Source organism: Pseudomonas sp. 2725, from assembly GCF_050434585.1.
Taxonomy (GTDB): domain Bacteria; phylum Pseudomonadota; class Gammaproteobacteria; order Pseudomonadales; family Pseudomonadaceae; genus Aquipseudomonas; species Aquipseudomonas jessenii.
This window is the reverse complement of sequence record NZ_JBNDIV010000001.1, coordinates 57,174-112,693: the sequence shown is the minus strand read 5'-3', so window position 1 is coordinate 112,693 and position 55,520 is coordinate 57,174. Positions and strand designations below refer to the sequence as shown.

Sequence of the window (55,520 nt, the reverse complement as noted above, 5' to 3'; positions counted from 1 at the left end):
AACGCACCGACCGCCGCCAGGACATTGCTCAGGTTGAAGCGACCGAGCAAGGTGCTGCGCAAGTGGTGCTCGCCCTGTGGCGTGACCAGCGTGGCGCGCACGCCTTCGTCGTCGAATTGCGCCTGACGGCAATACAGGTAGGCGCTGGAGTCTTCCAGGCTGTAGGTGATCAACCGCGACTCGCGCTTGTCGGCGGCGAGTTGCCGGCCGAACTTGTCGTCGAGGTTGACCACGCGGCATTTCAAGTCATTCCAGTCAAACAGCCTGGCCTTGGCTTCGCCGTAGGCCTGCATGGTGCCGTGATAATCCAGGTGATCGCGGGACAGGTTGGTCATCACTGCCACATCGAACGCCAAGGCAGTCACGCGCCCCTGATCCAGGCCATGGGAAGAAACTTCCATCGCCACGGCCTTGGCCCCGGCCTTTTTCAGGTCCGCCAGGGTCGCTTGCACGGCAATCGGGTTCGGCGTGGTGTGCAGGCCGCTTTCCAGCGCCCCATAGAAACCCGAACCGAGCGTGCCGACCAGGCCGCAGTGCTGGCCGAGCAGGTCCAGCGCCTGGGCGATCAATTGAGTCACGCTGGTCTTGCCGTTGGTACCGGTCACGCCCACCAGGTTCAGGTGGTGGCTCGGCTCGCCATAAAAACGCCCGGCGATGTCCGACAGCTGAGCCGCCAGACCTTTGACCGGAATCAACGGCACTTCAGTGATCGGCAGGACCGTGGCGCCTTCTACTTCATAGGCCACCGCGGCAGCACCACGCTGCAAGGCGTCAACCATATGCGCGCGCCCATCGAACTTCCCGCCCGGCACAGCGAGGAACAGATCACCCGCACGCACATTGCGGCTGTCCAGGGCGAGTTCGCGAATCAGCAGATCGTGGCCGGCGTGAGGGAAAATCTTGTTCAGGCTCAGGGACATCAGCCGCGCCCTCCATTGGCTTTCAGCGGAACGACCGGTGTTGCGTTCGCTTGTTGAGTAGGTGGCAGGTTGTCCGGGGTAATGTTCATCAGGCGCAGGGTGCCCGACATCACACGGCTGAACACCGGCGCGGAAACCAGGCCGCCGAAGTAACCGGCCTTGGTCGGCTCGTCGATTACCACCACGATGGCGTAACGCGGATCGCTCATCGGGCCGAAACCGGCGAACAGCGAACGGTAGGAGTTCACGGCGTAACCCTTGGTGCCGACCGAGGTTTTACGCGCAGTACCCGACTTGCCGCCCACGTGATACGCCGGCACCTGCGCACGGAACACACCGCGCGGGGCTTCGATCACTTGTTGCAGCATGCCTTGCATGGTTTTTGCGACGGCCTCCGGCAGTACCTGGGTGGTTTGCGGCGCCTTGTCGGTCTTGATCAGGGTCAGCGGTGCGAGGCGACCGTTGTTGGCCAGGGCCGAGAAGGCGTGGACCAGCTGGATCGCGGTCACGGAAACACCGTAGCCGTAGGACAGCGTGGCGGTTTCTGCCTTGCGCCATTCGCGGTAGTTCGGCAGATTGCCGACGCGCTCGCCCGGGAAGCCCAGGCCAGTGTCCTGGCCGAGGCCGACTTTCTGCGCCAGACGGAAAATGGTTTCGCCGCCGATATCGAACGCGACCTTGCTCATGCCGACGTTACTGGAATTGATCAGGATGCCGGTCAGGTCGAGCACCGGGCCTTCGGTCTTGGATACGTCCTTGATGGTGTACTTGCCAATCTGCAGGGAGCCCGGATACACCTCGACGGTATCGCTCGGTTTCCAGCGGCCGGTTTCGATGGCGGCGCTCATCGAGATCGCTTTCATGGTCGAGCCTGGCTCGAACACGTCGATCATCGCGCGGTTACGCATCATCGCCGGCTGCAGGTTGCGGCGGTTGTTCGGGTTGTAGGTCGGCTGGTTGACCATCGCGAGAATCTCGCCGGTCTTCACGTCCATGATCACCAGGCTGCCGGCCTTGGCGCCGTTCTCGATGATCGCGTTACGCAGTTCGCGGTTGGCCAGGTATTGCAGGCGCAGGTCAATGGACAACGCCAAGGGCTTGCCGGCCTTGGCGTTTTTGGTAACCTGGACATCCTTGATCAACCGGCCGCGCCGGTCCTTGATGACTTGTCGTTTACCCGGCACCCCGGCCAGCCATTCGTCATAGGCCAGCTCGATACCTTCCTTGCCATGGTCATCGATGTCGGTAAAGCCGACCATATGCGCGGTCACTTCACCGGCCGGATAGAAACGGCGGAACTCTTCGATGCCATAGACGCCAGGCACTTTGAGATCGAGCACCGCCTGGCCCTGCTCAGGCGTCAGCCCGCGCACCAGATAAATGAATTCCTTGTTGGCCTGCGCTTCAAGGCGCTCGGCCAGGGCTTTCGGGTCCTGCCCCAGGGCAGCCGCCAGTGCCGGCCACTTTTCTTTGGCCGTTTGCATTTCCTTGGCATTGGCCCAGAGGGTGGTGACCGGAGTACTCACGGCCAAAGGCTCGCCGTTACGGTCGGTGATCAGTCCACGGTGAGCCGGAATCGGAATATGACGAACACTGCGGGCATCGCCCTGACCTTTAAGGAAGGCACGGTCGACCACTTGCAAATCGATGATGCGCCAGGCAATCGCGGCCACCATGATGCCGAGCAAACCCAGCACCACGCGGAACCGCCAAGGAAAGAGTGCACCTTCGAGTTTCATCATGGCGCCACCATCTTCACGTCAGCGGCACCGGGGATGTGCATTTTCAATTGTTCGGTGGCCAGCACTTCGATACGGCTGTGGGCGGTCCAGGTGCTCTGCTCCAGAATCAACCGGCCCCACTCCGCCTGCGCCTTGTCGCGCACGCTCAGTTCGTTGTACAGCGAATTCAATAGCTGACGGTTCCAGTGCGCGCTGTAAGACACGCCGATGGCCGACACGAGCACGCCGACAAACAGCAGCAGCATGAAGAAGCTTCCGCCGGGCAATGGCTTGGCGAAAAGCTTGCTCACCGCAGCTTCTCCGCCACACGCATGACGGCGCTACGGGAACGTGGGTTGGCTTTGAGTTCGGCGTCGGAGGCCGTCTGCGCTTTGCCATGGACTTTGATTTTCGGTTCGAAGGCGACATGCCGAACCGGCAGGTTGCGCGGCAGGTTGTCGGCTTCGCCTTTCACCAGTTTGCGCATGAACAGTTTGACGATACGGTCTTCCAGCGAATGGAAGCTGATCACCACCAGGCGACCGCCCACTTCCAGGCACTCCAGCGCGGCTTCGAGGCCGGTTTCCAGATCACCCAGTTCGTTGTTGACGTGGATACGCAACCCCTGGAACGCGCGGGTTGCGGGGTTCTTGCCCTTTTCCCAGGCTGGGTTGGCGACTTTCAGGACTTCTGCCAGGTCACCGGTGCGCTCGAATGGCTTGATGTCGCGACGTTCGGCCACAGCACGGGCCATGCGGCCGGAGAAACGCTCTTCGCCGTATTCCTTGAACACCCGGGCGATTTCTTCCACGGGCGCGGTGTTGACGAATTCGGCGGCGCTGATGCCACGGGACGGATCCATGCGCATGTCCAGCGGACCGTCGTTGAGGAAGCTGAAGCCGCGCTCAGGGTCGTCGAGCTGTGGCGAGGACACGCCAAGATCCAGCAACACGCCGCTGACCTTGCCGGCCAGACCGCGCTCGGCGACTTCCGAACCGAGCTCGGCAAAGCTGCGCTGCACAACGACAAAGCGGCCGTCTTCGGCCGCTAGCGTCTGCCCGGTGGCAATCGCTTGTGGATCTTTATCGAATCCGAGCAACCGACCATCGGGACCGAGCTGACTGAGGATCAACCGGCTGTGCCCGCCCCGCCCGAACGTGCCGTCCAGATAGCAGCCATCAGGACGTACGGCGAGAGCCTCGACGGCTTCGTCAAGCAGTACGGTGATGTGGTTAAAGCCGCTATCAATAGTCACAGGATCAAATCACGCAGTTCATCAGGCATCGCGCCCGGTTGTTGAATGGCAGCCAGGTCGGCGGCAGAAACCGCGTTCCAGGCATCCTCGTCCCACAATTGGAACTTGTTCAGTTGGCCTACCAACATCGCGCGCTTATCCAACTTGGCATATTCACGAAGACGCGGCGGAACCAGAAAACGACCACTGCCATCGAGCTCGAGGTCGACGGCATTACCAATCAGTAAACGTTGCAGGCGGCGGTTCTCTTCGCGAAGCGAAGGCAGTGCGCGCAGTTTGGTTTCAATAATTTCCCACTCATCGAGGGGGTAAACACACAAACAAGGATCAACGGCATCAATTGTCACGATCAATTGCCCGGAACTGCGCGAATCGAGCTCGTCACGGTACCGGCTCGGCATTGCGAGACGGCCCTTTGCATCGAGACTGATAGCGTTGGCTCCGCGAAACACGTCTGCGTTTCTCCAAATTCTAGCGTTTTGAGTTCAAAAAACCCACTTCATGCCACTTTCCGCCACTTGCGCACACTATAGGAATGCGCCCACCACACCGTCAAGGCGCGGAGTAAAGGAAAACCCTTACAGAACTGAGATTTAGGAGCATTAACGGAGGGACAACGAGAATCCGGCAGATGAAACTGATCGATAACTTGAATCAGCACAGAAGGCTGCGTTCGAAAGTTAAAGTAATTTATTAAGAGTAAGATTTTTTTGGTATTACAAAAGAGGTTCTGCGGATGAATCTGTAAGGAGGGAAATTGCTATCACCCAACCCCCTGCTCAATGATTCAAGCAGAGGAAAGAAAAAGGTGGAGAGTCGATCTGTAAGCCGGGTTCTGTCTTGAACAGTCATTCGTCTACGATGGCCATCACTGGACATCTTTAGCAACCTACCCGGTCCCAGCGCGGGCCACGCCTTGGGACCCTATTTGGTCTTGCTCCAAGTGGGGTTTACCTAGCCACGAACTGTTGCCAGACGTGCGGTGCGCTCTTACCGCACCTTTTCACCCTTACCGGCGCCGAAGCGCTTAGGCGGTTATTTTCTGTGGCACTTTCCGTAGGCTCACGCCTCCCAGGCATTACCTGGCACTTCGCCCTATGGAGCCCGGACTTTCCTCCCCCCCCTAATTTTCATAGGAGGCAGCGACTGTCCGATCGACTCTCCGCCGCGAAGGTTACCGGCAGAGCGCCCGAAGAACAAGCACCAAGCGCCATTGGGCACGCCTGCGCGTCGGGTTTTACTCGCCCTTCTGCTGATCCAGCGCGATTTGGTACAGCACATTCTTTCGCTCGCCGGTGATTTGCGCCGCCAATGCCGCCGCACGCTTGAGCGGCATTTCTTCAAGCAACAGGTTGAGGATACGCATCGCTTCGCTGCTGACGGCACCTTCCTCCTCGGGCGCGGACCAGCCCGCCACCAGCACCACGCACTCGCCGCGCTGCTGGTTGCTATCCGACTCGACGAACTCGCGCAGCTCAGCCAGCGGCAGCCCCTTGAGGGTCTCGAACGTCTTGGTCAGCTCGCGGGCAAGCAGCGCCGGGCGCTCTGGACCGAACACCAGTTCCATGTCTTGCAGACATTCGAGGATGCGATGCGGGGCCTCATAGAAGATCAATGTGCGAGGCTCTTCCTTTACCTGCTCGAGACGCGCACGTCGCCCCACAGCCTTTGCAGGCAGAAAACCTTCGAATATGAAGCGGTCGGAAGGCAGCCCTGCTGCCGACAGCGCTGCAATCAACGCGCAGGCACCCGGAACCGGCACTACATTAATGCCCGCTGCCCGGGCCTGCCGCACCAGGTGATAACCCGGATCGGAAATCAGCGGCGTCCCGGCATCCGAGATCAACGCCACGTTGTCACCGGCAAGCAGGCGAGTGATAAAGCGACTACCTTCATCCCGCTCGTTGTGTTCATGGCAGGCCGCCAATGGCGTCGCAATGCCGAAGTGCTGCATCAAGCGCTGGGAATGACGGGTGTCTTCCGCGGCGATCAGGGCCACTTCACGGAGAATCTTCAGCGCCCGCGCACTGATGTCATCCAGGTTGCCGATGGGCGTCGCCACCACATAAAGCGAGCCAGCAGCGGAATTCAAAGCACCTGGAGCAGTCAAAGCGCACACCTCATGGTCGGTAAAAGTCGCCATTGTAGCGCGTAGCGAGACTCACGATACCCGCAAGCAAACGAGGTATCGGTGACCGTTTGTGCGCTGGCGCAACATTTACACCAGCTAAATTGATCGATTCACGCCAGTAACATCGCGCCCCGGCCAGTGCTTGGGTACAATTCCACGCTAATTTGATCGAGTATCAGGAACGCTTACATGATCGCTTGCCTGCGGCTGTTATCTGCCCTCTGCCTCGCTGCCTTGCTGACGGCTTGCGCCAGCTCGCCCTCCTCCAGCCTTGGCGAGCTTCCACGGACACCGGACGCCAGTATCGAGCAACTGCTTGAGAAGGCCTCCCAAAGCAAATCACCGGAAGATGCCGCCCTGCTGCGCTTGAGCGCTGCCGACCTGGCTTATCGCCAGGGCAATGCCGGCCAATCCGCGCAAATCCTGCAACAGGTTCCTGTCGAACAGCTCAAGCCGGGCCCACAGGTTTTCGCCAACACCCTGGCGGCGGAACTGGCCATGACGCGCAATCAGCCCAAGGCCGCGCTGGCTGCCTTGAGTCATCCGAGCCTGCAATACTTGAGCGAACTGCCCGACGAACAACAGGTCCGCACCGGCACCATCCACGCCCGCGCACTTGAAGCCGATGGCCAGACCCTTGCCGCCGCTCGCCAGCGCATTTTCATCGCCCCGATGCTCGAAGGCGAAGCCGCGAGCAAAAACCACGAAGCCATCTGGACCCTGATCGCTTCGCTGCCGACCAATCAGTTGCAGCCAAGTGCCACCGACGATCTCGGCGGCTGGATGGCCCTGGCACTGGCCGTGAAATCCGCCGGCACCCTGGAGCAGCAACAGGCCGCCATCGACAACTGGCGCGCGCAGAATCCGAAGCACCCGGCAGCCATTCAATTGCCGCAGCCACTGACCCAACTCAAGGAACTGGCCAGCCAGCCCCTGAACAAGATCGCCCTGCTGCTGCCTCAGGACGGCCAACTGGCCGCGGTTGGCAAAGCGCTGCGCGACGGCTTCATGGCCGCTCACTACCAGGCCCAACAGGCCGGGCAGAAACCACCCGCCATCGAGTTTTATGACAGCTCGCGCCTGACTTCCATGGACGAGTTCTACCGCAAGGCCCAGGCCGATGGCGTGCAACTGGTCGTCGGCCCGCTGGAGAAGCCGCTGGTCAAACAGCTGAGCACTCGCCCGCAGTTGCCAATCACCACCCTGGCACTGAATTACAGCGAGGGCGATCAAGGCCCTGCGCAGCTGTTCCAGTTCGGCCTTGCCGCTGAAGACGAAGCCCGCGAAGTGTCGCGCCGCGCTCGCGCCGACGGCCTGCATCGCGCAGCCATCATGGTGCCGAAAGGTGAATGGGGCGACCGCGTGCTCAAGGCGTTCAGCCAGGATTGGCAAGCCAATGGCGGCACCATCGTCGCCACCGAACGCGTCGACCAACCGGTCCAGTTGGCCCAGCAAATTGCCGACATGTTCCAGCTGCGTCAGAGCGAAGGTCGCGCCAAGAGCCTGCAAAACACCGTTGGCTCGCAAGTGGCTGCCCAGCCATCGCGCCGCCAGGACATCGAGTTCATTTTCCTCGCCTCGACACCGCAACAGGCCCAGCAGATCAAACCGACCCTGAACTTCCAGTACGCCGGCGATGTTCCGGTCTACGCCACCTCCCACGTGTTCAGCGCCAACGGTGACGTCAACCAGTACAACGACATGAATGGCATTCGCTTCTGCGAGACGCCATGGTTGCTGGACGCCAATGATCCACTACGCCGCCAGGTCACTGCCCAGTGGCCACAAGCCGCCGGTAGCCTGGGGCGCCTGTATGCCATGGGTGTGGACGCCTATCGTCTGGCGCCACGCCTGGGCCAGCTCAAGTCACTGCCGGACAGCCGCATCGACGGTGAATCGGGCAGCCTTGGCATGTCCCAGAGCCAGCGGGTCGTGCGCCAGTTACCATGGGCCGAGTTCGCCAATGGCCAGATTCAGCGCCTGCCGGACACCGCTCGCTGATGCCTGACAGGTCACGCCAGCAAAGCGGCAAGGATGCCGAGCGCCATGCGCTCGAGCATCTTCAACAACAGGGTCTGCGCCTGCTGGCGCAGAACTGGTTGTGTAAACGCGGCGAGCTTGATCTGGTCATGCTAGATGGCGATACAGTAGTATTCGTTGAAGTCCGCTACAGAAAAAACACTCAATGGGGTGGCGCGCTCGATAGCATCGATGAGCGCAAACGGCAAAAACTGATTTTCGCCGCGCAATATTATCTTCAGCGCGAGCCGCGCTGGGCCAATTCCCCTTGCCGCTTCGACGTGATTGCCATCGACAGCCACCTCGATCAGTTGAACTGGCTACAGAATGCCTTCGACGGCTGATCGCCGGCATTGCGAACCGGACACTATCACCCAACATTTTGCTCTTTGCTTTGCGGGCTGCACATTCACGTGCCGAACAGCCGCGCTACTTAAGGTCACACAGATGGACATGCAATCCCGAATTCGCCAGCTTTTTCAGGCCAGTATCGACACCAAGCAACAGGCGATGGAAGTACTTGCACCGCACATCGAGCAAGCCAGCCAGGTCATGGTCAACGCCCTGCTCAACGAAGGCAAAATGCTTTCCTGCGGCAATGGCGGCTCTGCCGGCGATGCCCAGCACTTCTCCTCCGAGCTGCTCAATCGCTTTGAGCGCGAACGCCCAAGCCTGCCGGCCATCGCCCTTACGACCGACAGCTCGACGATCACCTCGATTGCCAACGACTACAGCTACAACGAAATCTTCTCCAAGCAGATCCGTGCACTCGGCCAACCGGGCGATGTGTTGCTGGCTATCTCCACCAGCGGCAACTCGGCCAACATAATTCAAGCGATTCAGGCCGCACATGATCGCGAAATGATTGTCGTAGCATTGACGGGACGTGATGGCGGCGGCATGGCGTCGCTACTGTTGCCCGAGGACGTCGAGATTCGCGTACCGGCCAATGTCACCGCTCGTATTCAAGAAGTCCACCTGCTGGCGATCCATTGCCTTTGCGACTTGATCGACAGCCAATTGTTCGGGAGTGAAGAATGACCCCTAATCGCCTTGGCCTACTGGCCTTGACCCTGTGCCTCAGCATCAGCGGCTGCACCTCGGTGGTGACTGCCAGCCGTGAAGCACCGATTGAAGATGACCGCGGCACTCGCACACTGGGCAGCAAGATCGACGATTCCCTGATCGACACCAAGGTTGGCGTGAACGTTGCCAAGGCCGACCCAGCCCTGGATAAGGATTCGCATATCGTCGTCACCAGCTTCAACGGTGTCGTACTGCTCGCCGGGCAAACGCCACGCGCAGACCTCAAGGCCAAGGCCGAACAGGCTGCCGCCGCTGTCCAGCGCGTGAAAAAGGTGCACAATGAACTGCAAGTCCTGCCACCCTCCTCGTTGCTGGCACGCCAGAACGACACCTGGCTGACCACCAAGATCAAGACCCAGATGCTCGCCGATGCGAACATCCCTGGCTCGCGCATCAAGGTAGTCACTGAAAACGGCATCGTCTACTTGCTGGGCCTGCTGACCAAGCAGGAAGCCGCGCAGGCGACCAACCTGGTGCAAGGGGTTTCCGGTGTGCAGAAGATCGTGAAATTGTTCGAGTACATCGACTGACCCTGTAGGAGCGAGCTTGCTCGCGAAAAACGTTTGGCGAATGCGTTCATTCAGATTGCACGCGTCATCGTTCACGCCCATCGCGAGCAGACTCGCTCCTACAACGTAATAAAAAAGGCGATCCTTGCGGATCGCCTTTTTTATTACTTCACCACTTTCAGACTTGGGCGACCGCTTGGACGCGGTGGCTCACTGTCGGGTGGTGGAAGATCGTCATCCGGCTCGATCTCGTCGTCCTCGCCCATGGGCGATTCCAGATCGAACACCATGCCCTGACCATTCTCCCGGGCGTAGATACCCAGGATCGAAGCAATTGGCACGTACAAGGTGTGCGGTACGCCACCAAAGCGCCCCTCGAAACTGACCGCCTCGTTATCCATGTGCAAGTGACGCACGGCTTGTGGCGATACGTTCAGGACGATCTGTCCGTCACTGGCAAACCCCTGAGGCACCTGCACCGACGGGTACTCGGAATTGACCAGCATGTGCGGGGTGCAATCGTTGTCCACAATCCACTCATAGAGCGCGCGGACCAGATAAGGTCGACTGGAGTTCATAACGGCTCCTTAAGCCTTAGCGCATGTCGCGTTCGACACCAGACAGACTCGCCTGGAAAGCCTCACGCGCAAACTGGCGCTCCATATAATCAAGCAGCGGCTTCGCCGGCCGCGGCAGTTCTATACCCAGAATCGGCAATCGCCAGAGTATTGGCAATAGGCAGCAATCCACCAGACTTTGTTCCTCACTGAGGAAAAACGGTTTGTCGGCAAACAGTGGCGACACACCCGTCAGGCTTTCGCGCAACTCTTTTCGAGCCACGGCACGAGCCGCTTCCTTGGTCCGCGAATCCAGAATCAGATCCACCAGACCACACCAGTCTCGCTGAATGCGGTGCATCAGCAGGCGACTGTTGGCACGCGCCACGGGATAAACCGGCAGTAGCGGCGGGTGCGGGTAACGCTCATCCAGATATTCCATCACCACAGTCGACTCCCACAACGCCAGGTCGCGATCGACCAGCGTGGGCAAGCTGCCGTAAGGGTTCACCTCAATCAGTTTAGGTGGCTGGCGACCAGCCTCCACGTAAATGATCTCGGCGCTGACACCCTTCTCTGCCAGTACGATGCGCACTCGGTGGGAATAGTGGTCGGCGGGGTCGGAGTAACAGGCCAACCGATTGGTCACGCCCATGGCGATCCTCCTCGCTTGTAGAAATTATCGAAAGCGGAAAAACGAGCGCGCCCAGAGGGCGCCTCCCGTAACGACTGGATCACCAGTTTCGCTACATCTTCAGAGGCGCCCTTGGGCGCGCGCGATTAACAGCAATAGCTTGAAGCTTTATCAGTGCACGTCTTTCCAGTATTCGCGCTTGAGCAGGTAAGCGAAGACGAAGAAGAACGCCAGGTACAACAATACGTATGTACCGATGCGCTGATGTTGCAGCTTAACCGGGTTAGCCGAGTAAGCCAGGAAGGTTACCAGATTCTTGACCTTCTCATCGAACTGCTCTGCAGTCAGGGCACCGCTTTTCGGCACGATGGTCAACTGATCGCACGCTTCATGAGTCAGCGCCGTACCGGTCAGAGGGTCATATTGCTTCTTGCCGTCTTCGACGATCTGAACCTGTTTGCAACCCACCACCTGGCGACCCTGCAGGCCGACCAGGACGTTAGGCATGCCCACGTTCGGGAAGACCTTGTTGTTCACACCCCATGGGCGCGAAGGATCTTCGTAGAACGACTTCAGGTAACCGTAGAGCCAGTCGGTGCCGCGAACACGGGCAACCAGGGTCAGGTCCGGCGGCGCTGCGCCAAACCAGGCCTTGGCATCCGCTGGCTGCATGCCGATGCTCATGTGATCGCCGATCTTGGCGCCAGTGAACACCAGCTTCTCGAGCATCAACTCATGGGGAATGCCCAGGTCGTCGGCAACACGCTCATAGCGCTGGAACTTGGCACTGTGGCAACCCATGCAGTAGTTGGCGAAGGTACGCGCGCCGTCCTGCATGGCCGCTTTATCGGAAACGTCGATGTCGACTTTTTCCAGCTCGGGGCCACCGTGTTCAGCTGCGAAAGCAAACACTGGCAGTGCAGCAAGCATCAATACAGCAAATAGTTTTTTCATCAGCCAGTCACCCTTTCCGGAACCGGTTTGGTCTTCTCGAGCCTGGTGTAGAACGGCATCAGAATGAAGTAGGCGAAGTACAGGAAGGTACACACCTGCGACAACAGCGTACGGCCTGGAGTCGGAGCCAGAACACCCAACACGCCCAGGATCACGAACGAAATGCAGAACACCCAGAGCCAGATCTTGCTCAGCCAGCCTTTGTAGCGCATCGACTTGACCGGGCTGCGGTCGAGCCACGGCAGGACGAACAGCACGGCGATGGCCGCGCCCATGGCGATAACACCCAGGAGCTTGTCCGGAACCGCACGCAAGATGGCGTAGAACGGAGTGAAGTACCAGACCGGAGCAATGTGTTCTGGGGTCTTGAAGGCGTTCGCCACTTCAAAGTTCGGCTTTTCGAGGAAGTAGCCGCCCATTTCCGGGAAGAAGAACACGATCGAGCAGAAGATGAACAGGAACACCACTACGCCGACGATATCTTTCACGGTGTAGTACGGGTGGAAGGCAATGCCGTCCAGCGGTATGCCGTTTTCGTCCTTGTGCTTCTTGATGTCCACGCCGTCCGGGTTGTTCGAACCGACTTCGTGCAACGCCAGGATGTGCAGCACCACCAGACCCAGGATAACGATCGGCAGGGCAACCACGTGCAAGGCGAAGAAGCGGTTCAGGGTAATACCGGAAATCAGGTAGTCACCACGAATCCACTGGGTCAGGTCGTTGCCGATGACCGGGATCGCACCGAACAGCGAGATGATCACCTGTGCACCCCAGTAGGACATCTGGCCCCACGGCAGCAGGTAGCCCATGAAGGCTTCGGCCATCAGCGCCAGGTAGATCAGCATGCCGAAGACCCACACCAGTTCACGCGGCTTCTGGTACGAACCGTAGAGCAGGCCACGGAACATGTGCAGATAGACCACGATGAAGAACGCCGAAGCGCCGGTGGAGTGCAGTAGACGCAGGATCGAGCCGTACTCGACGTCGCGCATGATGTATTCGACGGAGGCGAATGCCTCTTCCGCCGACGGGGTGTAGCTCATGGTCAGCCAGACACCGGTAACGATCTGGTTGACCAGAACGAGCAGCGCCAGGGAGCCAAAGAAGTAGAAGAAGTTGAAGTTCTTCGGAGCGTAATACTTGCTGAGATGGTCTTCCCACATCTTGGTGGCGGGAAAGCGCGCATCAACCCAATCCATGAACTTGCTCATCACGCTTTCTCCGTATCGACGCCAATGATAATAATTTCATCGGTCTCATAGGAATGCGGGGGAACTGGCAGGTTCAAAGGCGCAGGCTGCGACTTGTAGACGCGACCAGCCAGATCGTAGTGGGAACCGTGGCAAGGGCAGAAATAGCCGCCTACCCAGTCCTTACCCAGATCCGCAGGTGCCACTTCGGGACGGAAGGTCGGCGAGCAACCCAGGTGCGTGCAGATACCGATCAGCAGCAGGACCTCAGGCTTGATCGAACGGGTTTCCGGATCAACGTAAGTCGGTTGTGTCGAGTTCTTGGAGGCCGGGTCAGCGAGCTGGCCCTCGATCTTCTTAAGATTCCCCAGGATTTCCTGTGTACGGCGGACGATGAACACCGGCTGGCCGCGCCACTCAGCAATCATCTGCTGGCCTGGCTCGATTTTGCTGACATTCACTTTCACCGGTGCACCTGCGGCTTTCGCCTTGGCACTGGGAAACCATGACCCCACGAACGGGACCGCAGCCCCCACCGCTCCTGCAGCACCCACCACGGATGTGGCTGCTACCAAGAAGCGACGCCGGCCTGCATTCACGCCGTCATTGCTCATTCAGTCCTCTCCCATCAGCTTTGTGGCCTGTTAAATCAGGCATCTACTAAGTAAAACTATGTACTTATAAAAATTTTGCCGAATGGTAATGAAAAGCCCCAATTCTGACAAGGTAATTACCGGAACCCATCACCCCCAAGCCTTGTAGTATAGGGTGTCTGCGGATGTGGCAAGTTGTCACAGCGCAATTCTTTGATAAATCGCAGACATAAAAAAACGCCCAGCTCCGTGAGGAAACTGGGCGTTCTTTTTTGAACGTGAAAGCGAATTAACGCTTCGAGTACTGCGGACGCTTACGCGCTTTACGCAGACCGACTTTCTTACGTTCAACTTCACGAGCATCGCGGGTTACGAAGCCGGCTTTACGCAGGGCGCTGCGCAGAGTCTCGTCGTAGTCCATCAGAGCACGAGTGATGCCGTGGCGGATTGCGCCAGCCTGACCACTCACACCACCGCCGATCACGGTGACGTAGATGTCGAACTTCTCGACAGTCTCAGTCAGCTCCAGCGGCTGACGAACTACCATGCGGGCAGTTTCGCGGCCGAAGAAGTTATCCAGCGAACGGTTGTTGATGGAGATGTTACCAGTACCCGGACGCAGGAAAACGCGTGCGGTTGCGGTCTTGCGACGGCCAGTGCCGTAATTTTGAGTCGCCGACATAATGTACTATTCCGTTAAAACTTCAGTTCTTGGGGCTGCTGAGCAGTATGTGGGTGTGCAGCGCCCGCATAGACTTTCAGCTTACGGTACATGTCGCGACCCAGTGGGTTCTTAGGCAGCATGCCTTTAACCGCGGTCTCGATCACGCGCTCAGGGGCCTTGGCGATCAGCTTTTCAAAGTTGATCGACTTGATGCCGCCCGGGAAACCGGAGTGGGAGTAGTACATCTTGTCAGTGGTTTTAGCACCGGTAACACGAATCTGCTCAGCATTGATTACGACGATGTAGTCGCCGGTGTCAACGTGAGGAGTGTACTCAGGCTTGTGCTTGCCACGCAGACGGCTCGCGATTTCGGTGGCCAGACGACCCAGGGTCTGACCAGCAGCGTCGACGACAAACCAGTCGCGCTTTACTGTTTCCGGTTTAGCAGTAAAAGTTTTCATTCTTTATAGCCTCAGGGGCCGCCCTGTAAATTAGACGGCGGATCTTACTGAATAGTGCGTACTTTGACAAGTCAAAGGCAGCCGGATACAGACGCTTTCGGGGGCTCGGGTCGGCGCGTCCGTTCAACGGCAAGATTCTTCGGCGGCGGCGCATCACTTCCACTGCAGAAAGAGGTGCGCAATTATGCAGATTGCGAAAAATAATTCAACCTGCTTTTATGATTGTTTTGCCCAAGGAGCACCCGATGGACTATCGCCAGCTAGGCCGAACCAATCTGAACGTGAGTGCCCTCTGCCTCGGAACCATGACCTGGGGCGAGCAAAACAGCGAGGCAGACGCCTTCGCCCAGATTGAGCGGGCCAAGAGCGCCGGGATCAACTTCATCGACACCGCCGAGATGTACCCGGTGCCACCCAAGGCCGAAACCTACGCAACCACCGAACGCTACATCGGCAATTATTTCAAAAGCCGCGGCGATCGCGCCGACTGGATCCTGGCCAGCAAGATCGCCGGCCCCGGCAACACCATCGACTACATCCGCGACAAAAACCTGCGCCACAACCGCCAGCACATCACCGAAGCGGTGGATGCCAGCCTCCAGCGCCTGCAGACCGACTACATCGACCTGTACCAACTGCACTGGCCGGAACGCAGCACCAACTTCTTCGGGCAACTGGGCTACAAGCACAAGATCGAAGCCAACCTGACGCCTCTGGAGGACACCCTCGAAGCACTGGACGAACAGGTCCGCGCCGGCAAGATCCGCCACATCGGCCTGTCCAACGAGACGCCATGGGGCACCATGCGCTTCCTGGCCCTGGCCGAAGCCCGTGGCTGGCCGCGCGCCGTGTCGATCCAGAACCCGTACAACCTGCTCAACCGCAGCTTCGAAGTCGGCCTGGCGGAAATCGCCATCCGCGAGCAATGCGGCCTGCTCGCCTATTCGCCGCTGGCGTTCGGCTTCCTGTCAGGCAAGTACGAAGGCGGCGCCCGCCCGCCAAAAGGTCGCCTGAGCCTCTACAGTCGCTTCAGCCGCTATTTCAACCCACAGTCGGAAGCAGCATGCAGCCGTTACGTGGCCCTGGCTCGCGAGCACGGCCTTGACCCGGCGCAAATGGCCCTGGCGTTCGTGACGCAGCAGCCATTCGTGACCAGCAACATCATTGGCGCGACGACGATGGAGCAACTGGAGAGCAACATCGCCAGTTTCGACTTGAAGCTGTCGGAGGAAGTGCTGGAAGGGATCGAGACGATTCACAAGGATCATCCGAATCCTGCGCCTTGATCGATCTTTAAAACCAATCGCGGGCAAGCCCGCTCCCACAGGTTCGGTGATACCTGTGGGAGCGGGCTTGCCCGCGATGGCGTCCGCCCGGTCAGCGCAAATCAAAGCGACCGCGCAATAATCTCCTTCATGATCTCGTTCGTCCCGGCATAGATCCGCTGCACCCGTGCATCCGCCCATGCCCGCGCGATCGGGTACTCCCACATGAACCCGTAGCCACCGTGCAACTGCACACACTCGTCGAGCACCTTGCACTGCAGGTCGGTACCCCAGTACTTGGCCATCGCCGCCGTCGGCACGTCGAGCTTGCCTTGCAGGTGCAGCTCCAGGCAGCGGTCGACGAAGACGCGGCCGATCTGGATTTCCGTGGCCATCTCCGCCAGTTTGAACCGGGTATTCTGGAAGTCGGCGATCGACTTACCGAATGCCTTGCGCTCACGGGTGTAGTCCAGCGTCCATTGCAGCGCCGCTTCGGCTGAAGCCAGCCCGCCAATGGCCACCGTGAGGCGCTCCTGGGGCAACTCCTGCATCAGGTAGGCAAAGCCCATACCGGCCTGGCCCAGCAGGTTTTCCTTGGGCACCCGCACATCCTGGAAGAACAGCTCCGAGGTGTCCTGGGCTTTCATTCCGACCTTCTCCAGGCGCTTGCCCTTGTCGAAGCCCGGCGTATTGGCCTCCACCAGAAACAGACTCGTGCCCTTCGCGCCAGCCTTCGGATCGGTCTTGGCGACGACGATCACCAGATCGGCCAGGTAGCCGTTGGTGATAAAGGTCTTGGAGCCATTGATCACGTACTCATCGCCATCGAGCACGGCCGTGGTTTTCACCCCTTGCAGATCGGAACCGGCGCCCGGTTCTGTCATGGCGATCGCGGTAACCATCTCGCCGGACACCAGTTTCGGCAGGTATTTGTGCTTCAGCGTCTCACTGCCGTAATGCAGGATGTAGGGCGCCACGATGTCCGAGTGCAAGGAAAAACCGATGCCGGTCAGGCCAAGTCGCCCCACTTCTTCGATCACCACCGCACTGTAGAGAAAGTCCGCCCCCAGGCCGCCGTACTCTTCCGGCAAGTGCGAGCAAAGCATCCCCGCCTCCCCTGCCTTGTTCCACAGCTTGCGGTCGATATAGCCTTGTTTTTCCCATTGCCCATGGAACGGCACCGCCTCTTTTTCGAGGAACGTCCGCACGCTGTCGCGGAAAAGCTCGTGCTCGGGACTGAACAGGGTTCTGGGGATCATGCGGCACCTTATCTTTGTTTTTAGAAGGAGTTGACCTTCAGAGACTATGCCTCGCTTCCGATACAGGACACTGGACACATCCGACAAAAAATAAGACGATCCAGCCGTCTGGTGACCACTTCCCCCTATAAAAATAAAGTTGAATTATGTCTAACCAAGCCTCCACGCCCCTGCGGCGCGTCAGCATCCTGGCCATCGACCGGGTTTTCGCTTCCACCCTCATGCAAGCCAAGGATTTCTTCCACCTCGCCAGCCTGCGCTACGGCAAACAGCTGGGCCAGGGCCTGACACCGGCGTTCGAAACCCGCCTGGTCAGCCCCGATGGCAAACCGGTCAACACTTTCAGCGATGTGATGATTCCGGTGGATGGCGGACTGGAAAACGCCGACATCATCGTTCTTCCCGCGTTCTGGGACGATTTCGACAACCTCAGCAAACGTTACCCGCAAATCCTGCCCTGGCTGCGCCAGCAACATGCGCGCGGCGCCGTACTGTGCGGCGAGGCCACTGGTGTTTTCTGGCTGGCCGAAGCCGGGCTGCTCAATGGCAAGGAAGCGACCACCTACTGGCGCTTCTTCAATGCCTTCGCCGAACGCTTCCCCAAGGTCCAGCTCAATCAGGACAAACACCTGACCGACGCCGACAACCTGTACTGCGCCGGCGGCACCACCTCGGCATGCGACCTGTACATCTACCTGATCGAGCGCTTCTGCGGCGCCAACGTGTCCCAGGCCGTGGCCCGAGACATCCTCTATGAAGTGCAGCGCAGCTATTCACCGGGACGGATTGGATTCGGCGGGCAGAAACTGCACCAGGACGTGATCATCCTGCAGATCCAGCACTGGCTCGAAGAACACTTCGCCGACAAGTTCCGTTTCGAGGACGTCGCCCGCGAACACGGCATGAGCATCCGCAACTTCATGCGCCGCTTCCAGACCGCCACCGGCGACAAGCCACTGCACTACCTGCAACGCCTGCGCATCGAAACCGCCAAGGGCTTGCTGTCCGGCAGCCGCAAGAGCATCAAGACCATCAGCTACGAGGTTGGTTATGACGATGCGAGCTTCTTTGCGCGGCTGTTCCGCCAGCACACGGAGTTGTCGCCGAACCAGTATCGGCAGCAGTTTCAGCAGGCTGCATAGCCGAACACCAACCGAATATGGGAGCGAGCCTGCTCGCTTCCACATTGAGTCTTGCGCCAGCCAAACAGCTCTTTCGCTATGCATTTTCCTACGCAAAAAGCGGAATACAGAGCGCCAGAGCAACCAACCCTGCTCGCAGACGCAGCCCCTTAAAAGACTCAACATCTTCCCTGCAAACACCATCAGGGAAGATCAACCATGACTATCGGATCAAGCTACAACTACCCTTCATACATCGCCAAGGAGGCCGCCCGAACAAAGCGCTCGGCTAAAAACAAATGGGCGGCTCGCTTCCCCAATCCGCCGGATTTGTGTTTTGACTATCGTGCACTGGTAGAACAGGAAAACGGCATCGCCAGGGCAACTGACCCGCAACATAAAATCTGCATCATCGGCGCCGGCGTCACAGGTCTGACTGCCGCCAGAGAACTCTATCGCTGCGGCTTTACCCATATCACTCTCATCGAACAATCCAGACGCATCGGCGGCAGGCATCTGACCGTTCCGGGTAGCCGAAACTCGGCAGCAAGCCATACACCGTTTGAAATGGGCGCCATGCGCATGCCCTTCTTCAACCGGGCGGATGAGCCACCGACAGAAGGTCGGTCGCTGATGGCTTACTACGCCAATCAATTTGAATTGGCGTTTTCAGACTTCGCCAACCCCGGTAGCCAATGGGTTAACTCGACAGGCATCTATCTCCGGGAGGGCAGCATGGGCGGCGGATCGGCGCCGCAAATGTTGATATGGAAAAACGAAGACGGTGTCACACCACCTCCCGGCGATGAATTGCAAAAGGTCTATTCCAAGTGGAAAGCCTTTGCCGATCGTATGACCCGCCACGTTGCCGAGCTCTATGCGAGCCAGGAATGGGAAGCCATATGGGCTTCCATCGTCGAAAAATATGAGAGTGTCTCGTTCCGCGACCTGGTCAGCATGCCAGCACTGGAAGCTTGGGATGACCGCTCACCCGGGGATTTCGGCGGAATGGGAATGTCTGCGCAAGAATCCGCTATTTTTTACGCGATAGGTATAGGTGACGGTAGCTGGGGAGCTTTTTACGACGTCTGCTGCCTTTACCCCCTGCGCACCGCGATTTTCGGTTTCAGCAGCCAATTGCAACTGATCCATGGTCGAGTGGACTCAAACGGCGATCCACTGGATTCGCCCTACCTGAATAGCGAAGCCGTTTTTGACTCAATGGGCCAGAGTTTCGACAGCCCTCGCTACATCGGCCTCGCCGCGCTGGACGAATGCCTGCTGTTTGTGAAAACCGACGAAACCGGAAAGTCCATCTACGAACATAGCCTCGAAAGAAGCAATGGGCTTCTCACCGACTCATCCGTCACAAAACTGGAAAAGCTGACCAATCAAAAAATACGCGTCCATTACAACTGGAAACACAGTCAGCCCGAGCAAATCCAGGAGCAATTTGATGACTTTGACTCGGTCATCATGACACTACCCTCCTGGCTGATTGAAACTCGACTCAAGCTCGAAAATTTCACCCGGGAGATGCTGCCTTTCGAGACGATTAACGCCTACAAAACCGCACACTGGGAAACCAGCTGCAAAGTGTTTGCACCGCTGAAAAAATCATTTCTCTCGAAAAATAAAAACATCCCGCAAGCCATCGTAACCGACAGTTTTATCCACGATGTCTATACCTACCGCTACAACGACAACTACAGCTATGACTGCATCCTGCTGAGTTATACCTGGGAAGATGACGCAACCAAGCTCGCCTCATTCAGCGACAAGGAGTTGGTATCAAAATGCGCCGAAGAGCTGGATCGCATACTCATGAACTCTGCCAACATCCAGGAGAAAATTTCTCCCTACATAGGCATTGATCAAGCGGTGGTTCAGCGCTGGATCACTGATAAAAATGCTCTGGGCTGTGCCAAGCTTTACCGACCGGGCACCTACTACGATGCCGTCGGCCTGATGAAGTACAACCGGGACCTTGCTCATGTCTCAGGCTTGTATTTGTCCGGTGAATCATTTTCCGTCGACGCCGGTTGGACGGAGCCATGTTTTCGCGGCGCTGTCGATGCAGTGATTCATATCTGCAACAAAACTGCCGCAACCTTCAATGGCGGGTTTTCCTTGAGCGACTACCCGCACTACCAACTCAAAACCTGATCACATCCCCGTTCCAGAGCCATGCTCGCAATACATGGCTCTACTTCTCGTGCCTGCTACCCACTGCCATCAAACATCACGCTGATCCATTTTCGGACAAGGACTACGACCTAAACGGAAGTAGCTGACTTACGCCCCATTCCTGATTCCCCTCTTATAAGCACGCCATTTAACACCTTGAAAAACAATTAAAAGAGGAACGACGGAATGACTGAGCCAACAAGCCCTGTTCGAATAGCAGTCGTGCAATTCGATCCACAAGTCGGCATCGAGAAATGTGTAGGTAATCTGCGGCGCAGCCTGGAATTGGCGCTTGAAGCGGTAAGCGGCGGTGCGAATCTCATCGTTCTGCCCGAGCTTTCCAATACCGGCTATTTCTTCAGCAATCGACAGGATGCCTTCGCCCATGCAGAAGCGGTTCCCGACGGGCCAAGCGTGCAGCGCTGGATCGACTTCGCCCGCGAGCACAACGTTTACCTCGTGGCCGGTCTGGCCGAACGCGACGGCATGCGACTCTTTAACACCGGCGTTCTGGTAGGACCAGACGGTTTTATCGGCAAGTACCGCAAAGCCCATTTGTGGAATATGGAGAAGCTCTGGTTCACCCCCGGCGACCTGGGTTTCCCGGTTTTCGACACACCGATCGGCCGCATCGGGCTGTTGATCTGCTGGGACATCTGGTTCCCGGAGGTGCCACGGATCCTCGCCCAGCAAGGCGCGGACATCATTTGCAGCCTGAACAACTGGGTCTGGACACCGCCGCCGCTGTTCGACGATGCCGGTAAGTGCATGGCGTCTTATCTGACGATGACCGCGGCTCACGTCAACAACGTGTTTATCGCTGCCGCCAGCCGGATCGGCGAGGAGCGCGGTGCGCGCTACCTGGGTTGCTCGTTGATTGCCGGAACCAATGGCTGGCCGATTGGTGCCGTGGCTTCGGCAGACAGGCAGGAAATCCTGTTTGCCGATGTCGACCTGACCAGCTCCCGCAGTGCGCCCATCTGGAACAACCTGAACGACCTGCATCGCGATCGCCGAGCCGATCTATACGATCAGATGCTCGGCTACACCCAACACCCTTGCCTCCCACGTTGATCAGGAGGCCTATCGCATGGAAGTTACAACCGACAAAAACCAACCATCGCGCAAATCGCCGATTGATACAGCCGTGGTCCTGCTAATGATCGGCGCGACACTGCTGATCGTGTGGCTTTCTTTCAGCAACCGGACTTTCTGGGGAGCGCATTGGCCCGGGTACGGCGACATGGTATCGCTGCTACCCGAACCAAGCGCCTGGTTGCGCTGGGTGTTAGGTGACATCAGCGAGGTGGCTTTCTACAAGCACGAGTTCGCCTCGATCGGCCTGCTGGCGGGCGCTTATCTGGCTTACTGGGCGAATCGAACGGGGAAATCCTGGCAAGGGTTTGCCATCTCCTATGGAACGGGACTTTGGCCCTGGCTGGTCACCAGTTCATTGCTCGGGCTGCTGCTGAGCAATCTGCTGTGGGGCTGGACGGTGACAGCCACAACCTGGCAACCCACATTCGTAGCATTCGTCTCGTTGCCAGCGGCGATGGTGCTGATGTTTGGCGGAGGCTGGAAGGTCACGATCAACGGCGCACTCATGGGCGCGGTACTCGTCACGCCGATGTGCCTGCTGATCGTCAACTACGTGTGCCAACCGCTGGCCTTGCCTGCGGTGATCGGCAATGTGCTGGGCATGGCGGTTGCCAGTGTCCTGGCGTTTCTGTTCTGCCGCTATTGGCCGAACCTGGTGAAATCCAGGTCATCGGAAACGCCACCCGCCTCGATCGCCACCGCCAAGGCGCCTGACTATGGCGTCATCTGGAGCCTGCGCCGGATTTTGGCGGACTTTTCCGAAGCACCGTTCTTTGGCAATGAGCTGGCCAGCCTTGGCCTGATACTGGGGGCATTGCTGGCGTACAGCTTGAACCCATCAAGCCCCGCGTACGGATCGGGCCTGTTGTTGCACATCATCGGTGCGCAGGCATTGGCCTCGGCCATCGGCGTGCTGATCTGGCGTCGACAATGGATGTTGCGCGGCTGGTATCCCACTTACATCCCGCTGGTTTCAGTGGTGCCCGCGGCGATCCTGGCCTATGGCGGCAGCTGGCAGATTATCGTCTCAAGTGCACTGCTGGGGGCATTGCTCGCACCACCGCTGGCCTGTGTGATTGCCAGGAAATTACCGGCCGACATGCACGCCTACATCGCCAATGTACTGTCGATGGCCATCAGCACACTGCTGATCGTGCCGCTGATCGGCTTTCTGATCGCTGACTGATGTCCCAGCCATTCGGCTGTATCGCGGCCTCAAAAGCGGATACAGCCACTTTTCATTACAAACAAGCGAGGTATCCCATGGACCTGCCCAAACTGTCCATCGCGGCACTTGGCGGCACGGTAAGCATGCAAGCGAGCAATGCCGGTGAAGGCGTCATCCCGACCGTCAGCGGCGAAGCCCTGCTGACTTCCATACCGGAACTGACGACGCTGGCCGGAGTCACCGTCGAGACCCTCAGCCTGCTGCCCAGTGCGTCCCTGGATTTCGAGTTTTTGCTGAACGTATTGTCCTGGGCTGAATTTCAGGTCAAACAGGGCGCCGTTGGGGTCGTGATGACCCAGGGCACTGACACCCTCGAAGAAGCCGCGGCGTTTCTGGATTACCTGTGGCCCTACGACACCCCCTTGGTGCTGACCGGTGCCATGCGTTCCGCAGCACAGCCAGGTGCCGATGGACCGGCCAATCTGCTGGATGCATGTCGCGTTGCCCTGGCGCAGAACAGCCGGCAGCGCGGTGTCCAGGTCGTGATGAACGGACAGATTCATCAAGCGTGCAGCGTACGCAAAACCGATTCGCTGGCATTGCAGGCGTTTTCCTCTCCGGTCGTGGGGCCCGCAGGCCTGCTGTTGGAAGACCGTGTTCGCTACCTGCGCCCGCCGGGGCCGCGCACGGTGTTGCCTTTGCCGCAACAGACCACACAGAAGGTTGCGCTGCTTGAGGCCTCACTTTCGGCCGACACCCTGCTACTGGAGAATATTCTCGCACTCGATTACGACGGACTGGTGATCGGCGGTTTCGGCGCCGGCCACATCTCGCAGCGCTGGGCGACAATGATTGAGCATATTGCCGAACGAATCCCCGTGATCATTGCGACCCGAACAGGCTCCGGCTCCACCGCACGTGCATCTTACGGTTTTGGTGGTGGTGAAATGGACTTGATCCGCAAGGGGGCGTCGATGGCGGGCTTTCTATGTCCGCGAAAAGCCCGGATTCTGCTTTGGCTGTTGCTCGGTTGCCAACGGCAGCACGAGCTTGCGCGGCATCTCCACGAAGACATTTGACTTCAAAACAATGTACGAGCCTGTGGGAGAAAGATTTGCACTGACAAAAAAGGCCTGCGTCTGCAGGCCTCTTTCATTTTCCGAACTGTCTTACGGCTTATGCGCCCTGGACAGGAATTCGTGGGATTGCATTTCCAGCAGTCGGCTGAGGGTACGCTGGAATTCGAAATTCAAGCGCCCGCCGGTGTAGAGATCCTTGAGCTCGACTTCAGCAGAAATGATCAGCTTCACATTACGGTCGTAGAACTCGTCGACCATGTTGATGAAGCGTCGGGCGATGTCGTCGGTGGTGACGCTCATCTGCTCGACATCGCTGAGCAGCACGGCGTGGAAGATCTTGCCCAGTTCGATGTAGTCGTTCTGGCTGCGCGGGCCGTCGCACAGTTCGCGGAAGTTGAACCAGGCCACGTCATCGCAGGTGCGCAGGGCACGGATTTCGCGGTTTTCGATCATCAGCACGTCATTTTCGACCGCTGCCGTGCATTCCGGTGTCAGTGCACGGAAGCTCTTGCGCAGGCTTTCGTTGGCGGCTTCGTCGAGTGGGTAGTGGAACAGCTCGGCCTGTTCGAGGTGACGCAGACGATAGTCGACGCCGCTGTCGACGTTGACGATCTCGGTATTCTGCTTGATCAGCGCAATGGCCGGCAGGAAGCGCGCGCGTTGCAGGCCGTCTTTGTACAGGCCATCCGGCACGATGTTCGAAGTCGCAACCAGGGTTACGCCGTTCTTGAACAGTTCTTCCATCAGGGTGCCAAGGATCATGGCGTCGGTGATGTCGGAAACGAAGAATTCATCGAAGCAGATGACCCGGGCTTCGGTGGCGAAGCGCTTGGCGATGATGGTCAGCGGGTTTTTCTCGCCGCCCAGGGTTTTCATCTCTTCGTGCACGCGCTTCATGAAGCGGTGGAAGTGGGTGCGGGACTTTTCCTTGAAGGGCAGCGCTTCGAAGAAGGTGTCCACCAGGTAAGTCTTGCCGCGACCTACGCCGCCCCAGAAATACAGGCCCTTGACCGGGGTCTGATCCTTCTTGCCAAACAACTTGCCCAGCAGGCCCGGCTTGTTTTGCTCGGCCGCGACCAGGTCGTCGTACAGGCGCTGCAAATGACGCACGGCAGTTTCCTGCGCGGCGTCATGGAAGAATTCCGGGCGTTTCAGATCAGCTTGATATCGTTCTAGGGGCGTCATAATTCGTTAGCAAGGCAACAAAAACGGGCCGACACTGTAGCGACGACCCCGAGGAATGGCAATCGGCCCTTGGTCGGGCCGAACCGTTGTTTATTCCTGAACCGGCGTCAGGGCAATGCGCAAGGCTTCGATGGCAGCGTCACGGGCGACGCTGTCGGCAAATGCCGGGCTGTCGGCAACGCACTCGCCTTCCAGCCAGACGCTGAACCCCAGGTCTTCACTGCGCACGTCCAATGCCTGGCCCGCTTGCAGTTGCTTGGTCACCTGCCCGGCGGTTTTACCGTCGGCGAAGTTGCGCGACAGCAGCAGTTGTTCGCCATCTGCCGCCAGCAGACGGAAGCGGAAACTGCCGTCGTCTTCACGGAAGCTGACAAAACGTGCAGCCTTCACGGCTTTCTTCTTGGTGGTCGCCGCCACTTGAGTCTGGGCAACGAAGGAGCGCAGGCCCACCGCTTCACGCAGTTCGTAGAGGAAGGGTGTCGCTACCGCACGGGCTTTTTTCGCGCCGTGTTGCAAGATGTCTTCCAGATCCGCCGGGCGCTCGATCAGCTGGTTATAACGCTCGCGGGATTCGCCCAGTTCGTTGTCGAGCAACTGGAACAGACGATTCTTCGCCTCGCCCCAACCCAGGCCCTGCAACAGTTCGCTGCGGAACTCGTCGGCTTGCGCCGGGGTGGCAAACGCCTGGAACAGGGTAAACAGGTGTGAGTTGTCCGGATCCTTGGCTTCGCCCGGTGCGCGGGAGTCGGTGACGATCCGCGAAATCGCGTCCTTCATCTCTTTGGCACTGCTGAACAGCGGAATGGTGTTGTCGTAGCTCTTCGACATCTTGCGGCCATCCAGGCCCGGCAACGTGGCGACGCTCTCTTCGATCAACGCCTCGGGCATGGTGAAGAACTCTTTGCCCTGGCCAAAAAGATGGTTGAAGCGCTGGCCGATGTCCCGCGCCATTTCCACGTGCTGGATCTGGTCACGACCGACCGGCACCTTGTGCGCATTGAACATCAGGATGTCCGCGGCCATCAGCACCGGGTAGCTGTAAAGGCCCATGGTGATGCCTGCATCCGGGTCCTCGCCGGTCTCGACGTTCTTGTCCACCGAAGCCTTGTAGGCGTGGGCGCGGTTGAGCAGGCCCTTGGCGGCGACGCAGGTCAGCAGCCAGGTCAGTTCGGGGATTTCCGGGATGTCGGACTGGCGGTAGAAGGTCACGCGGTCGACATTCAGGCCACCGGCCAGCCAGGTCGCAGCGATTTCCAGACGCGAGCGTTGGATGCGCAGCGGGTCATCGCACTTGATCAGGGCGTGGTAGTCCGCCAAAAAGTAGAACGAGTCGGCATTGCTGTCACGGCTGGCCAGGATCGCCGGGCGGATGGCACCAGCGTAGTTGCCCAGGTGCGGCGTGCCGGTGGTGGTGATGCCGGTGAGGATACGGGTACGAGTCGTCATGGGTAATCGCTTGTCAGACTGCAATCAATTCGAGAGACGCGGCAGGATCAGATCCTTGAGATCGGTCAGCTTGCCATGAAAAAAGTGTCCGCATTCTGCCACTTTCAGCAGCTCATGGGGACGTTCAAGCGTGTCGGACCATTGGTAAACCAGCTGCGGATCGATCACTTCGTCGGTTTCCGGCTGGATCAGGGTCAGTTCGCCCTGCTGTGGCAGTGAGTCCTGAGCGCTCAGGCGCATGACCGCCGGTGCGACCATGAATAGATGTTTGAGCGGTTCGCCCTTCGCTTCCAGACGTCCGCCAAGACTTGCTGCAACAAATCCACCGAAGGAGAAACCGAACAGGGTCAGTGGCAATTGCGGGTGCCTGGCGCGAAACCATTCGGCCACAGCCTGGGCATCATCGACTTCGCCGGTGCCCATATCATGTGTACCCTCACTGGCACCCACCCCGCGGTAGTTGAAACGCAAAGTAATCAAACCGGCATCACGCGCGGTGCGCTGCAGGGTCGAGACCACTTTGTTGAGCATGGTGCCGCCCTGTACCGGGTTCGGATGGCAGATCAGCGCCAGGCCACGCGCCTGCTCGTTGTCCAGGTACAGTGCTTCCAGTTGACCCACCGGGCCATCAATCACTACAGGGGTTTCACGCATAAGCAAGGAAGGAACTCCGTGACCTCGGATCAGGTCGACTCGTCTAGCAAATTGTCTGTGGCTGTCTATTGCGAGTGAATCGCGGTATACAGCGCAGGTTCGAGCCGTTAACGTAAAGCAAAGCCGTTTATAGAGGAAGGACTCGTGGAACACTCGCTCTTAGTTTGGTTGTTACCGACTCTTGCCCTGGTTGTGGGTGTCGCCATTGGGTTCCTGATCGCTCGCGTTGCACCGAACGCCGCGCCCAGCCGCACGCAGCGTCAGCTGGACGATATTCAGGAACGTTTCGACAGTTATCAGAACGAGGTGGTGACCCACTTCAACAGCACCGCGACACTGGTCAAGAAACTGACTCAGAGCTATCAGGAAGTGCAGGATCATCTCGCCGAGGGCGCCAACCGCCTGGCCCTGGACGAACAGACTCGCCAACGCCTGCTGGCTTCCCTGCACGCCGACGCGGCGCAGGCACCCCGTGAACGCCTGACGCCACCGCGCGATCAGGAGCCGCCTCGCGATTACGCACCGAAAGCCCCGAACTCGCCGGGCATGCTCGATGAGCATTATGGCCTGAAGAAGTAATCAGCTTTCGCGCCATACAAAAAGCCCCCGGACTTTCACTGGTCCGGGGGCTTTTTTGTTTCTGTCTGTTCCAGATTCCTGCTGCCTGGTCTGGCCTCTTCGCGGGCAAGCCCGCTCCCACAATGGTCGATGTCGTACGCAAAATCTGTATCCAACACATGACCTGTAGGAGCGGGCTTGCCCGCGAAGGGGCCGGAACTGACGACAAAAAAAGCCCGCCCGATCCGTAGAAGATCGAGCGGGCTTTTCTACGCCTGGGGTTCAATCAGACGATCAAGGGTACTGCTGAACCTGACCTTGCTGCTGACCACCATACTGCTGGCCCGGAATCGCCTTGAGGTTGACCTCTACACGGCGGTTCTGCGCCCGGCCATTGGCGTCGCCGTTGCTGGCAACCGGGCTATCCGGACCGGCGCCACGGGCGCTCAGATTGGCACCGCTGACACCTTGCGAGGTCAGGTAGGTTGCCACGCTCTGGGCGCGACGCTGGGACAGGTCCATGTTGTGCTGGCGGCTGCCGGTGCTGTCGGTATAGCCGACGATCTCGATCTGGTTCTGGTTGAACTCTTTGAGCGAGCCCGCCAGGTTGTTCAGCGGCTGATAGAAGCTTGGGGCAATGTTCGCCGAATCGGTAGCGAACGTGATGTTGCCCGGCATGATCAGCTTGATCTGGTCGCCCTGGCGCTGCACTTCAACACCGGTGTTGGCCATGCTGGCGCGCAGCTTTTTCTCTTGCTGATCGGCGTAGTAGCCGTAACCGGCGGCGGAAGCACCGACCACCGCAGCACCGATCAGTGCGCCCTTGCCACGGTTATCGTGGTTGATCGCAGCACCGGCCAGCGCACCGGCCAGAGCGCCGAGGCCACCGTATTTCGCGGTCTTGCTCATGCCTTGGGAGCTGCCATCCGCCTGACCCTGCGGCTGACCGTCATAAGGGTTGGGCGAGGCACAGCCGGACAGTACGGCCACGGCAGTAGCGACAATCATCAAACGACGCATGGTGAACATGTAAAGCTCCTACTTTTTTTGCATTCTGTGGTGCAACGGACCAAGGCATCAGCCTTTGCGGGCGTTGGATCATGTTAACGGGTAAAAATTCCGAATGTTACAAATCAGCCCCGAACAAACGGGTTTTCGCGCATTTCATCGCCCAGACGGGTGTCCGGACCATGCCCGGTCACCACGGTTGCGTCTTCGTCGAGGGTGTACAGCCGCTGCTTGATCGAGCGCACGATGGTCGCCTGGTCGCCGCCCCACAAATCCGTGCGTCCGACACCGCGACGAAACAGCGTATCACCGGCAATCAGCAGCTTGGCCTCGGAAAACCAGAAGCTCATGGAGCCCGGCGTATGACCTGGCGTGTGCAGCGCCACGCCGCAGCCGCAGGCCAGTTCTTCATCATCGGCCAGCCAGCGATCCGGGGACGGCACCGGGGTATAAGGAACGCCGAACATCTGGCACTGAATTTCCAGGTTGTCCCAGAGAAACTGGTCTTCCTTGTGCAGATGCAGCGTCGCGCCGGTTTTCTCCTTGAGTTGACCGGAAGCCAGGAAATGATCGAGGTGGGCGTGGGTGTGAATGATGCTGACCACTTTCAGCCCCAGGGCGTCGAGACGCGCCAGGATCAGCTCATGATTGCCACCTGGATCGACGACGATGGCCTTTTTCGTTACCGGATCGCCGATGATCGTGCAGTTGCACTGCAACGGGCCGACGGGGAAGGTTTCGCGAATGAGGGTGGGTTGCTGGGACATCGGCGGGGCCTGCTCGATAAACGGGGGATGAGCGATTTTCTCACAATTGAGTATCCAGCCAATGGCCGCGATGTGTAACGTGAAAAATCCTTAACCCAGTACCCCCAATTCCTTGGCTCGCGCCACCGCCTGCGTACGTCGCTCGACCCCGAGCTTGCTATTGATATGGCTGGCGTGGGTCTTGACCGTGTGCAGGGAAATAAACAGCTGATCGCTGATTTCCTGGTTCGAACAGCCCTGGGCGATCAATCGCAGGACCGCCATTTCCCGGGTGCTGAGTTGCTCCGCGGCTGCACAGGACTCCAGCCCGGGACGGGCAGCCAATGCCGGCAGTTTTTCACTGAGGCTCAGGGAAACGGGGGTTGGCGGACAGCTTTGAAGCTGCCCACGCAGCCAGTCCGGGTGCTCGGCCAACAAGCCCTCGAAGGGTTGCAGCACCCCTCCGCCGGCGGCGTCCAGCGCCTGGGCCAGTGCCTTGCGTGCTTCCGGTTCCCGTCCACTACCCAGCAACAACGCCACTTTCTGGGTCAGCGCCATGGCGCTGAGCAGCTGCCGACCGCTTTGCTGGCCATGTTCGAGCAGTGCATTCAAACGCCCTTCGGCCAGCATCGGTTGTCCCTGGATGACGTCGAGCAAGGCTTGCTGCAATTCGATATGCAACGGCAATTGCGGGTGAAACTCCGGTGGTGCCGCCGCGTTTTCGCCGTTATAGGTCTGTCCCAGGCGCGCCAGCCAGGCTTCGGCCAGATCGGTGCGCCCCTGGGCCAGCCAGAGTTCACATTTGACCAGGGTGATCATGGCCAGGTAGTAGATCGGTGGCACATCCCAGATGTGCATGAGCCGTTCGGCTTCGGCAAGCTCGGCAAAGGCCTTGGCGAACTCGCCACTGCTGCCTTCCAGCCTGGCAATCACGCAGTGGCCGATCAGCACGCTGATGTCACGGCAGGCGCGCGCCTCGCTCAAACCGGCCTGCAATCGCACCCGCGCCAATTGCGGCTGCATGCGCAGGGCCAGCAAAAAGCCCTCGTACAAGGTCAGCCGGGCGCGAACTGCATATAGCCGTTGCGCAGGCAAGCTCTGCAGGCGCTGCATTCCCTGACGGACCTCTTCCAGCGCCCGACAGATTTCCCCGCGTGCTTGCAACACCCGGGCGCGGTCGTAGTGCGCCAGTGCTTCGAACAAGGGGTTGCCGACCCGTTGCGCCAACTCCAGCGATTCGCGGTTCAATCCCCGTGCCCGCCACAAATCGCCGTCGGCAATGGCGAGGTTGGACAGGGTCGAAAGGCACATCAGGCGCTGGCCGTAACGCTTGGACGGAAGACTTTCCAACGCTTCGCGGCAGTACCGCAGCGTCAGTTCGCGGTTGCCGCGTCCACGGGCAATGATGCCGCTCAACGCCAGCCATTGAGCGAGCATCGACTTCTGTGCGGTGGCCGACGGAGCAGGCAGGAAACGGCTCAAATGGCTGGCCAGCTCTTCGGCGGCATCCAGTTGGCAAGCCATCCCCAACGCCCAGCTATAAAGCACGATCAGCCGCGGCGTGCTGATCAGCAAGCTGTCAGGCAAGTCCATTTTCCAGCGCAGCAACATACCGACATTCTGCTCGGCCAGCAGCTGCTCTTCGGAGAGGTTCTGCACCAGGTTCGCCGCGACGTCCAGGTGACCGGCGCGCAAGGCCTGCTCCACGGCCTCATCGAGCAGTCCTTGGGCATTGAACCAGCGGCAGGCACGCAGGTGCAGGCTGGCGGCCGGCACCATCGACTGGGAAGTCGGGCGCGTGCGCAACAGATCGGAAAACAGGTGGTGGTAACGATACCAGTGGCCGTGCTCGTCCAGCGGCACCAGGAACACCTGGTGGGCGAGCAGGAAGCGCAGGATTTCGCCGCTGTCATGGGCGTCGCGAACGGCATCGCACAGTTCGCTGCAAAAACGCTCCTGGGGCGCCGTGTCGTAGAGGAACGACTGGACCTCGGCGGGCAGGCAATCGATGACCTCTTCGAGCAGGTAATCGCGGATCAGCCCTTCCCCGCCGTGCAAGGATTGCGGCAGCGCGCCGTCGGTACCCGCCTCCGAGGCGGCCAGCAGCCAGAAACGCAACCCCGCGACCCAACCTTCGCTGCGCTGGATCAGGTTTTCCAGCGCTTCACCGCGCAAGGAACTGCTGTGCCGGTCGAGCAGGCTCAAGGCCTCGTCGTGGGTCAGGCGCAGATCCTGTTCATGCAATTCAAGCAGTTGTCGCGACAGCCGCAGCCGCGCCAGATGCCAGTCGGGACGTTGGCGACTGGTGACCATCACCAGCAAGCCATCAGGGAGATGATTGAGGAAAAATTGCAGGCAACGGTCCAGTACCGGCCCCTGGGCCAGATGGTAATCATCCAGCACCAGCAGCAATGGCGTCGCAGTGGACAAGTGCTCGGCCAATTCGTCGAGCAGGCCATCCAGCCATTCTTCGAATGCGAAAGGCTGATGGCGCTGGCGCATTTTCAACAGCCCGAGCGATTGCCTGCCCAGGTGCGGGAAGTAGTCCTGGAGGCCTTCCAGCAGGCGTTCGAGAAAACGTCCCGGGTCACTGTCTCGCGGGCTCAACCCCAGCCAGAGACTTTGCCAGTGCGCCGGCAACCCCTGACAAAACTCCACCGCCAACGAACTCTTGCCGAACCCTGCCGGTGCGCTGACCAGCAATAACCTGCCACCGAGCCCGGCACTCAGGCGCTCGCACAAACGTGGACGCAGCACATGGCCGTCGGGCAACGGCGGGCGGAAGAAGCGCCCGTCGAGTGTCGCGACAGCAACGTTTGCAGAACCTGGGGATGTGGACAAATCAGTCATAGCCGGCTCTTGTTTGAATTGCGGGTGGCGGCGTTGCAGATGTCCGCAGACTAGCCGTAAACGGATAGGGAATGAAGGTAATTGCTACAAATGGCTACAAAAAGTCTACAAGCAAAAAAAACGCCCCGAACCAGTCGGGGCGTTTTCAGAGGGTGCGGCCTCTACTCAGTTCACTTTAGCGAACACCATCCTGACGCAAGGCGGCCGGGGTGAAGTCGCTGGTGGTGGCAGTGAAGCCGAAGTCATAGGCCGACTTCTCTTCGTTCTTCATGCCCAGCGCCAGGTAACGACCCGATTGCAGGTCGTACAGGGTTTCAAGGGCATACCACGGCACTTGCTTGTCGTAGTAGTTCTCGGCATGGGCCTCGGCGACGCGCCACAGTTGACCGCGACCGTCGTAATGGTCGATGACCGCTGCTTGCCAGGTGTCTTCGTCAATGTAGAAGTCACGCTTGGCGTAGATGTGACGCTGACCTTCCTTCAGGGTGGCAACTACATGCCACACACGACGCAACTCGTAACGAGCCAGGTCCTGGTTGATGTGACCGGCCTTGATGATGTCGGTGTACTTGAGCTTCGGATCGTCGAGCTTGTAGGCATCGGAAGCGATGTACATCTCTTTCTTGCCTTCGAGCTTCCAGTCGTAACGATCCGGTGCACCGTTGTACATGTCCAGGTTGTCGGAGGTACGCAGGCCATCGGCTGCGGTACCCGGGCCGTCATAGGACACTTGCGGCGCACGGCGCACACGACGCTGGCCGGCGTTGTAGACCCACGCCGAGCGCGGTTCCTTGACCTGGTCGAGGGTTTCGTGAACCAGCAGTACACCACCGGCCAGACGTGCCGGCGCGGTCACTTTCTGCTTGAAGTAGAACAGGATGTTGCCCGGGTTCGCCGGATCGTAGTCCTTCATCTTGTCGCGGAACACGAACTGGTCCTGGAAGTACACCAGGCTGAACGAGCCGTTCGGCTGTGGTGTGGCCTGGGTTACCAGACGGGTCACGCTGCCCCCGCGATAGCGGGTGATGTGGTTCCAGATGACTTCAACGCCGCTTTTCGGGATCGGGAACGGAATGGCGGTTTCAAAGTTCTCCAGGCCGTTGCCGCCGGACACCAGCTTGGTGTTGGTGGCGTTCTTCTTGATGGAGGCGAACACCTCATCCGGCACGGTGGCACCGCGGTGGGACGGATAGACCGGCATCTTGAAGGTTTCCGGGTAGCGCTTGAACATCGCGTACTGGCCCGGGGCAAGCTTTTCCTTGTACTGGTCGACGTTCTGCGCCGTGATGGTGAACAGCGGTTTTTCACCCGGGTACGGATCGGACAGGAAACCCTTGCTGTCGACCGCTCCGGCGTTCTTCGGCAACGGTTTCCAGGTCGGAATCGAACCGTCGGCGTTACCCGCCATTTCAGCGCCCATCGGGGTCAGGCTCTTGCCCAGTTTGTCGGCTTCGGCCTGGGGAACCGCTGCGATGACGCTGGTCGCCAGCAGCGAAAGCCCCAGAACACCGGCGTGGAACAGACTCTTTGTTATTTTCATATGTTCGTTCGTCCTGAAAATTCAGTGCTTAGAAGTTCACGCCGAGGCTGAGCGCAACGAAGTCGCGGTCATCCACGGTGGTGTACTTGCCGTCGAAGAAGTTGGTGTAGGCCAGGCTCGCGGTGTAGGTGTTTTGGTACTCGGCGTCGACACCCAGGCTCACCGCCTTGCGGCCTTCCTCGAAGTTGCCGCCAGGACCAGGGGAGTAGCCCTCCACGTCATGAGACCAGGCTACGTTTGGCTTGAGGTTCACACCGGCAAACACGTCGTTGTATTCCCAGATAGCACGACCGCGGTAGCCCCATGAAGTCGCGGTGGTGAAGCCTTCGTCGGTGCAGTTGCGGCTGCGGTTGTTGGTCGGCGTACCCGGGCCGGCACCGCTGATGGTGCTGTTGTTGAGTGTCACGCAGGTATTGAGCGCGCCAGAGGCTGGCAATTCACCCGGACCGTAGACCGGATCGCGGCCATAACGAACGTCGGAAGTGCTTTCCAGGCCGCCTACGTGGGTCACGCCCACTTCGCCCACCAGGGTCAGACGACTGGCGCCCATGACCTGATCGAAGAAGTGCGTCAAGGTGGTCTGGAACTGGGTGATTTCCTTGCGACGATACCCGTGCAGGTCCTGACCCGGCACGCCGGTAAGCAGCGATGCATTGGTCAACGGGTTGTTCGGGTTGTTATTGCCTATAGGACGAACACCGGAGAACAGGATGTCGGTGGAGTTGAGCTGCACCGGAGCGTTCGGACGGTAGCTGATCTCACCGCTCCACGCCGTACCGGTAGGCAGGGTGGTGGAGAAGCTCAGGCCGTAGAGGCGGATGTCTTCCGGGTATTCGATGAAGTACTGCGAATTACCCGCCACCAGCAATGGCGCCAGTGCGGCGAACGGGCCGCCCTGGAGGGCCGCTGCAGTGTTGTAGAGCGACTGCGGCGCACCGGTAGCGCTGAAGATCGGCGCACGGCTGTGGTAATTCATGAAGTAGGCGCCGAACTCGGTGTCCAGCGGATCGAACATGTACTTGAGGGACGCGCCCCACTGGCCGCTGTCGCGGGCATCGCGATCGGGGCCACGACGCACCAGAACACCCTCATTGTTGACGTCGACGCCGTTGGCGGCCAAAGGCCCCAGGGCAATGGCCGGAATTTGCGAGCGCTTGGCCAGTACGCGCAGGTTGTCGTCGCAGCCGTCGGCAACGATGTCTGGCTGGGAGAAGAACGTGCCGCAGTTGTCGACAACGGTCTGGTCCCATTCAATTTGGTAGAACGCTTCGGCCGAGAGGTTTTCGGTCAGGCTCTGGGACACATAGAACATGTTGACCGGGATCAGGCCTTCCTTGATCTCGGCACCCGGACGGCGGAACGCGGACACGTCGATCGGGTTGATCGAGTTGATGCCGCCACCGATGAAGGTACTTTCACCCCAGCTCACGACCTGCTTGCCCAGACGCACGGAGCCTGGCTGATCGGCAATGGAGTAGTTGTGGTAGACGAAGGCGTCGAGGATCTGGCCGCCGGCAGACTTGGCGCCTTCCTTGCGGTTGTCGTCGCTGATGTCCTTGAACGGACGGCTTTCGTCCTTCAGTTCAAAGTCGTACCAGTATTTGCCACGGACGAAAACACCGGTATCGCCGTATTTCAGTTCAAGGTCATGGATGCCCTTGAAGATCTTCGAGAAAGTTTCCCCGCTCTTGAAGTTCAGGTGACCGTCATCAGAAGTCTGGGACAGACCCTTGCCGCCGTTGTTGACACCGATGAGGTTCTTGTTGGCACTTTCGGTAGACCAACTGGCACCGATCGACAGGGATGAGTCGAACTGACCTTCGATTTCACCGACGTTGAAACTGACGCCGAATGCTGGCCCGGCGAGCGTAGAGGCAAGACTGACAGCCAGGGGCAGTTTCGCCCGGCGCCAGAACTGGTTTGCTGATGTCATCGACGCTACTCCATGTGCATTTTATTTTTATGGCAAGAGCACTTCTAAAAACGCTGTGGATAACCGGGAGCCATGGCATCCCAAAGTCATTCCAAAGTTGCATCGCCCCGGTTCGTGCGGTTGCCCCGTTCTTAAAAATCCTTGAGTGGACTATAGCCAGCAGGTAGTAGCGCTTGATCCCTCTAAAGTGTGATTTGCAGCTGCCAGCCACTCTGGAACAGTCCTTTCGCCAGTCCGACACCCGTCGGCACGGCAAGGATGGCTGAAAATTTCGTTTTGACAAGCCAAGCGCTTGCTTGGTGGGGGCTGGCGTGCCCTTTCGAGCACGCCAGGTGACGCTTAAAGCGTCGAGAGGAAGGTGCTGTTGGTGGCTTGCCATTCGCTGATGTCGACACGAATGCGCTTCTTGTCGAGCTTGCCGACACTGGTCTTGGGAATTTCAGTAACAAGGGCGATCTGGCTCGGAATCGCCCACTTGCTCAAGTGCCCCAGCTCCACAAACGGCTTGAGGTGTTCCTTGAGTTCCCGCGCCCCGATTGCATGCCCCTCACGGAGCACCAGCAGGGCAAACGGCCGCTCGCCCCACTGCGGATCGGGGATCCCCACCACTGCTACTTCACGTACCGCCGCATGACGACTGATCAGGTCTTCCAGGTCCAGGGAGGAGATCCACTCGCCACCGGTCTTGATCACGTCCTTGATCCGGTCACGAATGTCGATCACGCCCATGCTGTCCAGGGTCGCCACGTCACCGGTGTGCAGCCAGCCTCCGGCCCAGAGCTCGGCGCCCTTCTGCGGCTCATTGAAATACCCCTCGGTCAGCCATGGCGCGCGTAACACCAGTTCGCCCTGGGTCTCGCCATCGGCGGGCAGGAAGTTGCCCTCGGTGTCGACGATCGCCGCCTCCACCAGTGGCCCCGGCACGCCGGCCTTGATCCGGTAAGTGGTGCGTTCGTCTTCGGTACCCGCCATCAATTCGTCGTTGAGGTGCGCGCACGAAACCAGTGGCCCGGTTTCCGACATGCCGTAGGCGGCAGTCAGCTGAATGCCTTTGGCCTTGGCCGCCTCGTACAACGTGCGGTTCAGGGCGCTGCCGCCGATGACGATTTTCCAACCGCCGAAGTCGACGGTCTGCGCGGCCTTGGCATTGAGGACCATCTGCAAAATGGTCGGTACGCAATGAGAGAACGTGACCTTTTCCTTGCGCCACAACTCCACCAGGTACTCCGGGTCATAGCGGCCGGGATACACCTGCTTGAGCCCGAGCATGGTCGCCACATACGGCAAGCCCCAGGCGTGCACGTGGAACATCGGGGTGATCGGCATGTACACGTCGTTGGTGCCCAGCAGGCGCACGCTATCGATCGCGCCCATGATGGTCGACACGCCCATGGTGTGCAGCACCAGTTGCCGATGGGTGAAGTACACGCCCTTGGGGTTGCCGGTGGTGCCGGTGGTATAGAACGTGGTCGCGACCGAGTTTTCGTCGAAATCCTCGAAGTCGTATTGCGGGCTCGCCGCGGCCAGCAGTTGCTCGTATTCGCCGACGAGATTCGGCAGGTCCGCGGTTTTTTCCGGCAGGTCAGTCAACAGCAGGGTTTTGTCGACCGTGGTCAGTTGCCCCTCGATGGCCTTGTAGAGACCGACGAACTCGCTGTTGACCAGCACAAAGCGGTCCTCGGCGTGGTTCATGGTGTAGAGGATCTGTTCCGGCGACAGGCGCACGTTGATGGTGTGGATCACCGCACCGATCATCGGGATGGCGAACATGCATTCCAGGTAACGATGGCTGTCCCAGTCCATCACACCCACGGCATCCCCGGGCTTGACTCCGGCCGCTGTCAGCACGTTGGCCAGGCGGGCTACCCGTTCGATCAAGGTCGGGTAGCTATAGCGCAACTTGTCGCGGTAGATGATCTCGCGGGTTTTCTCATAACGGGCACCGGACATCAGCAGCCGTTTGATCAACAGCGGGTACTGGTAAGCGCCTTCGGCCGGGGGGATAACGCGAGTCTTCAACATAATAATCCCTTTAATCTGACTGCACGGTCGTGACTGAAAGTACGCACTGTAGTGCCCTTGAACGTCAGCCAAATCAGCCAAAGGAATGATTTGCAGAACCCCATGATTGATAGCGTTGCGCCATCATTTGCGAGGTTTGATCATCTGTAGGAGCAATCGAGCGTCGACCGGCTGCTCCTACAGGGATAGATATCTGATCAGTGCATCTCGGTAAAAGCGAGCTTCACGCCAATCGCGATCAGCACCGCGCCCATGGTCCGGTCGAACCAGTGGCCCATGCGGGCGAAACCGGCGCGTACGCGCTGCTGGCTGAACAACATCGCCACCAGGCAGAACCAGGTCGCTGTCGCCACCGCCAGGTAAACCCCGTACCCGGCCTGCACGGCCAGCGGCGTGTGCGGGTTGATTACCACAGTGAACAGCGAGAGGAAGAACAGCGTGGCTTTCGGATTGAGACCGTTGGTGACGAAACCCGAAGTGAAGGCACCACGGGCGGTGCGCTCGCCGGCTTCCTTGTGCAGGTCGTCAGCCACAGACTTGGCCGGTTGCGCGCGCAGCGCCTTGTAACCGATGTACAGCAGGTAAGCGGCGGCGGCCCATTTCAAGGCATTGAACAGCACGATCGACTGGGACACGATCAGGCCGATACCCAACAGCGAGTAACCCACGTGCAGGAAAATCGCCGTGCCCACGCCCAGCGCAGTCCAGGTGCCCGCGCGACGACCGTGGGTAACACTCTCGCGCACCACCACGGCAAAGTCCGGGCCAGGGCTGGCCACGGCCAGCAGGTGAATCAGGGCAACGGTCAAGAACTCTGTCCAGTACATGGGGGCTCCTTCAGGCCAAGCGTAACTATTTATTTCATCTGGTAGGCTCGGCAGATTACGCCTTCAGTTCATTGCACAAAAGGTACAGTTGATGACGAACACTCGCCGCGCCGTATTCCTCGACCACCCGTCCCTGGACCTCGGCGACCTTGACCTAGACCCCTTGCGCAGCTGCTTCAGCGATTTGCAACTGTTCGCCCAGACCTTGCCAGATCAAGTCATCGAACACCTCAAGGGTGCGACCGTCGCCATCAGCAACAAGATCCTGATCGATGCCGCCGCCATGGCCGCCAGCCCTGATCTCAAGCTGATCCTGATCACCGCCACCGGCACCAACAATGTCGACCTCGCCGCCGCCCGCGCCCACGGGATTACCGTGTGCAACTGCCAGGGCTACGGCACACCGTCGGTGGCGCAGCACACGATCATGCTGCTGCTCAACCTGGCCACGCGCCTGGCCGATTATCAAAAAGCCGTCGGCGAAGGCCGCTGGCAGCAAGCCAAACAATTCTGTTTGCTGGATTACCCGATTGTCGAACTCGAAGGCAAAACCCTTGGTCTTTTGGGCCATGGCGAATTGGGCGGCGCGGTCGCACGGCTGGCTGAAGCCTTCGGTATGCGCGTTGTGCTGGGGCAAATTCCAGGGCGCCCTGCACGGCCGGACCGCCTGCCACTGGATGAACTGCTACCGCAAGTCGATGCCCTGACCCTGCACTGCCCGCTCAACGAACACACCCGCCACTTCATCGGCGCCCGCGAACTGGCCGCGATGAAACCCGGCGCGTTCGTGGTCAACACCGCCCGCGGTGGCCTGATCGACGAACAGGCGCTGGCCAACGCCTTGCGCAACGGGCATCTGGGCGGCGCCGCCACTGACGTGCTGAGCGTCGAGCCTCCCGTCAACGGCAATCCGCTGCTGGCCCATGACATCCCGCGCCTGATCGTCACCCCGCACAACGCCTGGGGCAGCCGCGAAGCGCGCCAGCGAATCGTTGGCCAGGTGACCGAAAACGCACTGGGATACTTCAGCGGTAAGGCGCGGCGGGTCGTCAGTTGATAAACTGCGGCACTTTTTTTCACAGGAGCAGTTATGGATCCGCGCAGTGAAGTACTGCTTCGTCAGGCCGAGTTATTCCAGGGTTCGGTGTTGTTGGCCGGCTTGCCCGCCGACGACTTGCTGGGCCGTCTGCCCGAAGCTCATGGCTGGTGCTGGCACGCCGGCGATCAGGCCGCGCTGGACGCCCGCTTCGCCGAGCGCAGCCATTTTGGTGTGAATGCTCCCGAGCGCGAGTTCGATACAGCGGTGGTGTTCCTGCCCAAGGCCAAGGACCTGACCGACTACATTCTCAACGCCCTCGCCTCGCGGCTGGCTGGCCGCGAGCTGTATCTGGTCGGCGAGAAAAAAAGCGGCATCGAAGGTGCCGCCAAACAACTCAACCCGTTCGGCAAGCCACGCAAACTCGACAGCGCGCGCCACTGCCAGCTCTGGCTGGTCACCGTGGCCAACGCGCCTGAAGCCAAACCGCTGGAGAGCCTGGCGCAGACCTATGAACTGCCGCTGGCCGAAGGCCCGTTGAAGGTCATCAGCCTGCCGGGGGTGTTCAGCCATGGTCGCCTGGATCGCGGCAGCGCGCTGCTGCTGGAACATCTGGACAAACTGCCCAGCGGTCACTTGCTCGATTTCGGTTGCGGCGCAGGGGTCTTGGGCGCGGCAGTGAAACGTCGTTACCCGCACAACCAGGTCACGTTGCTGGATGTGGATGCCTTTGCCGCTGCCAGCAGTCGCCTGACCCTGGCGGCCAATGGTCTGGAAGCCGAGGTGATTACCGGTGACGGCATCGATGCCGCCCCGATGGGTTTGAGTGCGATCCTGAGCAATCCGCCGTTCCATGTCGGCGTGCACACCGACTATTTCGCAACGGAAAACTTGCTGCGAAAAGCGGCCAAACATCTGAAAAACGGTGGCGAACTTCGTCTGGTAGCGAACAGCTTCCTGAAGTATCAACCGTTGATCGAAGAGCATCTTGGTGTGTGCGCGATCAAGGCCGAAGGACAGGGCTTCCGGATCTACCGAGCCAAGCGCGGATAGAACTGCTTTGAAAAAGAAGGCTTGCCGAATGGGTTTTGCAAAGGCAGAATCCGCTCCGTCCTAGGGGAGTAGTCTCCCACGAGCGCCACGCTCGTCCGGCATGCGTCAACATACTTGGTCCTCAGACCATGGCGCATGCGACCCAAGCATCCACATCAGATGGATCGCAGGGTTTGACAAGACCTATGACACGAACACCTTACCCGGGGCGGGGAGGCTGTACGTGTCATAGCCGTGTCGACCCGCCCCTTAGGAAAACCCCTGATGCTGGATTCACTACTCGTACCTACCGCAATCGTTGCCTTGGCCGAAATCGGCGACAAGACGCAACTGCTCGCGCTCATTCTCGCTGCCCGTTTCCGCAAGCCCTGGCCGATCATCGCCGGTATCGTCGCCGCGACCCTGGCCAACCATGCGGCCGCCGGTGCAGTGGGCGCCTGGGTCGGCAGTTTCTTCTCGGATACGATGCTGCACTGGATCCTCGCCGCGAGCTTCGCCGCCACGGCGCTGTGGACCCTGGTCCCGGACAAGATGGATGACGACGAAGCCAGTACCGCCCGCAAGTTCGGGCCGTTCCTGACCACGCTGATCGCGTTCTTCCTGGCGGAAATCGGCGACAAGACGCAGATCGCGACCGTGATGCTGGCTGCGCAGTATCCGGAGCTGTGGCTGGTGATCATCGGCACCACCCTCGGCATGCTGATTGCCAACGTGCCCGTGGTATTGGCCGGTAACTTTGCCGCGGACAAATTGCCGTTGACCCTGATCCGTCGACTGGCGGCGTCGGCGTTCTTCATCCTGGCGATTGTCGCGGTGTACAAAGCGATGCAGAGCAGCGGGTGGGTTTGACCCGGGTACTGAGATCAATCTGTGGCGAGGGGGCTTGCCCCCGTTCGGCTGCGCAGCAGTCGTAAATCCTGCAACCGCGGTGTAACTGTTGAATTGTGGCTGCAGGTAATGGGGCCGCTTCGCAGCCCAACGGGGGCAAGCCCCCTCGCCACATTTTCAGCATCTGATAGTCAAGACTTCTTGGCCTGCTCATACAAAGGCATGACCTTCGGAATCGCCGCCTGCAACGCCGCAATACGACTCGACGACGCCGGGTGAGTGCTCAGGAACTCCGGCGGTGAACCTTCCGAGACCTTGCTCATCTTGTTCCACAGGGTGATCGCGGCATTCGGGTTGTAACCGGCGCGGGCGGCCAGTTCCAGGCCGATCAGGTCCGCTTCGTTTTCATTGGCACGGCTGTTGGGCAAGGTCATGCCGTAGTTGGCCACGGTATCGGCCAGGGCCAGACTGTCCTGCCCCAACCCGAGCAAGGTACCCGCGCCCTGCTTCGCCATTTCGATGCCGTAAGCCTTGGACATCGCTTCACGACCGTGCTCACGCAGGGCGTGGGCGATTTCATGGCCCATGATCGCGGCGATTTCATCGTCGGTCAGTTGCAGTTTGTCGATCAACCCGGTGTAGAAAATGATCTTGCCGCCAGGGCCGCAGTTGGCGTTGAGCTCATCGCTCTTGATCAGGTTGACTTCCCACTTCCACTGGGCCGCGTCCGGACGGAAGTTCGGCGCCTGGGCAATCAGCCGGTCGGCAATCGCCTGAACCCGCTGGGCTTCATTGCTGGTCTTGTCCAGCACACCCTTGCTGGACGCTTCGCCCACTGTTTTCTGATAGGACTGGGCGTACATCTGGTCGACCTGTTGCGAGGACAACATGCTGAACATGTACTGCTTGCGCTCAATGCCTACAGCGCCGCCTTTGGTGGTATTGACCGACTGGCAGCCGGTGAGCAGCAGCGCTGCGCTCAGTGCACTGACACCCAAAATCTTGTTCATCAAAAAACTCCCTGAAAACATGCCGAGTATCCTAGGCGTGGAAATGTATCGACGCCAGATACAGTGGACGTAAGACGCACAATTCGGACAAAGCTCTCATCGCCGTAGAAAAAAATTCACATACGACGACAACCCGCTGCCCATCACGCCGCTCATTGATTCAATTACGACATCCGGCACGCAAAAACGGTCCTTTCAACTGCCCACGCTCATGCCCGCCCGTCACCCTGCCGATACACCTGGGCAGACGTCCTTTCGCGTGCGGAGCCCCCATGAAATTCAAGTCGATCCAGTTTTCCGTGGCGGCCCTTGCCGGCGCCATTGTCCTTAGTGTCGTGGCAGCGCTGGTTGTGTACGCACTGTTCTCCGGCGCCCGGACGCAAGACATGGTCCAGGAGCGGACCTAGGCCCAATTCGAGCAAGTCATCGAACAACGCCTGACGTCCCTGGCGCAAACCCAGGTCAGCCAGATCCAGCGCGAACTCGAAGCACCGCTGCTGATTGCCGGCGGACTGGTGCGGGTCAACGCCCTGATCGGCACACCGGGTACCGATGGCCAGCCTTCACTGAGCCTTAGCCGCGAGCAACTGATCGGCCTGATCAAGGAAAACGTGGTCAAGAACCCGAAAATCCTCGGCACCTACATCGGCTGGGAAAAAGACGCGCTGGATCACAACGATGCGGCCTACGTCGGCACCCAGGTGGTCGGCATCGACGCCAGCAACGGGCGCTTCCTGCCCTGGTGGTTCCGCAACGACGACGGCACCCTGGGTCTGGACAAACTGGTGGACGTCGACGACCAGAAAACCCTGTCCACTGGCGTGCGCGCCAGCGAGTACTACCTGTGCTCGAAAGAAACCAAAAAATCCTGCGTGATCGACCCGGCGCCTTATAAGGTGGGCGACAAAATCGTCATGCTCGCCTCCTTTATTGAGCCAATCATGCTCAACGGTGCCTTCCAGGGCATCGTCGGCGCCGACCTGTCGGTGAACTTCATCCAGGAAATGCTCCTGGGCGCCAACCAGAAGCTTTACAGCGGCGCCGGGGAAATGGCCCTGATCGGCGGCAATGGCCGGATCGTTGCCTACACCAAGGATCCGAGCAAATTCGGCGAGAAGGTCAGCGACATCCTCGACAGCAAACAGATTGCCAACATGGCCAATCTCAAGCGCGGCGAAGTCACCTATACCGTCGACAAGGCCCAGGGCCGGATCGAGTTGTACCTGCCTTTCGGCATCGGCCAGACCGACGCCCGCTGGACTTTGATGCTGCAGTTGCCGCTGAATGCGGTCATGGCCGACCTGCAAAAGCTCCAGGCCGACCTGGACGCGCAGCGCAAATCCGACACCTTCGGCATGGCGATGGTTGGCCTGGTGATTGCCGGTATCGGCTTGCTGGTGATCTGGCTGGTGGGCCACGGCATCGCCCGCCCGCTCAAGCAGATGGTGGCCATGCTCGACGATATCGCCCAGGGCGAAGGCGACCTGACCCGACGCCTGACCAGCGATCGCGCCGATGAACTGGGCTCGATCGCCAAAGGCTTCAACACTTTCCTGGCCAAGTTGCAGGCGATGATCACCCAAGTGGTGACTTCGGTGCAGAGCGTCAGCGATTCGTCGGAACACACCGCCGACATCGCCATCCGCACCAACACCGGTGTGCACAAGCAAATGGCCGAGATTGATCAAGTGGCCACCGCCGTACAGGAAATGACCGCCACCGCCCAGGACGTCGCGCGCAATGCGACCCAGGCCGCACAGGCCGCCAGCCATGCCGATCAGGCCGCCAGCCAGGGCATGCAGATCGTGCGCGACACCTCGAACTCCATTGGTGCCCTCGCCGTGGAGATCGGCCGGGCCGTCGGCGTGGTGCAAACCCTGGCCAAGGACAGCGAAAACATCAACGCCATCCTCACCGCCATTCGCGGGATCGCCGAGCAGACCAACCTGCTGGCCCTTAACGCAGCCATCGAAGCCGCCCGTGCCGGTGAACAGGGCCGAGGTTTTGCCGTGGTGGCCGACGAGGTGCGTAACCTGGCGCAGAAGACGCAAAAGGCCACCGAAGAAATCCAGACCATGATCCAGCAATTGCAGCAAGGCACCCGGGATGTGGTGCGAGTCATGGAGGACAGTCAGAACCGCACGGACGAAAGCGTACTGCACGCATCGAAGGCCGCCGAAGCACTGGAAACCATTACTCAGGCAGTGTCGGTGATCAACGACATGAACACCCAGATTGCCAGCGCGGCCGAGGAGCAAAGTGCGGTGGCGGACGACATTAACCGCAACGTGATCAACATCGGCCAGGTGGCCAATGAAGTGGCCGGTGGTGCGGATGAGTCGAGTGCGGCCAGTGCGGATCTGACCAAACTGGCCGAGCAGCAGCGGCGGTTGATCAATCAGTTCCGGGTCTGATCCGAAGCCCCCATCGCGAGCAAGCTCGCTCCCACAGGGAATTTGTGACGCCACAGATCCAATGTGGGAGCGAGCTTGCTCGCGATGGGGCCGGTTCAGCCACCCAATAGCTCAACCCGGAGTAAGGCACTCCGGCCCATTGAGCTTCGGATCATTCACCATGTTGGCCAGCACCCGTTCGCGCAATGCCGCAGGTTCACTGGCCAGCAATGCTTGCAAAGCATGCAGCGGCGTCTCGGGATCCAGCCACACGGCCTGCCCCGCCTCATCAAGAATCAACGGCCGCCGCTGGCTCGCTGCCGGCTGGGTAATCACCGCGGTACTCAGCCACACCTGCTCCTGCACCGGATACGCCTCCCAGATCGCCGCAAAAAATAATGACGAGCCCTCCCCTGGTGTCAGCCAATACGGGCGCTTGCGCGTCGTGCCGCGCCATTCGTAGAAACCATTGGCCGGCAACAGGCAGCGGCGCTCGCGCAAGGCCTGGCGAAACATTGGCTGTTCGGCAACGGTTTCGGCGCGGGCGTGGGCCGGGGTGCGGGACAGATCGGTCAGCCAGGGTGGCGTCAGGCCCCAGCGGGCGCGGGCCAGCGTGCGCTGACCGTCTGGCTCGGCCCGTAGCATCAATACCGAATCATTGGGGGAAATGTTCCACTGCGCCTGCTGGTCGGCGGGAAAACCGGGCAGCGCCGCGAAGGCGGGGTTCCAGCGAAACAGGGCATAACGTCCACACATGGGGCAACACGACTCTTGATCAAACGAACGCCAGCCTAACAGACCAGCGTGCCGGGGAAGCTGTCCGGTTCATCGCCAGACAGCGGCAGCGCGGCATTGTACGCGGTGATCAGCTCGCGGGCGTATTCGGCCTGGTCGTTATCCACTGCCAAACCCAGCAAACCGAAAATCGGCAACTCACCGGTGGCTCCCACCAGATCGCGTCCCACCAGATGCGCCTCAATGCCCTCGCTGGCGAGCATGCCTTGCAGCAACTCGCCTTCCATCAGGTTTTCCGGGTCGTAGATGCGCTGCATACACGCTCCTCACTCGTTTTCGCTGAACACTTCGAGATGCCATTCCTCTTCATGAACCTGCAACACGAAGGTTATCGGCCGACAGCACACCTGGCAGTCTTCAATATAGGTCTGATCGCCACCGGACAAATCCAGCGTCGTCTCGACTTCCTCACCACAATACGGACATTCATATTGCGCAGTTTCCAGCATCGCGGTCTCCCAAGTGACTTGTGCGTATAATCGCCGGTCTATTTGCAGGGCTATTTTTGTCTGGCTACTTTTTCAGACCGTACCCCGCCGGTTTTCGATCAAAACCTTTACTTACCCTAGCCGTTTCTAACAAGAGAGCATGATGGGCGAATTCGATGCCATCCGACCTTACGACGACAGCGAAGTCCCAGCGGTGCTGGACCGGCTGCTCGGCGACAAGGCGTTTCTAGATATCCTCACCCACTTCCGCTTCCCGCGTTTCGCCGGCGCTTTAGGCTGGGCACTCAAACCTCTTATAGCCCATCGGCTGCGCCGTGAGTTTGCCGGCATTACCTCAGTGGCCACGCTGCAGGACAAAGTCGAGGTTTACGTCGACCACACCATTGAGCGTGCCACCGACGGTGTCACCTATACCGGGGTGGAGCAATTCAAGTCCGGCAGCGCCTATCTGTTCATCGCCAACCACCGCGACATCGTGATGGACCCGGCCTTCGTCAACTATGCCGTGTACCACGCCGGCCTGCCGACGCCACGCATCGCCATTGGCGATAACCTGCTGCAAAAGCCTTTCGTCAGCGACCTGATGCGCCTGAACAAGAGCTTCATCGTGCACCGTTCGATCAGCGGACGTCGGGAAAAAATGGCGGCTTATCAGCTGTTGTCGGCGTACATCAATCATTCGATCCGCAACGATTGCGCCTCGATCTGGATCGCCCAGGCCGAAGGCCGCGCCAAGGACGGTGACGACCGTACCGAATCGGCAATCCTCAAGATGTTCCACATGAGCCGCAAGGACGAGCCGTTCGGCGAAGTCATTCAGTCGCTGAACCTGACCCCGGTGTCGATCAGCTACGAGTACGACCCGTGCGATCAGGCCAAGGCCCGCGAGCTATACATCCGCGCCACCACCGGCAGCTACACCAAGGTGCCGGGTGAGGATGACGTGAGCATCGCCAAGGGCATCACCGGCTACAAGGGCCGGGTGCATGTGAACTTTGCCGCACCGATCACCGAACTGTTCGAAGACACCAAGCAATTGGCGGTCGAGATGGACCGGCAAATCCTCAGCGGATACCGCTTGTTCCCCGTGCACTACCTGGCTTACGCGCAGTGGAAGGACACCGATCCGCAGTTGCAGGTGCCGAAAGCCGCCGAAGTGTTCCCGGCCGAGGAACTGGCCAAGGCCCAGGAAGAATGGCAACGCCGCCTGGACGCCTGCCCTGAAGAGCATCGTCCATTCCTGGTGCTGCAATATGCGACACCGGTGCGCAATCAGTACCGGGTGAAGGCAGGGTTGCCGCTGTAAGCGGTATCGGCCTGACGGCGCTTTTGTGGCGAGGGGGCTTGCCCCCGTTGGGCTGCGAAGCGGCCCTGAAACCCAAGAAGGTTTTCCCTCTGACACAGCGTCCCTGTCGAGGTGACGACGGCTTCGCCGCCGAACGGGGGCAAGCCCCCTCGCCACAGGGTTTACTTCAGCCTCAGACCTGCGTACTGATCCACGACACCAGCAGTGCCATTCCCATGCAGGCAAAGCCGAAGATGTAGAAAAACCGGTTCTTGCGCAAGGTCGCCCAGTCCAGCGTGGGCTCTACGCTGGGGCTGCTCTGGCGCTGCGCCTGCAGACAGGCCATCGCGCGCAGTTCGCGACGACGGGTGGCGTGCAGCAACCAGCCGCCGGGGAAGGCAAAGAACAAGGCCAGCAGATTGATCAATTTGGCGGGATGGGCGGTAAACAGCGTCATCAAGTGCAGCGACATCACAAACCTCAAGTAACACAGGTGGCAGGTGGCAGGTGGCAGGTGCCGGACCGGCGACCGCGGCGCGGATTCTACCGAAAGCCTGCGCGCCTGCCCTCTGTTTCCGACAAGTAACGAAGCTTTTGATCAATGGTTGTCCTGAGTCACGGCTTCGTCATCTGTATCGGCGAACATGCGCGCCTCGAAACCGACACGGATCACGTCATGCTCCACGCCGAAAACCAGGATCGTCTTTACCTCATCACCCCCAGCGAAGAACAACAAGCCCTCGTCGGCAGCCTCGCCTTCAATGTTCAGGATCGCCACTGGCTGGTGTATTGCGCACTCGGCGGCCACCAGCATGCGGATTTGCCGGAGGCGGATTTACTGACGGGCGTCAGCGTGCTGGATTTTTACTCGCAAGCCGCCTGAAACCGATCTGTAGGAGCGAGCTTGCTCGCGATGGACTTGAGGACGCCGCGGGGAATCAGATTCCCCGCGTAATCGTTAACGACCATCGCGAGCAGGCTCGCTCCTGCAGTGGGCTCGCATTACTCGCCGAGAACCTGCCCCACAGTCGGGTCCTTGAACAGGCGGGTCAACGCATCACTGAGCACATCGCTGACCAGCTTGGTGTTGGTTTCCTGGTTCGGCGCCATACCGAAGCGCTGGTCCAGGGAAGCACCATAACGGCCACTGTAGCGACGGTTGGCGTTCTGCACATCCGAGCGGAAGGTCGCGCCGATGGTCGCTTCGGTCACGTACATGCCTTCTTTAGGCGACTGATACTTCAGCTCGGCCAGGGTCACGGTGATTTGCGGTGCGTTCGCCGCATTGGCGGTCGGGGTGAAACCCAACAGACGCACGGCAGCTTCGGCCTGAGCCTGCAGTTTCGGCAGGATCTGCGCGCCTTGTACGGTAATCGCGCTGGTCTCCGGGTACAGGCCACCACGGGTGCCGAGGGTTGGCGACGGACGTCCGTCCACCACACGCACCACAACAGGCTGACCGTGGCCGACGGGCGCCAGTTGAGCCGTCAGCTTGGGTTCCGGGCTCAGTTGTTGCGGGCTGTGGGCGCAGCCAACCAGGGTCAAACTGGTCACAGTGATCAAACCGAACAACAGGCGTTGCAACATGCTCTTCTCTCCAGAATCAGGCACAAACAGGCCGGCAGTATAGCGGTGCGCCACTGCGGGTAACCAGCACCTCACAGTGTTTGATGAAATCTCTGACAAGCCCTTGGCAACGCGGTTCCTGTCATGCAGATGTCACCCCCCATACACTTGCACGTAATGGCCTGCAGGCAATCTTCTCGGCAGACACCCAAACGGTATATCGCCATGCGCCATCTGATCTCTCTGTTCGCGCCACGCCCACTGCATCGCTGCTTCGCCCTGCTCGACCGCAACGGCCGTTGCCAGGCCTTCAAACAGTGCAGCCTCCAGCCCATGGGCGATGGCTGGGTTGAAATCGAAGAGATCCGCTTGAACTGGCTGAATCAGCCGCTGCCTGCCGGTGCCCGCGTCGTTTCGCAGCAGCACCGGCCACGCTCGCGTGCACAGCAAATGATGACGACCTGACCAAACACCTAATAAAAGTCATTAAACACGACCATTTCCCTGCGTTTCTTAGATACAATCTCCCCCCGATTATAAGGACGTCTCCTGATCGGGCCTCGCAGCATCGTCAATGCGCTTGTATTGACACCCCCGCACCGCCCACAGAGAGCCGCCCACACAGATCGAGTGAAGCTGGCGCGCTTGCTGTTTTGTTGAGCAAAACCTCCACTTTTCGCGAATCTGCAGAGCTGTCATTAAGCTCGGTCACTGAGCTGTTTGCCCGTTTTGCCTGCCCTGTATCCCATGGCGGCAATCCATCCGGGCACGGTGCCAGGCTGGGACAGCCCTTTTTGAGGTTCACGTCTTCAAAAGAGCGTGAAAAAAACGGGTTTTCACAACTTCACAAGAGTGTGGCGAGCAAATGAATAGTTTTGCGTCTGAACATGCACCATTAGCGTCTACAACAGCCCAACGACACAGGACCGAGTATTTCTCGAACACCGGAGCCTGAAGCCTGTCCGCTACGGATTTGGTTGCACAAACGGATGTATCGACCATAAGTCGAATTGCCTCCCGCGCGCTGAAATGAGTTCATATGGCTCATTAGGCCTGGCAGGTAGCGTCCGTCGAAGTTGCGATAAATTGCGAAGATTCGGACATGGCGATCCTGCCATGGGTACCTGGGGCAACACTGACACGCCCCGTCACTCCTGGCAGCCATGCCGACAATTTGGTGCTGCAGATTTTGGAGACGCGTTAAATGGCGCATAACGAAGCAGTCGACGTAGTACTGGTTGGGGCCGGCATCATGAGTGCCACCCTTGCAGTACTGCTCAAAGAGCTCGACCCCGCGATCAAGCTGGAAGTCGTCGAGCTGATGGATTCCGGTGCCGCGGAGAGTTCCAACCCGTGGAACAACGCCGGTACCGGTCACGCCGGGCTGTGTGAGCTCAACTACACGCCGCAGGCCGCCGATGGCGCCGTCGACATCAAGAAAGCCGTGCACATCAACACCCAGTTCGAGGTGTCGAAGCAATTCTGGTCGTATCTGACCAAAAAAGGCACGTTCGGCTCGTGCAAATCGTTTATCAGCCCGGTGCCACACCTGAGTTTCGTGCAGGGCGACAGCGGCGTATCCTTCCTCAAGGAACGCTTCAAGGTGCTGAGCAAGCACCACGCCTTCGCCGACATGGAGTACACCGAAGACAAGGCCAAAATGGCCGAGTGGATGCCGCTGATGATGCCTGGTCGCGATCCTGGCGAAACCCTCGCCGCGACCCGCGTGATCAATGGCACCGACGTCAACTTCGGCGCCCTGACCAACCAGTTGCTCAAGCACCTGACCAGCGCACCCGATGCCCAGGTCAAGTACTGCAAGCGCGTGACCGGCCTCAAGCGCAGCAACGGCGGCTGGACTGTCAGCATCAAGGACGTCAACAGCGGCAACACCCGTGAAGTCGACGCCAAGTTCGTTTTCCTCGGCGCGGGCGGTGCGGCATTGCCGCTGCTGCAGGCCTCGGGCATCGAAGAGAGCAAAGGCTTCGGCGGCTTCCCGATCAGCGGCCAATGGCTGCGTTGCGACAACCCGGAAGTGGTCAAGCACCACCAGGCCAAGGTCTACAGCCAGGCTGCCGTGGGTTCGCCACCAATGTCCGTGCCGCACCTGGACACCCGCGTCGTTGAAGGCAAGAAATCCCTGCTGTTCGGACCGTACGCCGGCTTCACCACCAAGTTCCTCAAGCACGGTTCCTTCATGGACCTGCCGATGTCGGTTCGCGCCGGCAACATCGGGCCGATGCTGTCCGTGGCAAAAAACAACATGGACCTGACCAAATACCTGGTCAGCGAAGTGATGCAGTCGATGGAGCAGCGCCTGGAGTCCCTGCGTCGCTTCTACCCTGAGGCGAAAGCTGAAGACTGGCGCCTGGAAGTGGCCGGTCAACGGGTGCAGATCATCAAGAAAGACCCGAAGAAAGGCGGCATCCTGCAATTCGGTACCGAACTGGTCGCGGCCAAGGACGGTTCCCTGGCGGCACTGCTCGGCGCTTCGCCAGGTGCCTCAGTGACCGTTTCGATCATGCTTGAGCTGATCGAAAAATGCTTCCCGAACAAAGCCAAGGGCGAATGGGCCACCAAACTGGCCGAAATTTTCCCGGCCCGGGAAAAGGTCCTGGAAACCGACGCTGCGCTGTATCGCAAGATCAACACGCAGAACAACGTTGCCCTGGAACTGGTTGAAGCCAGCAGCGAGACCGAAAGCTACGCTTGATTCGGCCTTATAAAAAACGCCCCGCTCTCACTGAGAGCGGGGCGTTTTTTTATGGCTGAAATTTACTCAACCGCGAGCTTTTTCGATCAGTTCAATGTAGTCCGGCGCGTTGCGCTGATCCTTGATCAGGGCGACGAAGTCATTGCCGTGCTCATCCTTGCCATTCACGTCGTAACCCGCTTCGACGAAGAACGTCAGGAAACGCTCGAAATCGTCAATGCGCAGGCCACGGTAGGCCTTGACCAGTTTGTGCAGGGACGGAGAAGTCGCGTCGACCGGTTCGAAATCGAGGAACAACTTGATCTGCTCATCACCGATCTCGTCACCAATCACTTGTTTTTTATCTTTACGCATTGCCGACTCCAGCTCGCAGACATTTCACGGGGCGGGCAGTTTACCCCTGCGCGGGCTCAAGGCTCAACGCGGACGAGTGCTGCCGGTGTGCAGATCAGCCCAGACATGGCCATTGGCGTAGCTGAGAAACTGGCAATACACCGTGTCGTTGCGCAACAAGTCGATCACTACCCGGTATTGAGCGAGCGGGTAAAAGAGGGTCAGGGTTTTGCTCTTATCGTCGTAGACCGGCTTCTTCAGGCTTTTGCTTTCACCATCGAAGTTGACCAGCACCTGACTGATGGTGGCGCCCTTGTTCAGGGATTTGCCCTTGAGCCGAATCATCAGCGGCGAAGTGACCGGAATCGGCTGTTGATTGGATTGACGCTGAGCGCCGACCACCACCGAATAATCGGTGACCTGCATCAGTTGCTGCTGTTCTGGATCGGCATCGCGCAGCGTGAGATCGTCCGGCGGCAGGAATTGACTGTGCATGAGCGCCGGCGCGGCGGCCAGTGGCAGGCTGAGGGTCAGCAACAGGGCGGCGCAACTGCGGATCAAAGGGCTCATGACAGGTTCCGGAATCGGGGCCGAACACTCTAGCATGAGCAAACGGACGTGGTTCAAATGCACAGAAGCCACTGTGGGAGCGAGCTTGCTCGCGATGACGTCGGCACATCCAGCATCAATGTGTCAGTGACATCGCCATCGCGAGCAAGCTCGCTCCCACAGGGTACCGATCAGTCGAACTGCGCGCGCATCCAGGCCTGATACTCGGCAACACCCGGCTCGCCTTCGCGCGGCGCCCAATGCGCCAGCTCACCCTCACCGACCGGGCGGTAAGGGCCGGCCTTGCATTCGAACATCAGGCTGTCGGCCTCCAGCACCACCAAACCGTGGAACACACCGGTTGGCAGGTCCACGCCAACACAGTCCCCACCGGCCTGCAGCACGGTCTTGCTCAACACCGCACCGGCCTCGTCAAAGATCAACACGCCCAGCCGCCCCTTGAGGACCAACAGGGTTTCGGCCTTGTTGTCGCCCAAATGCCGATGAGGCGGGATATACGTGGACGGCTGCAGCCCCACCGCCATGCGATGACAGGCGTCTTCCATCTGATGGAAATTGTGGTGCTGGCGCCCACGAGGATTGGCCGCGGCTTTCCCGGCCAGTTCGGCGAACAAGGTCTGATCCAGAAAGCGAGGCGTATCCATGTCTTACATTCCTTTAACGGCGAAAATCCCGTTGGCGTTACGCCAGTAACCTTTGTAGTCCATGCCATAACCGAAGATGTAGCGGTCAATGCACGGCAAACCGACGAAATCGGCCTTGAGGTCCGGGCGGGCCTTGCGGTCGTGGTCTTTGTCGATCAGCACGGCGGTGTGCACTTTGCGGGCACCGGCGTGTTTGCAGAAGTCGATGATCGCGCCCAGGGTGTGACCTTCGTCGAGGATGTCGTCGATGATCAGTACGTCACGGTCGATGAAAGAAACTTCCGGCTTGGCTTTCCAGAACAGATCGCCGCCGCTGGTTTCGTTGCGATAACGGGTGGCGTGCAGGTAGGACGCTTCCAGCGGGAAGTGCAGATAGGTCAGCAGCTTGCCGGAGAAAATCAGCCCGCCGTTCATCACGCAGAACACCACTGGGTTGGAATCCGCCAGTTGATCGTTGATTTGTGCACCGACGCGGGCGATGGCCGCCTCGACTTCAGCTTCGGTGTACAGGCAGTCAGCCTCTCGCATGATTTGACGGATATGCTCGAGATCAGCAGACATGGTGCTCTCCAAAGGGGTGGCGGAATCAGGAAAAGCGGGCAAAGGTACGCATCAAGCGAGGCCAGATCAAGCGTTTGTGGACTAACGTACTGTATGTCTATAGGACAACACCCTCGGATAGATTAATCTAGGCCGGTTTTTTTGCCCGCCGCCGGAGCCTTTCCCCATGCCCATCCATGAGATCCGCCACCCGCTGATCCGTCATAAACTTGGCCTTATGCGCCGCGCAGACATCAGCACCAAGAATTTCCGTGAGCTCGCTCAGGAAGTCGGCGCGCTGCTGACCTATGAAGCCACCAAAGACCTGCCGTTGGAATCCTACGATATCGAAGGCTGGTGCGGCACAGTGTCGGTCGAGAAAATCGCCGGCAAGAAGATTACCGTCGTACCGATCCTGCGCGCCGGCATCGGCATGCTTGAGGGCGTGCTCAGCCTGATCCCGGGCGCCAAGGTCAGCGCCGTGGGCGTTGCCCGCAACGAAGAAACCCTGCAGGCCCACACCTACCTGGAAAAACTGGTTCCGGAAATCGACGAACGCCTGGCGATGATCATCGACCCGATGCTCGCCACCGGCAGCTCCATGGTTGCCACCATCGACCTGCTGAAAAAGGCCGGCTGCCGCGACATCCGCGCCATGGTGCTGGTTGCCGCCCCGGAAGGCATCGCCGCCGTAGAGAAAGCTCACCCGGACGTGATCATCTACACCGCTTCCATTGATCAAAAACTGAACGAACACGGCTACATCATCCCAGGGTTGGGCGATGCCGGTGACAAGATCTTCGGCACCAAGCAGAAGGACGCGTGACCATGCAGCAAGAGTTCAACGATCCGCTCTGGCGCACGGTACTGTCGGGTGCACAGATGCTGTTCGTGGCCTTCGGCGCCCTGGTGTTGATGCCGCTGATTACCGGTCTCGACCCGAACGTGGCGCTGTTCACGGCCGGCCTGGGGACGATCCTGTTCCAGATCGTCACCGGGCGTCAGGTGCCGGTGTTCCTGGCATCGAGCTTTGCCTTCATCACCCCGATCATTCTCGCCAAGGGCCAGTTCGGCCTGGCCGCGACCATGGGCGGCGTGATGGCGGCAGGTTTCGTCTACACCTTCCTTGGCCTCGCGGTGAAGATCAAAGGCACCGGCTTCATCGACCGCTTGTTGCCGCCAGTGGTGATCGGGCCGGTGATCATTTCGATCGGCCTGGCCATGGCGCCGATTGCCGCCAACATGGCCATGGGCAAGGCCGGCGACGGCAGTGAGTTGATTCATTACCAGACGGCAATGATGATTTCGATGCCCGCTCTGCTGACCACACTGATCGTCGCGGTTTTCGGCAAGGGCATCTTTCGCCTGGTGCCGATCATCTCCGGCGTGCTGGTGGGTTTTGGCATGGCATTCTACTTCGGAGTGGTCGACACCGCGAAGATTGCGGCGGCACCGTGGTTCGCCATCCCGCACTTCACCGCACCGGAATTCAACTGGCAGGCGATTCTGTTCATCGTTCCGGTGGCCCTGGCCCCAGCCATCGAACACATCGGCGGCGTGATTGCCGTGGGTAGCGTGACCGGTCGCGATTACCTGAAGAAGCCCGGCCTGCACCGCACCCTGCTCGGCGACGGCATCGCCACCACGGCGGCCGGTCTGTTCGGC

The 55,520-nt window shown here is 59.5% G+C and carries 54 protein-coding genes, 1 other RNA gene, 1 pseudogene and 1 riboswitch (2 of these 57 cut by a window edge); of the genes and pseudogenes, 21 read left to right on the top strand and 35 right to left on the bottom strand.

Features of this window, described 5'->3' with window-relative positions:
- The 7 genes from ABIE16_RS00570 to rsmI form a co-directional block, all read right to left on the bottom strand.
- On the bottom strand, positions 1-920 hold the 5' portion of the coding sequence (locus tag ABIE16_RS00570; RefSeq protein WP_429520381.1) for a UDP-N-acetylmuramoyl-L-alanyl-D-glutamate--2,6-diaminopimelate ligase. 544 nt of this gene lie to the left of the window's left edge; 920 of the gene's 1,464 nt are visible here — the first part of the coding sequence; it begins with the start codon at positions 918-920; its stop codon lies off the left edge, out of view.
- Positions 920-2,659: a peptidoglycan D,D-transpeptidase FtsI family protein gene (locus tag ABIE16_RS00565; protein WP_173677933.1), complete on the bottom strand. Its 1,740-nt coding sequence runs from the start codon at positions 2,657-2,659 to the stop codon at positions 920-922. The genes ABIE16_RS00570 and ABIE16_RS00565 overlap by 1 nt, the downstream gene beginning before the upstream one ends.
- Positions 2,659-2,952 (bottom strand): cell division protein FtsL, encoded by a 294-nt coding sequence (ftsL, locus tag ABIE16_RS00560; protein WP_007998257.1) that lies wholly within the window; start codon positions 2,950-2,952, stop codon positions 2,659-2,661. The genes ABIE16_RS00565 and ftsL overlap by 1 nt, the downstream gene beginning before the upstream one ends.
- Positions 2,949-3,896 carry a 16S rRNA (cytosine(1402)-N(4))-methyltransferase RsmH gene (rsmH, locus tag ABIE16_RS00555; protein WP_007972589.1) on the bottom strand — a complete coding sequence of 316 codons (948 nt, stop codon included), beginning with the start codon at positions 3,894-3,896 and terminating at the stop codon, positions 2,949-2,951. Before rsmH ends, ftsL begins: the two co-directional genes overlap by 4 nt.
- Entirely contained in the window at positions 3,893-4,348 is a 456-nt protein-coding gene (gene mraZ, locus ABIE16_RS00550; protein ID WP_007917012.1) for a division/cell wall cluster transcriptional repressor MraZ, read from the bottom strand. The genes rsmH and mraZ overlap by 4 nt, the downstream gene beginning before the upstream one ends.
- 356 nt (positions 4,349-4,704) lie before the next feature.
- Positions 4,705-5,058: RNase P RNA component class A (gene rnpB, locus ABIE16_RS00545), an RNA gene on the bottom strand.
- Positions 5,059-5,133: 75 nt separating this feature from the next.
- Positions 5,134-6,039, bottom strand: coding sequence for a 16S rRNA (cytidine(1402)-2'-O)-methyltransferase (rsmI, locus tag ABIE16_RS00540; protein ID WP_167362876.1), 906 nt, complete (start codon positions 6,037-6,039; stop codon positions 5,134-5,136).
- Positions 6,040-6,216: 177 nt separating this feature from the next.
- Here rsmI and ABIE16_RS00535 point away from each other — a divergent pair, with 177 nt between their 5' ends.
- From ABIE16_RS00535 to ABIE16_RS00520, 4 genes are all read left to right on the top strand, one after another.
- Entirely contained in the window at positions 6,217-8,028 is a 1,812-nt protein-coding gene (locus ABIE16_RS00535) for a penicillin-binding protein activator (protein WP_429520380.1), read from the top strand.
- On the top strand, positions 8,028-8,390 hold the full coding sequence (locus ABIE16_RS00530) for a YraN family protein (protein ID WP_090457618.1): 363 nt from the start codon (positions 8,028-8,030) through the stop codon (positions 8,388-8,390). Before ABIE16_RS00535 ends, ABIE16_RS00530 begins: the two co-directional genes overlap by 1 nt.
- 103 nt (positions 8,391-8,493) lie before the next feature.
- On the top strand, positions 8,494-9,087 hold the full coding sequence (locus ABIE16_RS00525) for a phosphoheptose isomerase (RefSeq protein ID WP_007972584.1): 594 nt from the start codon (positions 8,494-8,496) through the stop codon (positions 9,085-9,087).
- Positions 9,084-9,662 (top strand): BON domain-containing protein, encoded by a 579-nt coding sequence (locus tag ABIE16_RS00520; protein ID WP_057713355.1) that lies wholly within the window; start codon positions 9,084-9,086, stop codon positions 9,660-9,662. The genes ABIE16_RS00525 and ABIE16_RS00520 overlap by 4 nt, the downstream gene beginning before the upstream one ends.
- 143 nt (positions 9,663-9,805) lie before the next feature.
- Here ABIE16_RS00520 and ABIE16_RS00515 read toward each other — a convergent pair whose 3' ends face one another.
- The 7 genes from ABIE16_RS00515 to rplM form a co-directional block, all read right to left on the bottom strand.
- Positions 9,806-10,219, bottom strand: coding sequence for a ClpXP protease specificity-enhancing factor (locus ABIE16_RS00515; RefSeq protein ID WP_007998247.1), 414 nt, complete (start codon positions 10,217-10,219; stop codon positions 9,806-9,808).
- Between the two features lie 16 nt (positions 10,220-10,235).
- On the bottom strand, positions 10,236-10,853 hold the full coding sequence (locus ABIE16_RS00510; protein ID WP_007989864.1) for a glutathione S-transferase N-terminal domain-containing protein: 618 nt from the start codon (positions 10,851-10,853) through the stop codon (positions 10,236-10,238).
- Positions 10,854-11,003: 150 nt separating this feature from the next.
- A complete protein-coding gene (locus tag ABIE16_RS00505) occupies positions 11,004-11,786 on the bottom strand; it encodes a cytochrome c1 (RefSeq protein ID WP_057713354.1) in 783 nt (260 codons plus the stop codon).
- Entirely contained in the window at positions 11,786-12,997 is a 1,212-nt protein-coding gene (locus tag ABIE16_RS00500; RefSeq protein WP_034149536.1) for a cytochrome b, read from the bottom strand. Before ABIE16_RS00500 ends, ABIE16_RS00505 begins: the two co-directional genes overlap by 1 nt.
- The gene (gene petA, locus ABIE16_RS00495; RefSeq protein WP_057713353.1) at positions 12,997-13,590 is read right to left on the bottom strand and encodes a ubiquinol-cytochrome c reductase iron-sulfur subunit; all 594 of its coding nucleotides are present in this window, start codon (positions 13,588-13,590) and stop codon (positions 12,997-12,999) included. Before petA ends, ABIE16_RS00500 begins: the two co-directional genes overlap by 1 nt.
- A gap of 268 nt (positions 13,591-13,858) precedes the next feature.
- Entirely contained in the window at positions 13,859-14,251 is a 393-nt protein-coding gene (rpsI, locus tag ABIE16_RS00490; protein ID WP_003228056.1) for a 30S ribosomal protein S9, read from the bottom strand.
- A 14-nt stretch (positions 14,252-14,265) separates the two neighbouring features.
- Positions 14,266-14,694 (bottom strand): 50S ribosomal protein L13, encoded by a 429-nt coding sequence (gene rplM, locus ABIE16_RS00485; protein WP_007917032.1) that lies wholly within the window; start codon positions 14,692-14,694, stop codon positions 14,266-14,268.
- 245 nt (positions 14,695-14,939) lie between these two features.
- On the opposite strand from rplM, the gene ABIE16_RS00480 reads away from it, so the two are divergent.
- Positions 14,940-15,980: an NADP(H)-dependent aldo-keto reductase gene (locus ABIE16_RS00480; RefSeq protein WP_154860501.1), complete on the top strand. Its 1,041-nt coding sequence runs from the start codon at positions 14,940-14,942 to the stop codon at positions 15,978-15,980.
- 101 nt (positions 15,981-16,081) lie between these two features.
- Here ABIE16_RS00480 and ABIE16_RS00475 read toward each other — a convergent pair whose 3' ends face one another.
- Complete coding sequence (locus ABIE16_RS00475) at positions 16,082-17,218, bottom strand: acyl-CoA dehydrogenase family protein (protein ID WP_090457620.1); 1,137 nt, start codon at positions 17,216-17,218, stop codon at positions 16,082-16,084.
- A 221-nt stretch (positions 17,219-17,439) separates the two neighbouring features.
- Here ABIE16_RS00475 and ABIE16_RS00470 point away from each other — a divergent pair, with 221 nt between their 5' ends.
- From ABIE16_RS00470 to ABIE16_RS00450, 5 genes are all read left to right on the top strand, one after another.
- Positions 17,440-18,360, top strand: coding sequence for a GlxA family transcriptional regulator (locus tag ABIE16_RS00470; RefSeq protein WP_174245557.1), 921 nt, complete (start codon positions 17,440-17,442; stop codon positions 18,358-18,360).
- A 198-nt stretch (positions 18,361-18,558) separates the two neighbouring features.
- A complete protein-coding gene (locus tag ABIE16_RS00465; protein ID WP_429520379.1) occupies positions 18,559-20,505 on the top strand; it encodes a flavin monoamine oxidase family protein in 1,947 nt (648 codons plus the stop codon).
- Positions 20,506-20,712: 207 nt separating this feature from the next.
- Positions 20,713-21,600 (top strand): nitrilase family protein, encoded by an 888-nt coding sequence (locus ABIE16_RS00460; RefSeq protein ID WP_349736475.1) that lies wholly within the window; start codon positions 20,713-20,715, stop codon positions 21,598-21,600.
- A gap of 16 nt (positions 21,601-21,616) precedes the next feature.
- Entirely contained in the window at positions 21,617-22,810 is a 1,194-nt protein-coding gene (locus ABIE16_RS00455) for a hypothetical protein (RefSeq protein WP_340312919.1), read from the top strand.
- Between the two features lie 77 nt (positions 22,811-22,887).
- The gene (locus tag ABIE16_RS00450; protein ID WP_349736476.1) at positions 22,888-23,871 is read left to right on the top strand and encodes an asparaginase; all 984 of its coding nucleotides are present in this window, start codon (positions 22,888-22,890) and stop codon (positions 23,869-23,871) included.
- Positions 23,872-23,961: 90 nt separating this feature from the next.
- Here ABIE16_RS00450 and zapE read toward each other — a convergent pair whose 3' ends face one another.
- The 3 genes from zapE to ABIE16_RS00435 all read right to left on the bottom strand — a co-directional run bounded on the left by zapE (position 23,962) and on the right by ABIE16_RS00435 (position 27,156).
- Positions 23,962-25,056, bottom strand: coding sequence for a cell division protein ZapE (gene zapE, locus ABIE16_RS00445; RefSeq protein ID WP_007998226.1), 1,095 nt, complete (start codon positions 25,054-25,056; stop codon positions 23,962-23,964).
- 90 nt (positions 25,057-25,146) lie between these two features.
- On the bottom strand, positions 25,147-26,502 hold the full coding sequence (locus ABIE16_RS00440) for a tryptophan--tRNA ligase (protein WP_340312917.1): 1,356 nt from the start codon (positions 26,500-26,502) through the stop codon (positions 25,147-25,149).
- A gap of 24 nt (positions 26,503-26,526) precedes the next feature.
- A complete protein-coding gene (locus ABIE16_RS00435; RefSeq protein WP_057713348.1) occupies positions 26,527-27,156 on the bottom strand; it encodes an alpha/beta hydrolase in 630 nt (209 codons plus the stop codon).
- A 144-nt stretch (positions 27,157-27,300) separates the two neighbouring features.
- On the opposite strand from ABIE16_RS00435, the gene ABIE16_RS00430 reads away from it, so the two are divergent.
- On the top strand, positions 27,301-27,735 hold the full coding sequence (locus ABIE16_RS00430; protein ID WP_008045970.1) for a YhcB family protein: 435 nt from the start codon (positions 27,301-27,303) through the stop codon (positions 27,733-27,735).
- A 273-nt stretch (positions 27,736-28,008) separates the two neighbouring features.
- Here the strand turns inward: ABIE16_RS00430 and ABIE16_RS00425 are convergent, their stop codons facing one another.
- The 7 genes from ABIE16_RS00425 to ABIE16_RS00395 form a co-directional block, all read right to left on the bottom strand.
- Positions 28,009-28,743 carry an OmpA family protein gene (locus ABIE16_RS00425; RefSeq protein WP_057713347.1) on the bottom strand — a complete coding sequence of 245 codons (735 nt, stop codon included), beginning with the start codon at positions 28,741-28,743 and terminating at the stop codon, positions 28,009-28,011.
- A gap of 104 nt (positions 28,744-28,847) precedes the next feature.
- Positions 28,848-29,489, bottom strand: coding sequence for an MBL fold metallo-hydrolase (locus ABIE16_RS00420; RefSeq protein ID WP_429520378.1), 642 nt, complete (start codon positions 29,487-29,489; stop codon positions 28,848-28,850).
- Positions 29,490-29,579: 90 nt separating this feature from the next.
- Entirely contained in the window at positions 29,580-32,318 is a 2,739-nt protein-coding gene (locus ABIE16_RS00415; protein WP_429520377.1) for a LuxR C-terminal-related transcriptional regulator, read from the bottom strand.
- 175 nt (positions 32,319-32,493) lie between these two features.
- Complete coding sequence (locus ABIE16_RS00410; protein ID WP_057713344.1) at positions 32,494-33,858, bottom strand: DUF1329 domain-containing protein; 1,365 nt, start codon at positions 33,856-33,858, stop codon at positions 32,494-32,496.
- A gap of 28 nt (positions 33,859-33,886) precedes the next feature.
- Complete coding sequence (locus ABIE16_RS00405) at positions 33,887-35,791, bottom strand: DUF1302 domain-containing protein (RefSeq protein WP_429520376.1); 1,905 nt, start codon at positions 35,789-35,791, stop codon at positions 33,887-33,889.
- A 339-nt stretch (positions 35,792-36,130) separates the two neighbouring features.
- The gene (locus ABIE16_RS00400; protein WP_090457632.1) at positions 36,131-37,813 is read right to left on the bottom strand and encodes a fatty acid--CoA ligase; all 1,683 of its coding nucleotides are present in this window, start codon (positions 37,811-37,813) and stop codon (positions 36,131-36,133) included.
- Positions 37,814-38,010: 197 nt separating this feature from the next.
- On the bottom strand, positions 38,011-38,640 hold the full coding sequence (locus ABIE16_RS00395) for a LysE family translocator (protein ID WP_057713341.1): 630 nt from the start codon (positions 38,638-38,640) through the stop codon (positions 38,011-38,013).
- A 91-nt stretch (positions 38,641-38,731) separates the two neighbouring features.
- On the opposite strand from ABIE16_RS00395, the gene ABIE16_RS00390 reads away from it, so the two are divergent.
- The 3 genes from ABIE16_RS00390 (at position 38,732) to ABIE16_RS00380 (ending at position 41,578) form a co-directional block, all read left to right on the top strand.
- Complete coding sequence (locus ABIE16_RS00390) at positions 38,732-39,697, top strand: 2-hydroxyacid dehydrogenase (protein ID WP_218494217.1); 966 nt, start codon at positions 38,732-38,734, stop codon at positions 39,695-39,697.
- 33 nt (positions 39,698-39,730) lie between these two features.
- Entirely contained in the window at positions 39,731-40,729 is a 999-nt protein-coding gene (locus ABIE16_RS00385; RefSeq protein WP_008045980.1) for a class I SAM-dependent methyltransferase, read from the top strand.
- A 50-nt stretch (positions 40,730-40,779) separates the two neighbouring features.
- Positions 40,780-40,904, top strand: a riboswitch (yybP-ykoY riboswitch).
- Between the two features lie 89 nt (positions 40,905-40,993).
- Positions 40,994-41,578, top strand: coding sequence for a TMEM165/GDT1 family protein (locus tag ABIE16_RS00380; protein ID WP_008016665.1), 585 nt, complete (start codon positions 40,994-40,996; stop codon positions 41,576-41,578).
- A 170-nt stretch (positions 41,579-41,748) separates the two neighbouring features.
- On the opposite strand, the gene ABIE16_RS00375 is transcribed toward ABIE16_RS00380, so the two are convergent.
- A complete protein-coding gene (locus ABIE16_RS00375) occupies positions 41,749-42,567 on the bottom strand; it encodes a M48 family metallopeptidase (RefSeq protein ID WP_429520375.1) in 819 nt (272 codons plus the stop codon).
- 272 nt (positions 42,568-42,839) lie between these two features.
- On the opposite strand from ABIE16_RS00375, the pseudogene ABIE16_RS00370 reads away from it, so the two are divergent.
- Positions 42,840-44,981: pseudogene (locus tag ABIE16_RS00370) on the top strand (methyl-accepting chemotaxis protein).
- 111 nt (positions 44,982-45,092) lie between these two features.
- Here the strand turns inward: ABIE16_RS00370 and ABIE16_RS00365 are convergent.
- From ABIE16_RS00365 to ABIE16_RS00355, 3 genes are read right to left on the bottom strand one after another with little or no spacing between them, the layout of a single operon-like run.
- A complete protein-coding gene (locus tag ABIE16_RS00365) occupies positions 45,093-45,716 on the bottom strand; it encodes an SOS response-associated peptidase (RefSeq protein ID WP_154909519.1) in 624 nt (207 codons plus the stop codon).
- 35 nt (positions 45,717-45,751) lie between these two features.
- Complete coding sequence (locus tag ABIE16_RS00360; protein ID WP_057713336.1) at positions 45,752-46,012, bottom strand: putative signal transducing protein; 261 nt, start codon at positions 46,010-46,012, stop codon at positions 45,752-45,754.
- 9 nt (positions 46,013-46,021) lie between these two features.
- A complete protein-coding gene (locus ABIE16_RS00355) occupies positions 46,022-46,204 on the bottom strand; it encodes a CPXCG motif-containing cysteine-rich protein (protein ID WP_053159662.1) in 183 nt (60 codons plus the stop codon).
- A gap of 139 nt (positions 46,205-46,343) precedes the next feature.
- On the opposite strand from ABIE16_RS00355, the gene ABIE16_RS00350 reads away from it, so the two are divergent.
- Positions 46,344-47,510 (top strand): 1-acyl-sn-glycerol-3-phosphate acyltransferase, encoded by a 1,167-nt coding sequence (locus tag ABIE16_RS00350; RefSeq protein ID WP_057713335.1) that lies wholly within the window; start codon positions 46,344-46,346, stop codon positions 47,508-47,510.
- A gap of 172 nt (positions 47,511-47,682) precedes the next feature.
- Here the strand turns inward: ABIE16_RS00350 and ABIE16_RS00345 are convergent, their stop codons facing one another.
- Entirely contained in the window at positions 47,683-47,961 is a 279-nt protein-coding gene (locus ABIE16_RS00345) for a hypothetical protein (RefSeq protein ID WP_429520374.1), read from the bottom strand.
- A gap of 204 nt (positions 47,962-48,165) precedes the next feature.
- On the opposite strand from ABIE16_RS00345, the gene ABIE16_RS00340 reads away from it, so the two are divergent.
- A complete protein-coding gene (locus tag ABIE16_RS00340; protein WP_033052291.1) occupies positions 48,166-48,372 on the top strand; it encodes a hypothetical protein in 207 nt (68 codons plus the stop codon).
- Positions 48,373-48,491: 119 nt separating this feature from the next.
- Here the strand turns inward: ABIE16_RS00340 and ABIE16_RS00335 are convergent, their stop codons facing one another.
- Positions 48,492-49,076: a YajG family lipoprotein gene (locus tag ABIE16_RS00335; RefSeq protein WP_057713333.1), complete on the bottom strand. Its 585-nt coding sequence runs from the start codon at positions 49,074-49,076 to the stop codon at positions 48,492-48,494.
- Positions 49,077-49,280: 204 nt separating this feature from the next.
- Between ABIE16_RS00335 and ABIE16_RS00330 the strand changes: the two genes are divergently transcribed.
- Positions 49,281-49,520 carry a hypothetical protein gene (locus ABIE16_RS00330; RefSeq protein WP_057713332.1) on the top strand — a complete coding sequence of 80 codons (240 nt, stop codon included), beginning with the start codon at positions 49,281-49,283 and terminating at the stop codon, positions 49,518-49,520.
- A gap of 739 nt (positions 49,521-50,259) precedes the next feature.
- Positions 50,260-51,768 (top strand): malate dehydrogenase (quinone), encoded by a 1,509-nt coding sequence (gene mqo, locus ABIE16_RS00325; protein WP_429520373.1) that lies wholly within the window; start codon positions 50,260-50,262, stop codon positions 51,766-51,768.
- 66 nt (positions 51,769-51,834) lie between these two features.
- Here mqo and ABIE16_RS00320 read toward each other — a convergent pair whose 3' ends face one another.
- The 4 genes from ABIE16_RS00320 to ABIE16_RS00305 form a co-directional block, all read right to left on the bottom strand.
- Positions 51,835-52,122, bottom strand: coding sequence for a PA4642 family protein (locus ABIE16_RS00320; RefSeq protein ID WP_015096805.1), 288 nt, complete (start codon positions 52,120-52,122; stop codon positions 51,835-51,837).
- A 63-nt stretch (positions 52,123-52,185) separates the two neighbouring features.
- On the bottom strand, positions 52,186-52,671 hold the full coding sequence (locus ABIE16_RS00315) for a hypothetical protein (RefSeq protein WP_218494214.1): 486 nt from the start codon (positions 52,669-52,671) through the stop codon (positions 52,186-52,188).
- A gap of 170 nt (positions 52,672-52,841) precedes the next feature.
- Positions 52,842-53,315, bottom strand: coding sequence for a WbuC family cupin fold metalloprotein (locus ABIE16_RS00310; protein WP_057713329.1), 474 nt, complete (start codon positions 53,313-53,315; stop codon positions 52,842-52,844).
- Positions 53,316-53,318: 3 nt separating this feature from the next.
- Positions 53,319-53,876: a hypoxanthine-guanine phosphoribosyltransferase gene (locus tag ABIE16_RS00305; RefSeq protein ID WP_008045996.1), complete on the bottom strand. Its 558-nt coding sequence runs from the start codon at positions 53,874-53,876 to the stop codon at positions 53,319-53,321.
- A 166-nt stretch (positions 53,877-54,042) separates the two neighbouring features.
- On the opposite strand from ABIE16_RS00305, the gene upp reads away from it, so the two are divergent.
- Both upp and ABIE16_RS00295 read left to right on the top strand, forming a co-directional pair.
- Complete coding sequence (upp, locus tag ABIE16_RS00300) at positions 54,043-54,681, top strand: uracil phosphoribosyltransferase (RefSeq protein ID WP_053159679.1); 639 nt, start codon at positions 54,043-54,045, stop codon at positions 54,679-54,681.
- Positions 54,682-54,683: 2 nt separating this feature from the next.
- A protein-coding gene (locus ABIE16_RS00295) for a uracil-xanthine permease family protein (RefSeq protein WP_057713328.1) crosses the window boundary here: on the top strand, positions 54,684-55,520 show its 5' portion. Its footprint extends 438 nt past the window's final position; 837 of the gene's 1,275 nt are visible here — the first part of the coding sequence; it begins with the start codon at positions 54,684-54,686; its stop codon lies beyond the right edge, outside the window.

Excerpts from the sequence above, each read along its gene's own strand:
- ABIE16_RS00395 (WP_057713341.1), bottom strand. The coding sequence starts at position 38,640 with ATGTACTGGACAGAGTTCTTGACCGTTGCCCTGATTCACCTGCTGGCC.
- ABIE16_RS00320 (WP_015096805.1), bottom strand. The coding sequence starts at position 52,122 with ATGCGTAAAGATAAAAAACAAGTGATTGGTGACGAGATCGGTGATGAG.
- upp (WP_053159679.1), top strand. The coding sequence starts at position 54,043 with ATGCCCATCCATGAGATCCGCCACCCGCTGATCCGTCATAAACTTGGC.
- rsmI (WP_167362876.1), bottom strand. The coding sequence starts at position 6,039 with ATGGCGACTTTTACCGACCATGAGGTGTGCGCTTTGACTGCTCCAGGT.
- ABIE16_RS00330 (WP_057713332.1), top strand. The coding sequence starts at position 49,281 with ATGCGCCATCTGATCTCTCTGTTCGCGCCACGCCCACTGCATCGCTGC.
- ABIE16_RS00385 (WP_008045980.1), top strand. The coding sequence starts at position 39,731 with ATGGATCCGCGCAGTGAAGTACTGCTTCGTCAGGCCGAGTTATTCCAG.
- ABIE16_RS00525 (WP_007972584.1), top strand. The coding sequence starts at position 8,494 with ATGGACATGCAATCCCGAATTCGCCAGCTTTTTCAGGCCAGTATCGAC.
- ABIE16_RS00435 (WP_057713348.1), bottom strand. The coding sequence starts at position 27,156 with ATGCGTGAAACCCCTGTAGTGATTGATGGCCCGGTGGGTCAACTGGAA.
- ABIE16_RS00475 (WP_090457620.1), bottom strand. The coding sequence starts at position 17,218 with ATGATCCCCAGAACCCTGTTCAGTCCCGAGCACGAGCTTTTCCGCGAC.
- ABIE16_RS00465 (WP_429520379.1), top strand. The coding sequence starts at position 18,559 with ATGACTATCGGATCAAGCTACAACTACCCTTCATACATCGCCAAGGAG.
- ABIE16_RS00470 (WP_174245557.1), top strand. The coding sequence starts at position 17,440 with ATGCAAGCCAAGGATTTCTTCCACCTCGCCAGCCTGCGCTACGGCAAA.
- ABIE16_RS00365 (WP_154909519.1), bottom strand. The coding sequence starts at position 45,716 with ATGTGTGGACGTTATGCCCTGTTTCGCTGGAACCCCGCCTTCGCGGCG.
- ABIE16_RS00345 (WP_429520374.1), bottom strand. The coding sequence starts at position 47,961 with ATGTCGCTGCACTTGATGACGCTGTTTACCGCCCATCCCGCCAAATTG.
- petA (WP_057713353.1), bottom strand. The coding sequence starts at position 13,590 with ATGAGCAATGACGGCGTGAATGCAGGCCGGCGTCGCTTCTTGGTAGCA.
- ABIE16_RS00355 (WP_053159662.1), bottom strand. The coding sequence starts at position 46,204 with ATGCTGGAAACTGCGCAATATGAATGTCCGTATTGTGGTGAGGAAGTC.
- ABIE16_RS00375 (WP_429520375.1), bottom strand. The coding sequence starts at position 42,567 with ATGAACAAGATTTTGGGTGTCAGTGCACTGAGCGCAGCGCTGCTGCTC.
- ABIE16_RS00310 (WP_057713329.1), bottom strand. The coding sequence starts at position 53,315 with ATGGATACGCCTCGCTTTCTGGATCAGACCTTGTTCGCCGAACTGGCC.
- ABIE16_RS00390 (WP_218494217.1), top strand. The coding sequence starts at position 38,732 with ATGACGAACACTCGCCGCGCCGTATTCCTCGACCACCCGTCCCTGGAC.
- ABIE16_RS00380 (WP_008016665.1), top strand. The coding sequence starts at position 40,994 with ATGCTGGATTCACTACTCGTACCTACCGCAATCGTTGCCTTGGCCGAA.
- ABIE16_RS00400 (WP_090457632.1), bottom strand. The coding sequence starts at position 37,813 with ATGTTGAAGACTCGCGTTATCCCCCCGGCCGAAGGCGCTTACCAGTAC.
- ABIE16_RS00420 (WP_429520378.1), bottom strand. The coding sequence starts at position 29,489 with ATGTCCCAGCAACCCACCCTCATTCGCGAAACCTTCCCCGTCGGCCCG.
- ABIE16_RS00410 (WP_057713344.1), bottom strand. The coding sequence starts at position 33,858 with ATGAAAATAACAAAGAGTCTGTTCCACGCCGGTGTTCTGGGGCTTTCG.
- ABIE16_RS00440 (WP_340312917.1), bottom strand. The coding sequence starts at position 26,502 with ATGACGACTCGTACCCGTATCCTCACCGGCATCACCACCACCGGCACG.
- zapE (WP_007998226.1), bottom strand. The coding sequence starts at position 25,056 with ATGACGCCCCTAGAACGATATCAAGCTGATCTGAAACGCCCGGAATTC.
- ABIE16_RS00520 (WP_057713355.1), top strand. The coding sequence starts at position 9,084 with ATGACCCCTAATCGCCTTGGCCTACTGGCCTTGACCCTGTGCCTCAGC.
- ABIE16_RS00335 (WP_057713333.1), bottom strand. The coding sequence starts at position 49,076 with ATGTTGCAACGCCTGTTGTTCGGTTTGATCACTGTGACCAGTTTGACC.
- ABIE16_RS00340 (WP_033052291.1), top strand. The coding sequence starts at position 48,166 with ATGCTCCACGCCGAAAACCAGGATCGTCTTTACCTCATCACCCCCAGC.
- ABIE16_RS00565 (WP_173677933.1), bottom strand. The coding sequence starts at position 2,659 with ATGAAACTCGAAGGTGCACTCTTTCCTTGGCGGTTCCGCGTGGTGCTG.
- ABIE16_RS00360 (WP_057713336.1), bottom strand. The coding sequence starts at position 46,012 with ATGCAGCGCATCTACGACCCGGAAAACCTGATGGAAGGCGAGTTGCTG.
- ABIE16_RS00455 (WP_340312919.1), top strand. The coding sequence starts at position 21,617 with ATGGAAGTTACAACCGACAAAAACCAACCATCGCGCAAATCGCCGATT.
- mqo (WP_429520373.1), top strand. The coding sequence starts at position 50,260 with ATGGCGCATAACGAAGCAGTCGACGTAGTACTGGTTGGGGCCGGCATC.
- ABIE16_RS00305 (WP_008045996.1), bottom strand. The coding sequence starts at position 53,876 with ATGTCTGCTGATCTCGAGCATATCCGTCAAATCATGCGAGAGGCTGAC.
- ABIE16_RS00450 (WP_349736476.1), top strand. The coding sequence starts at position 22,888 with ATGGACCTGCCCAAACTGTCCATCGCGGCACTTGGCGGCACGGTAAGC.
- ABIE16_RS00500 (WP_034149536.1), bottom strand. The coding sequence starts at position 12,997 with ATGAGCAAGTTCATGGATTGGGTTGATGCGCGCTTTCCCGCCACCAAG.
- ABIE16_RS00480 (WP_154860501.1), top strand. The coding sequence starts at position 14,940 with ATGGACTATCGCCAGCTAGGCCGAACCAATCTGAACGTGAGTGCCCTC.
- ABIE16_RS00460 (WP_349736475.1), top strand. The coding sequence starts at position 20,713 with ATGACTGAGCCAACAAGCCCTGTTCGAATAGCAGTCGTGCAATTCGAT.
- ABIE16_RS00530 (WP_090457618.1), top strand. The coding sequence starts at position 8,028 with ATGCCTGACAGGTCACGCCAGCAAAGCGGCAAGGATGCCGAGCGCCAT.
- ABIE16_RS00405 (WP_429520376.1), bottom strand. The coding sequence starts at position 35,791 with ATGACATCAGCAAACCAGTTCTGGCGCCGGGCGAAACTGCCCCTGGCT.
- ABIE16_RS00535 (WP_429520380.1), top strand. The coding sequence starts at position 6,217 with ATGATCGCTTGCCTGCGGCTGTTATCTGCCCTCTGCCTCGCTGCCTTG.
- ABIE16_RS00510 (WP_007989864.1), bottom strand. The coding sequence starts at position 10,853 with ATGGGCGTGACCAATCGGTTGGCCTGTTACTCCGACCCCGCCGACCAC.
- ABIE16_RS00515 (WP_007998247.1), bottom strand. The coding sequence starts at position 10,219 with ATGAACTCCAGTCGACCTTATCTGGTCCGCGCGCTCTATGAGTGGATT.
- ABIE16_RS00315 (WP_218494214.1), bottom strand. The coding sequence starts at position 52,671 with ATGAGCCCTTTGATCCGCAGTTGCGCCGCCCTGTTGCTGACCCTCAGC.
- ABIE16_RS00425 (WP_057713347.1), bottom strand. The coding sequence starts at position 28,743 with ATGTTCACCATGCGTCGTTTGATGATTGTCGCTACTGCCGTGGCCGTA.
- ABIE16_RS00350 (WP_057713335.1), top strand. The coding sequence starts at position 46,344 with ATGATGGGCGAATTCGATGCCATCCGACCTTACGACGACAGCGAAGTC.
- ABIE16_RS00415 (WP_429520377.1), bottom strand. The coding sequence starts at position 32,318 with ATGACTGATTTGTCCACATCCCCAGGTTCTGCAAACGTTGCTGTCGCG.
- rplM (WP_007917032.1), bottom strand. The coding sequence starts at position 14,694 with ATGAAAACTTTTACTGCTAAACCGGAAACAGTAAAGCGCGACTGGTTT.
- rpsI (WP_003228056.1), bottom strand. The coding sequence starts at position 14,251 with ATGTCGGCGACTCAAAATTACGGCACTGGCCGTCGCAAGACCGCAACC.
- ABIE16_RS00505 (WP_057713354.1), bottom strand. The coding sequence starts at position 11,786 with ATGAAAAAACTATTTGCTGTATTGATGCTTGCTGCACTGCCAGTGTTT.